Here is a 42500-nt window from a genome sequence, read left to right on the forward strand (position 1 = left end):
AAGAGTGCGTAATAGCTCACTGGTCGAGTGACTCTGCGCGGAAAATGTAACGGGGCTAAACGTATCACCGAAGCTATGGCAGTCCTTACGGACTGGGTAGGGGAGCGTTCCAAGCAGCAGTGAAGCCGTACTGGAAAGAGCGGTGGAGCGCTTGGAAGTGAGAATGCCGGTGTAAGTAGCGAAAAGACAAGTGAGAATCTTGTCCACCGAAAGCCTAAGGGTTCCTGGGGAAGGCTCGTCCTCCCAGGGTTAGTCGGGACCTAAGCTGAGGCCGAAAGGCGTAGGCGATGGACAACAGGTTGATATTCCTGTACCACCTCTGTTCCGCTTGAGCAATGGCGTGACGCAGGAGGATAGGGTGAGCGGCCTACTGGATGGCCGTCCAAGCAGCAAGCCTGGTGTGTAGGCAAATCCGCACACCGTAAGGGCAAGCTGTGATGGCGAGGGAAATGTAAGTACCGAAGTCCCTGATTTCACACTGCCAAGAAAAGCGTCTAGCGAGGAATAAGGTGCCCGTACCGCAAACCGACACAGGTAGGCGAGGAGAGAATCCTAAGGTGCGCGGGATAACTCTTGCTAAGGAACTCGGCAAAATGGCCCCGTAACTTCGGGAGAAGGGGCGCCCCGGTAGGGTTTATAGCCCGAGGGGGCCGCAGTGAAAAGGCCCAAGCGACTGTTTAGCAAAAACACAGGTCTCTGCGAAGCCGCAAGGCGAAGTATAGGGGCTGACGCCTGCCCGGTGCTGGAAGGTTAAGGGGATGGGTTAGCGCAAGCGAAGCTTTGAACCGAAGCCCCAGTAAACGGCGGCCGTAACTATAACGGTCCTAAGGTAGCGAAATTCCTTGTCGGGTAAGTTCCGACCCGCACGAAAGGCGTAACGACTTGGGCGCTGTCTCGGCAAGAGACCCGGTGAAATCATAATACCTGTGAAGATGCAGGTTACCCGCGACAAGACGGAAAGACCCCATGGAGCTTTACTGTAGCCTGGTATTGGAACTTTGTGCATCATGTACAGGATAGGTGGGAAGCTGAGAAGCAGGGGCGCCAGCCTCTGTGGAGCTGTCGGTGGGATACCACCCTTGATGTACGGAGTTTCTAACTCGTCGCCCTTATCGGGCGAGAGGACCATGCCAGGTGGGCAGTTTGACTGGGGCGGTCGCCTCCCAAAAGGTAACGGAGGCGCCCAAAGGTTCCCTCAGAATGGTCGGAAATCATTCGTAGAGTGTAAAGGCAGAAGGGAGCTTGACTGCGAGACTTACAAGTCGAGCAGGGACGAAAGTCGGGCTTAGTGATCCGGTGGTTCCGCATGGAAGGGCCATCGCTCAACGGATAAAAGCTACCCTGGGGATAACAGGCTTATCTCCCCCAAGAGTCCACATCGACGGGGAGGTTTGGCACCTCGATGTCGGCTCATCGCATCCTGGGGCTGAAGTAGGTCCCAAGGGTTGGGCTGTTCGCCCATTAAAGCGGTACGCGAGCTGGGTTCAGAACGTCGTGAGACAGTTCGGTCCCTATCTGTCGCGGGCGTAGGAAGTTTGAGGAGAGCTGTCCTTAGTACGAGAGGACCGGGATGGACGCACCGCTGGTGCACCAGTTGTCACGCCAGTGGCACAGCTGGGTAGCTATGTGCGGACGGGATAAGCGCTGAAAGCATCTAAGCGTGAAGCCCCCTCCAAGATGAGACTTCCCACAGCGCAAGCTGGTAAGACCCCTCATAGACGATGAGGTTGATAGGTTCGGTGTGGAAGCGTGGTAACACGTGGAGCTGACGAATACTAATCGGTCGAGGACTTATCCACACACTCTTAGCAAACATGCAGATCCAGTTTTGAAGGTACGAACGTAGATAGGATGAGGAACCGTGCAGAATCCCTGCACGGTTTTTTTATTTTCTTTTTTTGTCCCTAGGACTCTGTGTAAGCTAGCTCTAGCAAGACGGAGGAGGGAGGAACATGTCTGTACATCCGCTGCGTTTGTTGGCACTGTTGTTACTTGCATCGTGTGTAGGGATAGGGACTTATGTAGTGGTAAAGCCGCACACAGTGACATACATACAGTTACGGTCAAACGTGGACAAAGAAAGCGGACAGATGCTTGAAGCTCGAGACATAGAGCCTTTGACAGTTCATCTGGGAGGCATATTCAAACGATCAACAGCGCCTATTCCCGGCTTACTTCAGTGGGAGGATGCCCCCACTTTTCTAGGGAAGTCATTGAGCCGCAAAGTGATGGGAGGACGCCCTTTACTGGAAAGTGACTTGGAGCAGCCCGGTAAGGCGCAAGGAGCTGCTCAGGCGGATGTAAATACGACCGGGATGAGCATACCTGTTGACAATGTGGCAGGGGTCACACCGCACCTGTCTACAGGAGAGCGCGTCCATGTTTATGCATCTTTTGAGGATGACGCCGGAGCTCACTCCGGATTGCTTTTGCAAAACATGCCGATCATAGGAGTCCAAAGGGAGATAGAAGGAGAGCAACCAAACCTAGTGGCGGTGACTCTTTCCCTTTCGAGAAACGAAGCCGTCTTGCTTACCCATGCCCTGCATTATGGGAAAATTCGATTGGGCATGGCAGCAGCGAAAAATGCACAGGAAGCAGGTATCGGTGATCAAGCTTTTGCAGCAGATCTGATGAAGACAAAAAAGCGTTGGATCCATCAGGAGGAGGAAAGTGAGTGAAAAAAAACTTGCTCATTGTCGATGATGACATTCAATCAGTGAATGTCCTGCGTCAGCAGCTGGCTACAAGTCAATGGCTGGCAATAGGAGGACATGCGACCAAGGTCGAGGAAGCCTGGAAAATGCTGCAGTCGATACGTCCGGATATGGTTCTCTTGGGAGGAATCAAAGAGACTGAAAGGGGGGTGCTCTGCCAGCAATTCCGATTGGCACATCCGCATCTTTCTTTTATCGCCGCCTGCACGTCGCAAGAACTGATATGGGAACCATTTTTTCGTAATCTCGGTATTTGGGTCGTGGCAAAGCCGATCCAACCAGGCCAACTGGAGGCGCTGGCTATGATCTCACCCAATGTAGGAGCTACTGCAGCTGCAGCACCCCTGACAGTACAACCGGATGGCATGGTATCTTTACTCTCAGCTCCAAGCCATTTTCCATCGTCCGTGTCAGAGTCTCCTGTTCAGCCCGAATACCACGCACCCCCAGTTATTCAGCCCTCGTCATTCCCCACATCTCAGAAAGCAAAGCATCTCATCACTGTTTATGGACCCAAAGGCGGTGTAGGCAAAACCTTCATTTCGCGGGAGCTTGCCATTTTCTTTTCCATGCAGAAAATAGAAGGCCGCTCACTTCGGGTACTGGCAGTAGATTTTAATTTGGACCTTGGCACCTTTGCAACGACGCTAAACCTGCCGCGATCACCCAATATTTATTCTTGGGTACAGGAAATCGACAATCAGCTACAGGCAATGGCAAAAGGGCAGGGAAAGGATCCTCTTTTGGTCCGAAATGAGGAATGGCAAGAGTATGCATCGTCCATAACCTTGTCTCCCCACGACATTTCCAAATACATCGTCAGTCATACGGAAACTGGCTTGGATGTATTAACCTCCCCGCGCGATATTCGGCACAGCTTTGAGATCAGGGATTACCATCTCTATTTGATCCTCGAAACGCTAAAACACAGCCACTACGATGTCATCCTCGTCGACACAGCGCCAGATACTACGGATGCGACTATCCAGGCATTATTTTTTGCAGAACAAGTCGTTATGGTGGGCAATCCGGTAGTTGACTCCATTGAAAATATTCAGCGTTTGCTAAAGCTTCTCCGCGAGGCAGAATACCCAGAAACGCGAATTCAGGTATGCATGAACCGTCTGCAAAGGAAAGAAATGTTTACACTTGATGAGATCAGGGCCTATTTTCAGCTTCACCCGAGCAAAAAAATATTTTCCATTCCGGACGATGCCCAGGTCAAGAAATCCATTAATAGCGGCATACCTGTCATGCTCCATCCGGGGCGCTCTTCTGCCAAGGAAGCGATTGAGACGTTAGGCAAAGCGTTGCTGCCCGTAGATTCGGATAAAGCACTACCCAAAGCCCAGTCGAAAGGGAAAGAGCGACCTGCGTTATTTCGCTGGTTATGGGGATAGGAGGAGAGAACATGTTCGACAAAAAGCAGCTGCTCGGAATTCAGCCTCCGAGCCGTTCGAGCCAGGATTTGCGGACGATGGGCAGAGAAATGGCACGGGTCCCGCAAACATTAAGTGAAAGGATGCAAGGAAGCGCTTCTCTGCAGTCGGGAGAGAACCGGATTCATCATGAAATGGAGGGAGCCATCCGTACTCAGATCGTGGAGAAGTATGGGAAGCGCTTGTGGGAGGAAAAGCATTCCTCCGCTTTTCTGGCTGAGCTGGAGGCGGACATTAAAATGCTCCTGGAATCACAGACACCGCTAACCTCTCTCCAGATGGAAGGAGAGGTCAGGAGGATTTTGCATTCCCTGACTGGCTGGGGGCCGCTGGATCATTTGCTGGAGGACTCTGACATTACGGAAATTCTCTTTCACCGATATAACTATCTGGTGGTGGAGAAAAAGAGCACTGGCCGACTGGAGATCCCTGCTATTCCCGTTTTCAGAGATGAGGAGGAAATGCTCCGTTTGCTCGAGCAGATTGCAGCGACAATGGGAAGAGAATTCAATGAGACAAAGGCTGAGCTGCATACGCAGTTACCGGATGGATCCCGTGTAGCGGCCACCCACCGGTCGATCTCACCCGATGGACATATGCTGACGATTCGAAAGCATCGCGATCTGCTAAGCGAGGCAGACTATTTGCGCTACGGCTCCATCTGCGAGCCCATGCTTCTCTTTTTAAACAGGGCCGTAGGGTTATCACGAGCGTCTGGTATTGTCAGTGGAGGGACGGGGTCAGGTAAAACCCACTTGCTCAATTTGATCTCGCAGTATGTCTCCCCTTCCTTAAGCATTATTACGATTGAAGACGTACTGGAAATGAAGCTGCAGCATCCATTTGTGCGCCGCTTTTTAGCCAAGCCAGCCAATTACGAAGGGAAAGGGGGCTTTTCCATTAAGGATTGCGTGCGTCTATCCTTGCGTAAACGACCAGACGTCATCATGGTCGGAGAGACGCGAGGGGGAGAAATCGTGGACATGCTTTGGGCGATGAACACAGACCATCCGGGAAGCTGGAGTACCGCACATGCGAATTCACCTCGAGCCCTGGTAGACTCGACTTTGCCGATCTTGTTTGGGAAAGCAGATGAAGTGTACAGTACCGAGGAACGAAATCTGATGATCGGCTCTGCCTTGGATTTGATCGTCCAAGTAAAGCGTTTTGAAGAGGACGGGAGCCGCAAAGTAGTGGCAATTACTGAAGTAGTCGGTACCGGCCAATCTCACGAAGAGTGGATTAAACGGGCGTGCAATATAAAGACAGTGGTACCGGATCGGGTTTATTTGCAAGACATTTACGTGTATGAACCCACCGGTGTCCGAGATGGTAAAGTAACAGGTCACTTCAAGTGGACAGGGTATCGTCCCGAGAGATTGATCAAGCGTTGGGCAGAAAAGGGGATGTCACGAGAGGAAATCGATCGGGTCTTTTTTAAAGAGCCAATTTCATGCTAGGAGGAGAAGCATGGGAGATGTGAGTGTGTCTCTTGCAGCGGGGGCAGGGATCGGCCTCCTCTTGTTATTCGCACCCCAGAAATGGTACAGAAAAGAACCAGCGGGGAAGCATGCCATCGTAGACCAGCTGCAGCGGGAAAGAAAGACTTTCTGGCACGGCTTGGAGGACAGGATTCTGCAGTCACGTTCAGGGTGGGGCGTAAATCAGTATGTCACATGCTCTTTTTTGCTCGGTCTCCTGTCTTATGCAATGAGTGTGCAAATCCTGCAGTCTTGGGTTCTCGCATTGCCTGCCCTGCTCTCGGGGGTACTTTTTACCGAGCGGATGATCGCGATATGGGGAGCTAAAAAGAAGGATCAATTTGAAAGCGGAAATGTGAAGGCAATTCGACTGATGGCCAGTTCGCTTCGCACATCTCCTTCTTATCTCCACGCCTTTGAGCAAGTCGCGGCAAGCCCGTATTTGGACCCTGCAGTGACAGGGGAGTATAGCCGTATTGTCGAGTTGCTGAGAGCCCAGATCCCATTGGAGCGGGTGATGGCTAATTTTTACGAGCGGACTGGGTCAGCAGACGTAAAGTACTTGGCAACGATTGTCCAGATTCAACGGGAAATGGGGGGAGACATGGCCAAGACGCTTGATTTGGCAGCGTCGGCTATATTGCGCCGAAGACAATCATTGCGCAGACAAAAGGCAGCGATGGCTCAGATCATCTCACAGGTCAATTTGCTCAGTGTCATGCCTTTTGTTTTCGTATCAGCTTTGTATCTAAACAATCCGCATCATTTTGACTCGCTGACGGCGACGCTAGGAGGACGTCTACTGATCCTAGCGTCTTTAGCATGCATTTTACTCGGAGGGGAAGCCATTCGTTACGTCGCACAAAAAAGTGTTCACAGGGGAGGCTAGGGCATGGGGGTCATTTGTGCGCTTGTAGGGTTGGGGATTTTCTTGTACGGCCTACCCCCTTGTATGAGCCGAGAGGGGGGATTCATCTTTTCGCTCTTTGGCAGGATTGATCAAGAGCAGCAAGCTCAGCTAAACGACTCTTTTCAGCAAAGGCAACCCAGATGGACCATCGTGAGGCATTTGGAAAAAAAGGAGGATCTGTTGGATCAGCTATGCAGATGGATGGGAATTGACCGGAGGAAGACGGAAGATACCCTCAAAAGACTGGAAACAAAGGTGGTATTGGCAGAATTGGTGGTGGTACGCGGCTTTTGCATGGTATTGATAGCATCTGCACTGCTTTATCTGATCGGCAACATGTATGCGGGGCACCCCCTTCGTACAGCAAACAGCTTTCCGCTCGTGGTAACTCTGCTACTGTACATGCTCCCTACCTGGTGGCTGGATTGGACCGATCAACGTATCAAGGGCGAGATTCGCGAACAGGTTCCCATCTTCTTTAGCATTGTCCAGGCCTTGGTAGAGGCAGGAATGCCCATACAGTCAGCTGTGAAAGAGACGGCACGGCGATTTGACACGAGACTGGGGCGGGAGCTCGCACGTTTGGATTTGGAAGAAAAGCGATTGGGTACGTGGAGACAAGCCTTGAAGGAGCTTGCTTTTCGTTGGGAGGTCGATTCGTTGACTACCATTGCTTTGGAAATAAACGAAGCGATCAGAAAAGGGGTGAGTATTTCCGGTATGCTTGCCGTCCAGGTGGAAGAACAGGCAAGACAGCTGGAGGACGAGGCATCGATGCGGATGAACCGACTTAACATTCGACTATTGCCGTTTGTGATCATTTTGATGGGAGTTCCTCTGCTTTTTCTAGTGATGGGTCCAGCACTGATCGGGCTCGGAGATCGCCTGTAAATATTTTTGCGGCGTTCGCTTTCTTTTGACAAAGTGTAAGAAGAAGCTAGAAATGGAAAAGGAGTGAATGCAAATGACATGGATCACAAGCTATGCCAAGCGGTTTTGGAGAGAGGACGACGGTGTGACGATCGTAGAGATGGTGATCATTGTAGCGGTTATCCTCATTTTGATTATTCCTACCCTGGCATCATTAGGCGAAGCAGAGGATGCCAAGCTAAAAGAGCTACAAGAAAAAATCAGCAAATGAACCATGCAGTCTTGCTTACGGTGCTGGCGATTGCGGCTTGCTTTGATTGGCGTCAACGAAAGGTTCCAAATGCACTGACTTTGCCAGCGATGGCTGTTGGCTTGTGGTACCAATACCAGACAGGAACAGCATGGACCGCCTGGGGAGGACTAGGAGGGGCGTTTCTTCTCACGTTCGGACCAGTGGCGTGTAAAGGAATGGGAATGGGGGACCAAAAGCTTCTCATGGCAGTAGGAGCGTGGAGCAGCTGGACAGTTGTTTTTTCCTTATTTCTGTATGCGATCTTGCTATGTGTATTGACGACGTTTTTCGTTCCTCGTACATGGTCGCGCTTGCGAGCCAACCTGTTAACGCTCGCTACGGGGTGGAAGGCTCATCGGGAAATGTGGCTTCCCGAACGTGAACAGTCTGCCTATTCCTTGCCTTTTGGTGTGTTTTTGTTAGCGGCATATGGCATTTTGCATTTCCAATCAGCTGCAGGTTCCATCGTATGAGACGGAGATTACGCCAAATCATTGCGATCTTTATCCATGAGGAAAGAGGCAGCCAAATGCTCGAGTTTATTTTGGTCTTTCCTCTGGTTTGGTTGCTGATCGTGTTTTCCTTTGATCAATTCAGCATTTTGTATAACAAGCAAAAGGCTTTGGCTGCCGCTTATGCAGCCGGCCGGATCGCCGCCGTTCAACCTAATTACGGTTTGGCTGTTTACCATGCGAGAGAGCGCGGCGAGGCAGAGCTCCGGGATGGAGTGGGGGTAGCCGATCAAGCAATCCGGATTGAGATCAAAGGAGGGGGATGGAAAAAGGGAAATCATATACTTTCGGAAGCGACCCTATCGTTTTATTTGTTGGCCTCCGGGGAAAAAGTGGAGCTCACAGAAAGCTATTATATGATGATTGAAAATGCGGAGGAGTAATGCGTATCCCTAGTCAAATCAGGGTGAGGATTTCGGACGAGCGAGGTACGGTTATGATCACGATGATCTTTTTCCTTTTTTGCATAGGTGGATTGCTATCGTTGCTGCTGTTTCAGGGGCAGGCTCACTTTGTATTGATGAACGCCCAGCATACGGCTGATATCATCTCAAAGGGTGCTCGTGCAGCAGGAAAATGGGAGTATGTCGACACCGAAGGGAAAAGACAAACCCGCTTATTTGCAACCACGGAGGAAGCCATTCAAGCGGAGGCACAAATCGTTCGTGGAGCAAGAGAGGAAGCGGAAATCCTATGGAATCATAACCGTTTTTCGCTGGAGCGGGGGACCGACACCGCTGTGATCACTCACCAAAAGGGTGAAAAGCCGTTTTTGTACAGACAAGGCATCTATTATGTCCGAATTGGAGTGGACACCAGCGTTTCCACACTTTGGGGAGGCGAGCTGTTGAAGCTGGAGCGAGTTTCTCAGTCGGGTACGTATAAATAAAGCATAACAAGGTTTGGTGGCCTGTTATTTTTGTCCTAAATCAACATGGTAATTTAAGGGTATATTCCATATTTTGGTTTAGGAGTGAGGGTACCATGCCATCGAAAATAGTGGAACGGTACAAGCGCATACTCAGCGGACAGCAAAAGCGTTTCTCCCCATACGAATTCGAGGATGCGCAGTACCGCAAACAAAAAGTCCAATTGGTTGTGCGATATGCGATCGAGAATGTAAAGAAATGGACGCCAGAGGAAGCACGGAGTCAATTGAGCTTGAAGGATGTAAAGGAATTGAAGCTGCATTTGGTACGTGAATATATTGAGCCTCCCATCGAGGCGAAGTCAGAGGATGTCTACTATATTGTGGAATTTGCTTATCCGTATCTGCCCAGACAATCTGAGGAACAGAAGGTTTTGTGGGTGTATCAGGAGGTTCTGTCAGGGATCCGGCGTCATTTTCCGCCTCTTTATTTCCAGAGCATAAAGGGGGAAGAACGCGCAAAGATTTGTGTGGATTATATGTGCAGCCAGTTGATGAAGCTGCCCGACGTAAATCAGCTGCCTAAAATATTCGGGAAAACGGAGAGGGCCTACAGCTTGTTAAAAAAATACAAGCTCAAAATACTTGTCGATACGCTTTACTTCTCCCCTTTTGACATGGTGACTGAAATGTATCCCCATTTGAATGACCCTGCTTTGTGGGAAGAAGTATAAAAATATTTGCGTGAGCCCGCTGTCTTTTTTTACGGTAGTAGTAGTTTCATTGGCTTATAAGCACATGAAACGGCCGTACTCTACAGGTGAGAGAAGGAGGCGTTGCGAATGGCAACAGTAGAGGCTCACCAGCATTGCTCTGCGACAGTAGAGCAGCTTCTTGGGCGGAGGGTCCGTTACCAGAAGCACAAGCCAGGCAGGCATCTTTCAGTGGAAAGGCTGCCAAAGGATGTCTTTCAGATCGAAAGCGTACATCGATTTGGAAGCAGAGTCATACTCAATGACGGGGTAATTGTGATGGAGGATGCTCCGACCGTCATCGAGCGCGGGGGAAGAATTGCTCTTCTACTTGCTACGGGAGAAGAACTCTATTTCGTGAAAGAGTAGACTCCCACTGTCGCCTTGCACGGCTGCGTGCGGGGCGACCCATTACAAATATCCTGGGCGAATAAGACTAAAAAAAGATTTGACGAGTGGCGAAAGATGTAGCAAAATGTCTATTAAAATATAAAAATGTAAAAATCTGGGGGTATTTTGTCGTGTTGGCAAAGAGTGCAATCGAATTAGTCAACCGCTGCTACGAGGAGACAAACAGTTTAATTTCGCTCGAGGAACTAAAGGAATCATTTATTGTCTACGTCTTTGGAAACTATCAGGATGAGTTTTTGGATCAGTACGACATGGAACATTTTTACGAGCATCTCGATTTGCTCCAATTGACCAACTGCCGAAGAGACTTTGATAAGGCAGTAGAGGACTGGTACATTATTCAGTATGGTAGCGTAGCAAATGATGCGAATTACCACGACATACTGTTCACTCTCGTCAAAGAAGCTGTTGTGCAGTATCAGTCTCAAAACCGCACGGCGCTGATTCGCGATGTCACCAAAATGCTAACGTTACCGACAGGCTTTATTTCCAGATGGCAAAATGGCTTGCTGCGTGAAGGGTCACTGCCTACTTATTTTAAATATCTCATGAAGCTGGGAATTCGATCACACGAAGATATTGAATCACTGGTCGACATGTGGCTCGTAGAATACCCGAATGCCTTTGATAAAAAACAGCAGCAGTTATTCGCGAACCCACCCCGACGCGGGAGGCCAAACAATGTGGAACTCGCTCTACTAATCGAAATGGCCTACAAGTTCAAGCCAGAAATGACCTCCCAAGAACGGGAGCGCTTGAGAAAAATTTATTACTATCATCGCAAGTCCCTCACGATTCGCGAAATGGTTGAGAAATTTAAAAACTATATAAGTAGTAAAACTAAATCGGATGACTCCCAGGTGGGGTAATCATGTTTCATCAGATGAACCGCTTCGTTTCTCGGTTCCGCGATCTGGAGCAGCAAGAGCTCTTTCAGACTCGCGAGGAAGAACAGCAATGGAAGCTGCTCAAGGACAAGCTCGCAGCGCCTTCACTAGTAGAAGAACCACCTCGTCACTTCAATCGCAGCTGTATTGCTGTCACCAGCTTGTACGCACAGGCGGGAGCGAGCTTCATCGCCTCCAACGTTGCTTATGCTTGGGCTGGAAAGGGAATACCGGTCACGCTCTCGGAAATGCCGAATGCAGTATCTTACTTGTACTTTGCATTAGATTACGAGCGTAGAGCACACAAGCTAGCCAATTCCTATACTTCCGCACCCTTGCTCCTCATGCAGAACAATCAGCTACGCATCCAGATTGATCCCCCGTTGAAACAGAATAATACTTCCCATATCGATCCTGCCCATTGGTTACTACGCATATGCAAAGATAGCCCACTAGTCGTTATTGACGTTTCTTCACGGTGGAAAGAAAGAGATGCCCAACAAATATTTGAGCTAGCAGATGAAATTTGGGTTGTATTTGATGCCGACTTGGCTCGCCTTACCCGCATGTTTTTGGTTGAGTCCGCGCCCTCTTGGTGGACAACCGAACGAAGCAAGATCAAATTGATCGCAAATAAATGGAACCAGCAGCTTTCGCGTTCCAGTGTCATGAAAAGGGTGGAAGGAACGCTGTCTCTTTGGAATCCGGAAGTTGGTCCGGTTGAGGTAGAGTATATACTTCCTCTGGTGAATAACGAAAAGCCCGGAGATGCTCAAGTAAAGGGGAAGCTGCTTCTGGAGGATTTTGCGGAGGAAGAGCATGTTTTTCAACCATTGATTCACACCTACAAAGGAAGGGTGCTATGAAAAAGCAAACCTTGTTTCTGATTTGCCTGATTTCCTTTTTGTTGGCGGGTTCGTCATTTTACGCTGCGACACAATATATCGATGCGATGGCTGCTGAACGCTTGTTTGCACCTGTCGTGAAAGTGGCACAGGGCAAGGAAATAGCTCCATTTGAGCCCATTACTCGAGAAGACGTGGTGCTTATTTCGGAGGAAGTGGACGAGATTCTTCCTGGGTCAGCTCGTGATCTGGAGAGTGTGATTGGCAGGAGAAGCGTTCAGACCATCTATGAAGGGGAGCAACTGCTGACGGCAAAATTGACGGATACACAGCTGCTCCCCGAAAAAGGACAAGCAAGATATGAGTTCCCCTTGATGTACATTCAGCCGCTCACAGAATTACGGAAAGGAGATCACGTGAAAATTTGGGTTAAGTACAAGCCCCTGACGGAATTGCAGGGTCTCCCGGATCCCGTTCAATTTACAAAAACAAATGACACAGCTGAATTCTTGTTTGAAAGTCAGTTGGCCAGTGTGAGAGATAGCAACGGCGTAGAAATCTATACCTTGAAGCCAAGCTTGGTTCCATCGCCTGATCACATGGATGCTGTATTTAACGGTTCTCGTGAAAAACCGATGCAAAATGGCGAAAAACGATATCGGGATTATCGGGTGCAGCCGACAGCGTTGCCTGCGTTTGTGGGATTCAATCTGACTGATCAACAGTACGTCAAACTTTCCGAGGCGATGTCCTATGGAATGCTGCAGGTCGGGCACGTCATGGCAACAAAGGAGCAAGCTTCATGAAAATTATCGTCTGTTATCCTATGAAATCCCTTGCCAAAACATATATGCCGGATAGTAGCGAGGCTTTGGTGGCAGAAACATCTGAAGAGTTTTTCCGATACGTTCAGCATTATCAACCTGATGCTGCGGTGGTTTTTTCGGAAATGTTCTCTGCTCCGGCATGGGAGTGGCTGCCATCAGTAAAGGCTTCTCTGTCAGATATGTCTCCTCTCTTGATTATCCCGCTCTATCGGGATGAGGCATTGATTCAAAAAGTAGCGGAGGAAATGAAGCTGCAAGGTGTCTATGTTTTGTCCGCCCAGCTATCCCAAGAAGAAATTCGTAACCAAATTAGTCTCATCCTGGGACTGGAGGATGATGCCCAGGTTCGTATAACAGGTGATCGTCAAGGGATTGTCTACGCATTGATGAGCTATGGTTCATCAGGAATTACAACCTTTTGCATCAATTATCCGGTTGTATTAGCCAAACAAAATCCCGACAAGCGAATCGCCGTGCTAGATATGAATGAGGCAAAGCCTGATTTAACGCGTTTTTTCAAACTACAAAAACACCAATTAGCGCTGTTCCGTCCCGATTTTCTGGACGCGAATTCAGCAAAAAAGCGCAATTGGATGAGCGTCTGCAAGCAAAGTGCACATTTGCCCAACCTGTATTACGCTCACGCTGCTACCAGATGGAAGAGTTCAGAAATGACCAATCTCATTTCAGCGTTCCGCCATCAATTTGACTTCGTGTACCTGGATTGGGGGTATTGTTTTCCAGAGTCAGAGACGCTGCAACGAATGATCTTTTCGGCTGATCGTAATCTATTGTTTGTGCGGGCAGACCCGTTCAGCTTGGAAAATGCAAGACAATGGATTCATTCCTGGAGGGAGAGAGGAGTTACTTGTGAAGTACTCCTCAGCCATTTGGATAAGGGTCAGCCATTTCGGATCGGTGAGGATATTGCTTTATACGGTGTTGTTCCCCGCATACACGAGGGTCGATTGATGCAATCTCATCGCAGTAGCAGCGTACTGGTCGAGGAATTTCTGCCGCCAAAGCCTTACCTGACGAGTCTAAAGCAAATCGCCGAGGCTGAATCTTTTGAAAAAAGCGTGGTGTTGGCATGATGCGTTCCGTTGAGCAATCTTGGACAGCGTCTCGATTGCGGGAGGTAGAAGATCTCAAACAGGCGGCCAGAGACTACCTCAACCATTTTGGCACCTCCAGAGAAGAAAAACTGGAGATGCAAAAAATTCTGTCATCTGCGGAGCAAGGAAACCGTGATAGCCTAAATCACATTATCCTTCGCTTGCAGCATTACTTCGAAGAGATCGTGAGGCGCCCGGTAACGGAAGAGATCCTACCTCACGTAAATAGCTACGAGGGTCTTGCCTTTGCTACCTATGGATGGGGGATTCTCAACGCTGTACTACATTTGTCACCTTGGGTGGAAGAGGTGCGCATTTCGGCCAACCGGCAAGTAGCCTACATCGAACACGGCGCAAAAAAGTCTCTTTCCTATACGCCCTCATGGCGGGAAGTGGAAACCCTTCAACAGAAGCTGACCAATGCCGCAGGACTCTCCTTTAATGAGAAAAAGCCTCGTTTGAGTGGATATCTTGATGCGTTAAAAGCCCGTTTGACTATGTTTACCTTTCCCTACTCGCGCGTACCGACGATTTTGGTTCGCAGGTTTACGACGCCGTCCTTTTCCCTAGATAGTCTGCGCATGCAAAACCAGCCTACCTTCGATGAAAGAGTTCAACTACTGCTGGAGCAGCAAGTGCACGGACGCGGCAACGTTCTAGTGATTGGCCCGATGGCAGCGGGGAAAACGACGCTGATGCTGTGCATGCTGAAGCTGAAGGACCCGCGGACAGAATACGTGACCATTTTTGAAAGCGAGCATGAGATGAGATTTGGAGATGTATGGGATGGCGAGGTTATTGAGCTGCAAAACGTAGAGGAAATCGGGATAGAGTTGGCACATTGCTTCAAAGACATGTATCGCTCTACAGCCAATACGATCCTCATTGGAGAGATACGAGAGCCTATTGAAGCCTATCATTTCATTAACGCTGGAGTCAGAGGTACTGATGCCACGATCGGGGCCATGCACGAGCGCTTTCCTCATAAGGCACTGCAGGATTTGACAGACCTAGTCTACCAGTACGGGGGGCGCAGCATCGAGCTGACTCAGGAGAGGATCAGCAGAGCCGTCAACTTCGTGAATTCCCTGACCTATCGCAATAACGGGCATCGATTCATCGACGCGATTCATGTTACAGAATGGAACGAGACCTTTGGCAGAGTGGAATCGATTCCGCTTGTCTGCCGCAATATGCTGACGGGTGAATACGAATGGACGGGCAAGCAAATCGCTCCTCATTTGATTGAATACATGTGTCATGTAGGGAAGGCGGATATTGACGTGTTAAGAGAGCTACGTTTGACGGACATAGGCAGAACGCTATGAACTATTTATTGCTAGTTCCCTTATTTTTGTGCCTCTTTAGCGGCTTTCTGTTTCTAGGTCTTCATCTATACAAGCGTTGGTCTGCACCGAAAGTGTTCTTTCCACGGACGGTTGAAGTGTGGCGGGAGAAATTTCTGAAGCATGCGACTCGCCGAAAGCTCTACAACCGCTATGGCAGATGGTGCCAGATTGGGGGCGGTTCGCCGGAAGCTCATCTGCTCGTTTCACTCATTGGAGCGGTGGCAGGTTTTGCTTCCGGGCTCCTTTTAGGAAACATCGTTGTTTCGCTCTCGCTATTTCTTTTATTTCTCATGCTCCCGACATTACTGCTCTACGCTCGCTTTACCGTTCGCATCAACAAGAAAATCAGTTCATTCTGCCGTTTCGTTGAATTGTTTGCTCGCTATTACAATAGTCGTAAAAATATTATCCTGACCTTTCGTGAAATGATAGGAGAGTGTCCCAAAGAATTGCTGCCAGACCTGTTGCTCGTGAATAACAGCTTGGCTGATGGAGGTGATCCAGTCCTGGCTGTCGAGCAGTTTGCGGAAAGGCTCGACCATCCTTGGGCCTTCGATTTTGCTACGTATATTGCGAGCGGACTGGAAGGGGAAACCGAAGACATACAGGCGCCTCTCAACAGGCTTACCAATGAGATGTTTGTCCAGCAGGATGAAAAGGAAGAGCGTGACAGTGAAATTTATTCGATCTGGATCAGTTTGCTGGTGGTTATCGCCATCTGCATTTGTCTGATTCCATACAACCAGGGCTTACTGAAAGATTCCTATCGGCTGTATTTCTACACACCGGATGGGCAAGCGATCCTCGCGCTGGCTGTCACGGTATGGTCGTTTTCGATAGTATTGGCATTCATCTGGGGAAGGAGATATCGCTGATGCCGATCGCTGTGATGTATACGTACCTGGGACTCGGAGCCCTCTTCATATTCACTGCTGCCTTTTTAATCGGGAAATACGTAAGCTGCATGTATCGCCCCAAGCTTTTCATCTCCAATGCTTGGTGGAAGCAGTGGGAGCGTACCTTGCGAGCCGATGAGGATGAGAAGTGGGAGCAGCTCTTGAACCGTTCCGGTAGGCCATTTGGCTGGGGGAAAGCGGAGTGGGTGTTTTTGCAGCTTGTTTGCGGTAGTTCCGTTTGCTTCCTCATTCTTTTATGGGCCATGGTGAGCCGCTTTGAATCTTTTCCATTCTTATCGATGTGTCTCGCTTCGGCAATCAGCTTTATGCTGCCTTACATTGGCTTGAAAATGTGGGCGGGACACCGGGAGGATATGCTCAGCACCGACGTTGCGCGCTTTATCAATCGGTATGTGACATTGCTGGAAAATCAGGTCCCGATCTACAGTGCCATGGTAAAAGCGGCACGGCCGACAAGAAAGCTAAAAGAATACGTCCCGACTCTATCAGAGTGGAACAAGGATCCGGATGAAGCATTGGAGAGCTTCAAGCGAAAAATGGGAGTGGATGATGCCGTGATCCTGATCTCAAGTATGCGAACCGTAGAAAAGCTGACAGACGGACAAATCAGCGTGACCATGCAGCGGATGGAATGGGCAGTCGATCATAGGCGCATGTTTCGCCATCGCAAAAAGATCAAGTCATTGGGAATTGGCTACAGTGTGATCGTCTATCCCGCTTTTTACATGGGGCTTCTGGTAGCCATGTTTCCTTGGTACAAGCTGCTCACAGAAATCTTGGACAAGTATTTAACCTGATAAGGAGCCGCCCATGACAAAGCTCTTCTCTATCATTTTATGTATTGTGTTCACCTTGGGTATCATCGTCTCGAGCCTTTCTGAAATCAATGATTCAGTCGTTAAAGACGGAGGTTTGAGAGATCGGGCAGTGAGCTGGATTGACCAAGCGATACCCTAGCATCTGCTTTCAGTAGGAAGACCCTCTTACAACCTGTAAAGGCCAGCATAAACCATGCAACAGCTTTCTTAAACGGTGCAGTACCCTTCTTAAAACCCGCAAAAGCATTCTGAAAACAAGCCAAACAAGGAGTGATCGAGATGTCAAAAATGTTCTTTATTTTCTTAGCCTGCGTCATGGTACTCGGGATTGGTGTTAGCTCGTATGGCAATGAATTAAGTCCGGCTGCCAACGATTCTGCGGAAAGCATCAATAACTCGATTGACTCTCTCAATTACGATACGAGAAATGAAAACATCAATTTCCGGACGCAAAACGGTACGTCCTACACATCCAACTGATGATCACCCACCACGTCTTTCTCATCATTCTGATCATGGTAGGGAGCTTATGCTCGATTTTCTGGAGTTTGCAGCCGGAAGAACAGCTGCGACAAACGCAGGTGGAAAGGGTGCATAAAGCTGCGACAGTCATCTTTCATTAGAAAGTGCAATCCCACACGATAGATGGTTAAAGCGAAGGTTTTCATTATATGCCTGACAGTCCTGATTCTAGTTTTCTCAGCCATTGGAGCATACCACATGTACGCCATGGAACGGGCCATTGCTCGAAGCATCTATGCGGATCTGCTCGATGACATGCAAGATATCGGCTACCTTGATTCAGCCCTGGCCGAATACTACATGCAAGAGATGGCGGACCTGGGCTGGGATGTGACGGGTGATGTATTTGCCGGCACGAGTCCGCGAACGGAGAATGAGCGTGCCCGAAAGGAACGTCAGGATACCGTGACGCTTGTCCTCCGTGTTCAGCCGACGACGGTTGCGCAATGGCTGCATCGATTTGTGGAGGGAGAGGTGAAGTTTACCTTTGCGGGCAGCCGTCCCTCTGAATATTTTGACCCGGGGTGGTAGACGTTGAATAAACTGATTGCCACATTGGCTCTGCTCGTATTGGTGTTACCACTGACCGTAAATCTCCTGCTGACCGGACCAGACAACCTCCTTTCAGCATGCACGCAGTTCTTTGGTGAACTTCTCGGCAGTGTGACACGATTTGGAACAAGCTGATGGGACAACTTATTGCCGTCATTTTACATATCATGGTGATACTTCTCGTTCCTCTGGGGATCCTGCAGACTCATACGGTGATCCAGGCCAAAAATGAATTGCTGGAGGTAAGTGCGTCAGCGGTGAAATACGTGAGCAATCACGGGGGAACCAATGAAGCCACAGTCGAGCAAAAGGTACGAGAGCTGATATCAAGCGAGCTGGCAGAAAAACAGATGTCGCTGGTTGGACAAGAGTTGGATGTGAGTATTACCCGGACACGTTCGGCAGATCCAGCCCTTTGGAGCCACGAGGATGAATTTGTTCTGACGGTGGAGGCTCCGTTTCCACGGTTCACTTCGCTGATACCGATGCCAGGGGAAAAGCTGCGGGTAATCCGGCAGGGGACGATCAATGTTATGGACTACGATTTGTAAAAAAAAGCGACCTGTAGAAACGGGCAGAAGGGGAGGCGATCTGTACGGGTATCAATGTCTTGTCCATTTCGTCGATCCTTTTCTTTCTGCTGGTAGGGATATTTGTTGTAGATACGGATATCGCGATGCAAAAGAAGACGGAAGTGAAAATGCTGCTGGAGCTGGCTAATCATCATGCAACATTTGCCGTCGATCCGATCCTCAAGACAGAGGGTGTCATCGATCTGCTAGAAGACCAGGCGCTGGAGCGGTTCGAGGCGCGAATGCATGAAAACGGCGGTTATCGCCGCGAGCGACAAGCTTTTCTTCCTGCCGGCAACAGTATTACGACAGATCCACTGATCTTCACCCGATACTATGTGGACTTTCGCGCGTGGCGGCAGGATCTGGAGCTGCGCTTGCGTTACAATGGAAACGCACTAGTGCTGGAGCGGGCTATGCCTGGGGCAATGCGGCCTGGGGGTGGTCGATTGCAGATATCAGTCATCACGGAGGAGGGAGAAGAACTGTGCTTGGCACCGAAAACGATGGTGGGTCCATCCCATGTGGTTGTAGCATTTGTGGAAGAGCGTCCCTTTCTTCCGATGCTTCCGTCCCATGCGTTTCCTGTCGTATCAGTAGAAGAATTGAAACATTAGTCTGAGTTATTTACAAATTATGAATTTCTTTGGTACTATGTAGGAAAGCGCTTAGCCAGCTTGCGATTGTAAGGAAGTAGCTCTCCGAACGTCTCGCATGGCCGGCCTTTTAAGTGCTACAAGGTGAGGTTTTCGAAGTGTTTGACAAAGATACCATTTATATCGTTGGCGATGCTCAGTCTTCTTCCAACAATCCGATCACACAGCAGTTCAGCGCATTTTTTATTGGATTGGTTGTCGATACGTCAAATGACAAGATCGTCGATGCAGCCTGTTCTTCTACAGTTCAGCTGACATCTGATTTCGCCAGATCTATTTTTATTGGCCACTCGATTCTGGCATCTGATGAGATTGGAGAAGAAATTCGTTATCGGTATTTTGGATCTTCCCAAAAGACATTGATTGCAGCGTTTAAAGACGCACAAAAGAAGTACAAACAGGCTATTTCCGTCCGAACCAAGACAGAGGTGCGGTAAATAGTACATAGGCTGCTTTATTTATTCGTATGCACGGCATACACGTAAGTAAAACCCAGCAAATGCCACCGTCGTGTTGAGCATTTTGCTGGGTTTTTGTTTATTGTGGTGCACATGCATCTCGGTCGCCCACCCAAGGGCAGACTCGTCCACGAATCTTGCCATTCTGTTCCGCCAACCTGCAGCAACCCATCCACGCTGTTCTACCAGAATGATTGTCTAGAAGGAGGAGATTCCTTGCTATCATTTGTTTTTCGCAGATTTATCTCCATGCTCGTTACTCTTTGGCTCATCATTACCCTGACCTTCTTCCTCATGCATGCGGTACCTGGATCTCCTTTTGAAAAGGATGGGAAAGGGCTGAATGAGGCAGTGGCAGCCAACCTGAATGCCTACTACAACCTGGATAAGCCTCTCATTGTCCAGTATGGGTTGTATCTCAAGCAGCTCGTTCAATTCGATCTGGGACCGTCTATCGCGAACAGCTCGGATACGGTAAACAAAATGATAGCCCGCGGATTTCCAGTCTCGTTTCAGCTCGGGGTTGTCGCCATTCTCTTTGCGATCATAACAGGGATTGCGCTCGGTGTGATCGCTGCATTGCGGCATAACCGGCTGATTGACTACCTCGCAATGATCATCGCCGTTGTCGGGATATCGGTTCCGAGCTTTGTCGTCGCTTCTCTTTTGATCAAATATTTGGCGGTGGAGTGGAAGCTGTTGCCGACAGCCACTTGGGGTACCTGGCAGCACGTGATCATGCCCGCGCTTGCTCTGGCATTCGGCCCGATTGCCATCATTGCCCGCCTCACCCGTACGAACATGCTGGAGGTATTGACCCAGGAGTACATCGAAACCGCACGGGCAAAAGGCTTGTCACCCGCGACGATTGTATTCAAGCACGCCTTGCGCAATGCGATTTTGCCAGTTGTGACTCTGCTTGGGGCGCTCATTGCGAACGTACTGACGGGTAGCTTTGTTATCGAAAAGATCTTTGCGATTCCGGGTATGGGCAAGTACTTTGTGGCGGGGATCAACAACCGCGATTATTCCGTCATTATGGGAACCACCGTTTTCTACAGTGCCTTGCTCATTTTCATGATGTTCGTCGTGGATGTCCTGTACGGCATCATTGATCCGCGAATCAAGTTCCACGGAAAGGAGAGCGAAGGATGATTGTTTCTGATGAATTGTTTGTCCCGATGAGAAAAGACAGCTCCAATACGGAAGCGATTGTACGACCTCAACTGACCTATTGGCAGGGAGCGTGGCTCCGGCTCCGCGGCAACAAACTGGCGCTGGCAGGACTCGTCATCATTATTTTGCTGGGTGCTATGGCGCTTGTCGGTCCGATGATTTCCGGTCATGACTATGCCAAGCAGTCCATCATCACCAAAAACAAAGGACCTTCCGATACGTACTGGTTTGGGACCGATGAATTTGGTCGTGATGTCTTTACACGCGTATGGTACGGTGCGCGCATTTCTCTATTCGTAGGCCTGATGGCTGCACTGATCGATTTCTTTATTGGTGTCTTGTACGGAGGGATTTCCGGTTACATGGGTGGCCGGGTAGACAATATCATGATGCGATTCATTGATATTTTGTACGGTCTTCCTTATCTGCTTGTCGTCATTTTGCTGATGGTCGTGATGGGACCTGGGCTATTGACCATTATCGTTGCTCTCAGTGCGACGGGATGGATCGGTATGGCCCGCACGATTCGCGGTCAGGTGCTGCAAATGAAAAACTCGGAGTACGTGCTGGCTGCAAAGACCATGGGAGCAAAGCCTTTCTACATCATTCGCAAGCATTTGCTGCCAAACACGATCGGGATCATCATCGTGTACGTGACTCTGTCAGTTCCTACTGCCATTTTCTCGGAAGCCTTTCTCAGCTTCCTCGGTCTCGGGGTTCAGGCTCCGCAAGCGAGCTGGGGCGTAATGGCCAACGACGGGCTGTCGACCATTTTGTCGGGTCACTGGTGGAGACTCTTCTTCCCGGCTTTCTTCATATCCTTGACGATGCTTGCGTTCAACGTTCTCGGTGACGGTTTGCGGGATGCGTTCGATCCGAAGTCAGGGAGGTAGGTCAACATGGAAAAGCGGGAAACATTGCTGGAAGTAAACGGATTGCGCGTGGTATTCAAAACACACGGTGGGGAAGTCAATGCGGTCAGGGATGTCACCTTCTCCTTGAAAAAAGGGGAGACACTCGCAATCGTTGGTGAGTCTGGCTGTGGGAAGAGCGTCACCGCCAAGAGCATTATGAGGCTGGTGCCTGAGCATATCGGAAAAATCGCAGGAGGAAGCATCCTCTTCAAGGGAAAAGATTTGGCGAAGCTGCCTGAAAAGGAAATGCGGGAAATGCGCGGCTCCGAGATCTCGATGATCTTTCAGGATGCGATGACATCGTTGAACCCGACGATCTCCATCGGAGAGCAGATCATGGAGGGTATTATCCGGCATCAAAAGGTCTCCAAGGCGGAAGCCAAACGACAAGCCATCGAAATCTTGCATCTGGTGGGAATCGCGAATCCAGAGAGCCGATTGAAACAATATTTGCATCAATTCAGCGGCGGGATGCGGCAGCGGATTATGATTGCGATCGCACTGGTGTGCAAGCCGTCCATTCTGATCGCCGATGAGCCGACTACAGCGCTGGATGTGACGATTCAGGCCCAAATAATCGACTTGTTCAAAAGCATTCAAGAAAAGACGGGTGTCTCGATCATCATCATCACGCATGACTTGGGGGTAGTAGCCAAGATTGCGGACCGAGTCAACGTCATGTACGCCGGTAAAGTGGTGGAGTCCGGTCCGGTGAGTGACATTTTCTACAATCCGCAGCACCCCTACACAAAAGGATTGCTCGCTTCCATGCCGCGACTGGATGCGGATCGCGCTATTCCGCTGAGTCCCATCCCGGGTACGCCTCCCGATTTGTTTGCGCCTCCACCCGGCTGTGCCTTCGCCGCACGCTGTGATTACGCGCTGGAGGTATGCCGCAACTACCAGCCGGCTGAGACAAATGTCCATGGAAGCCATGCAGTCTCCTGTTGGCTCCAGGATCCGCGGGCGAAAAAAATGCTGGCTGCCATGCAGGCACCGACAGGAACCTGATCTCCATCGGTTCATCGTTGCGAGTGATGCTTGGGAGCAGGCTGACCCAAGGTTCAAGCAGTGGTTGATTCTGTGTAAAAGAGGGTGTCGTCTTACGGCGCTATCCTTTTACGACATATAAAAAAGTATAAGGGGGAAGAAAACAGTGAAAAAATTATCTACACTCCTGTTGTCTGCTTCATTGGCTGCTTCCATGCTGATCGCTGGATGTTCATCCGGCCAGCCAGCGAACAACGCGGCACCGCCAGCTGCCAACAATCAAACGGCTCCAACGCCACAGGATCAAGCAGCCAAGCTCTTGCTCTTGAACAACATCAAGGAACCGACTTCCTTGGATCCGCCGATTGGTTTTGACGAGCCATCCTACAACATTTTGAACAACCTGATGGAAGGGTTGACCCGTCTGGATGCTGACCAAAAGCCTCAGCCTGCAGCAGCGACAGAATGGCAGATCTCTCCGGATGGAAAAGTCTACACCTTTAAACTCCGTGACAACAAATGGACCAATGGAGATCCGGTAACAGCACAAGATTTCGAATACGCATGGAAACGCATGCTCGATCCAAAGCTGGCATCATCCGCAGCTCCTCTCGCTTACATTATTGAAGGAGCAGAAGCGTACAACAGCGGTAAAGGTTCGGCTGATGACGTAAAAGTCAAAGCATTGGATGACAAGACACTGGAAGTTACTTTGGCGCAGCCTGCTTCCTGGACACTCTTGCTCGCTTCCAATCCAGCTTTCTTCCCTGTGCATAAAGCAACGGATCAAAAAGATCCAAAATGGGCAGCAGAAGCGTCTACTTTTGTAGGAAATGGACCATTTAAGCTGACTGAATGGGCACATGACAGCGAATTGAAAATGATGAAAAACGAGAACTACTGGGATGCGGCAAACGTGACCCTCGCTGGTGCCGTTTGGAAAATGATTGACGATGAAAATACCGAGTACCAAATGTTCACCAATGAAGAGCTGCACAGAACGACGACTGTTCCTGCTGACATGGCAGACCAGCTGTTCAAAGATGGAAAAGTCTTGGTGAAAGACGGAGCGGGTACGGAGCTCTATCGCTTCAACGTAACCAAAGAGCCATTCGACAACAAAAATATCCGTAAAGCGTTCAGCATGGCGATTGATCGTCAAACCCTGGTAGATCTGGTGCTGATGCGCAAACAAAAGCCAGCTACCGGTTTCGTTTCCTATGGTCTTCCTGATGCAAACGGAGCGGGTCAGTTCCGTGAAGTAGGCGGCGACCTCACTAAATTCGATCCAGCAGAAGCGAAAAAACTGTTGGAACAAGGCATGAAAGAAAAAGGCTACACCCAATTGCCAGAAGTGACGCTGACTTATCGCAGCGGAACCAACTACGAGAAAACAGCGCAAGCCCTGCAAGAAATGTTCAAGCAAAACCTCGGTGTTGATGTGAAGCTCCAAAAGGTAGAAGGTAAAGTGCTCACGGACATGCAAAAGCAACTGCAATTCCAGCTGGCGCGCTCTTCCTGGCTGCCTGATTTCGGTGACGCAATCAACTTCCTGGACATCTTCCAAACAAAGAGCCCAAGCAACCGTACGGGCTGGAGCAATGCTCAATTTGACAAGCTGATTCAGGATGCGTATAAAGAGGCGGATGATACAAAGCGTATCCAAATGCTGCATGACGCAGAGAAAATCTTGCTGGACGAAGCTCCGATCGCACCATTGTACTTCTACAACACATCCTTGCTGCAAAGCGACAAGGTTAGCGGAATCGAGAGCACATCTCTCAGCTACACTGACTTGAGAAAGGCTGTTGTGAAGTAAATAGCAATTGCCGGGAGAAGTCATTTCCGTGTAAATGGAATGACTCTCCCCCTTTTTTGCTGATTGTTTTAATGGTGCTATAATAAATTATGTTTTTGTCAAACAAAATAGAAAAATCAACAAGAATAGCACTATGAGAAGATGGAGGAAAACATGATTATTCAAGCCATCGAAGTAAAAAGAATTTCTGTTCCATTGAAAAAGCCATTTAAAACGGCGTTGCGCACGGTCCATAACTTGGAGTCCATCCTGGTCAAAATCACCTGCGACAACGGCATGGTGGGCTGGGGAGAAGCTGCCGCGACAGTTGTGATTACGGGTGACAGCATCGAGAGCATTGAATCTGCTATCTTGAATACCATGAAGCCGCAATTGATTGGATTGAATCTCGTTTCGTATGAGCAAGTCTTCCATACCCTGCATCAATCCATGGTGGGCAATAGCAGCGCGAAAGCGGCGGTGGACATTGCCCTGTACGATTTGATTTCGCAACGCGCCGGGATGCCTTTGTACCAATTCCTCGGCGGATATCGCCAACAGCTGGAGACCGACTACACCGTAAGCGTAAACTCACCCAAGGAGATGGGCGAGGATGCTGCTGCTTATTTGAAGGATGGCTTTAACGTTCTGAAGATCAAGGTGGGCAAGGATAACATCGAGGATGACATTTTGCGCATCCAGGAAATTCGCAAGGCAGTAGGCAATCAAGTGAAGATTCGTCTTGATGCCAACCAGGGATGGAATGTCAAAGAAGCTGTTCGTTCGATTCGCAAAATGGAGGATATGGGTCTCGACATCGAGCTGATCGAGCAACCGGTGAAAGCTCATGATCTGGAAGGGTTGAAAGTAGTGACGGATTCGGTAGATACACCGATCATGGCCGACGAAAGCGTCTTCTCACCAGCCCAAGCTTTGCAGGTTTTGCGTGACCGTGCTGCCGATCTGATCAATATCAAGCTGATGAAAGCGGGCGGAATTTTCAAGGCACAATTGATCAACCAAATGGCAGAAGAACATGGTATTCCATGCATGGTTGGCAGCATGATCGAATCTCGCCTCGCCGTCTCGGCAGCCGCTCATTTTGCAGCCAGCAAGAAAAACATTACGCGCTTTGACTTTGATGCTCCACTTATGCTCCTGCACGATGGCATTGATGGTGGCGTGACCTACGAGGGTCGAGTCATGACCATGCCGGATGCTCCAGGACTGGGGATTCGCTCTGTCAGCCTGTGGGAAGGGAGAGAATAATCATGAAATCCGCAATTGTAGCCGTTTCCGTAGCGACGGTATGGACGAAGCCGGATTCTCCGCGTGACCTGGACCGAGCTGCACTGACTGTCCCTGTGGACGCTCGCGGGTGGCTTGCTTCTCTCACCATCGAGGAGAAGCTTGGTTTTTACGACAACAACATGATTCAGACTCAGGCGCTGTTTGGGACGCGGGTCGAAGTAGAGGAAGAGCAAGGGGAATGGTCCCGTGTCCTGATTCCAGATCAATCCTGCAAGAAAAACGAGATTGGTTACCCGGGCTGGATTCCGTCCAACCAACTGGCTCCGTGGTCAGAAGCGTTTGACGTAAAAGAGGGCCAAAAGCTGGCGTTGGTGACCGCGTCGATTACCCACTTGTACACGACGGATAAGCAAAAAGGGATCGAGCTGGCGTATTTGACCCGACTGCCGCTCCTCTCCGAAACGGCGGATAGCGTCATCGTAGCCACTCCATTCGGGGAAGGATTGCTTCGCAAAGAAGATGTGAAAATCGTTCAGGCAAACGAAGTGATCGAGGTCGCAGGAAATCGCGGCGTGGCGATTGTGGAGCACGGCAAACGATTCCTCGGACTGCCTTACCTGTGGGGCGGCATGTCCTCGTATGGATACGACTGCTCCGGCTTTGCCTACAATATGCATCGTTCCGTTGGCATTCAGATCCCTCGCGACGCATCGGATCAAGCGAGAGCTGGCCAACTGGTGGAAAAAGAAGATTTGCTCCCCGGCGACCTGCTATTCTTTGCCTTTGAAGAAGGAAAAGGCAGAGTCCATCACGTGGGCATTTACATGGGCGATCAGCAAATGATTCATTCACCTGATTCGAGAGGCGCGATCGAAATCGTCAAGCTCGATGACACTTACAGACTGATCAAGGAGCATTGCATCTCGAGACGATACTGGTAAACGGATAACGGGGGAGGAGTGGCCAGATGCAAAAAAAGAAGCTGGTCCAGGTAAAGAACCTAACGAAAACCTTCACGATGGGAAAAGGGCTATCGCTCAAGGCAGCGGATAACGTTTCCTTTGATATTTATGAGGGAGAGACATTCGGGCTGGTAGGCGAATCTGGCTGCGGAAAATCGACGACAGGTCGGACCATTATCGGCTTGTACAACCCGACGTCTGGAGAAGTCCTTTTCGACGGGCAGAATGTTCATAAAGCATCCGCGAGCGAACGCAGCAAGCTGACTCACAACATGCAGATGATTTTTCAGGATCCGTATGCATCCTTAAATCCGCGAATGAATATTGCTGAAATCATCGCGGAAGGTCTGCATTTGAACGGGCTCTACAAGGGAAAAGAGAGAATGCAGCGCGTGATCGAGCTGCTGGAGATGGTGGGTTTGCAAAAAGAGCACGCCAATCGCTTTCCGCACGAATTCAGCGGTGGCCAGCGCCAACGGATCGGGATCGCCCGGGCTCTGGCAGTGAATCCTCGGTTTGTGATCGCGGATGAGCCGATTTCCGCGCTGGATGTATCCGTTCAGGCCCAGGTCGTCAACCTGATGAAGAACCTGCAGCGGGAGCAGAACCTGACCTACCTGTTTATCGCGCATGATTTGGCGATGGTGAAGCATATCAGTGACCGCATCGGCGTGATGTACTTGGGAAACATGGTCGAGATGACCGAGAGTGAAAAACTCTACGATTCTCCCAAGCATCCCTACACGCAAGCATTGCTGTCGGCCATCCCCGTCCCCGATCCTGATCTGGAAAAAAGCCGGGAGCGCGTCATCATTGAAGGGGACGTCCCGAGCCCGATCAATCCTCCCAGCGGGTGTGTGTTCCGGACGCGCTGCCCTGTTGCCAAAGAGGTGTGTGCTCAGCAGAAGCCTGTTTGGCAGGAAGTCGACACCAACCACTTTGTCGCCTGTCATTTGTATCAATAATCGACTGATTTTTTTACATCATTCGACATAGTTTGCAAACACCATCCTTTCTTATGAGGGTGGTTTTTTGCGCTTGGAGCTACGAAAATCCCTCTTTTCATGGAAACGCTTCCACCGTATTTTTATGTAAAGTACTGTTAATATTCTGTAAACAAGCAGGAATTGGACGACTTTTGTCGAAATACCGATACTATAAACATCTGGTAACAACTAGGCCAAACTTCATCGTGAATTTCCATTCCAGAGAAGTGAGGGTTGCATATGGCTCTGAGTACATCCTCATTCCAATCGACCCCCCGTCGTTGGCGGGAAGTCGAGACACAGCTAGGAATCACTGTGCCCCGGTCGCTCCGATCAGACACGTCTGCCCTGTTGTTTTTGGAAAGCGTAGCTGCAACACCCATGTTGGACAAAGAAGAAGAAATGGATTGTTTGGTTCGCTACCAACAAAACGCCGATATGGAAGCCAGGGAAACTCTGGTGCGTGCTTATCTTCGTTATGTCGTCAGCACCGCTTTAAGGCACTTGAAGCGAGGCATGCCATTTCTCGATTTGATTCAAGAAGGAACCATTGGTTTGTTTACCGCTATTGATAAGTTTGATGTGAATCGCGGAGTTCGTCTCTACCATTATTCTCACTGGTGGATTTCGCAGGCGATTACACGTGCGATCAATGACAAAGGAACGTTGATTCGCATTCCCGTTCACATGCATGAACAAATTCGCCAGTATCAAAAGCAAGTGCTGCATTTGGTGCACGCCCTGAATCGTACGCCAGATCGCTCCGAAATAGCCGGACTGCTCGATATCCCATTAGAAAAAGTAGATGCCATAGAGCTAGCTTTGATGATGAAAATGGAGTCCCTCGATGCCGAGCTGGACAGCGAGAATTGGCTGACTGGGCACGAAGACGAATCCCTGAGCTACGCCGAGATCATGGTCGATGGCGAGTCGTCCCTCGATGACTGGATCGAGAAGGTGGATCTTCGCTCACAGATGAGAGCTGCACTTGAGCGGCTCAGCCCTCGTGCCCAAGAGATCATTTCCATGAGGTACGGCCTGTACGACGATCAGGTGTATACCTTAGAGGAAGTTGGCAAAATGTTCGGTCTGACACGTGAGCGCATACGCCAGATTGAAGCGACCACGATTGACAGGCTGCGCACCCAGAAGGCCTCACGCGTATTAAAGGATTATTTAACGTGATATAGATCCGAAAACCCCCCCTCGCTGACTGAGGGGGTTTTTCGTACATTCGGAAAAGTGTCGGCTGGCACCGGGGAAGGGGCGTAGTCTTTCTTTCTTGTGGTAAACTGTATAGATACGGCTTTTCGATTTTTTCATTTTGCAAAGGAGGATCGCCTTCATGAGCGATTATTTAATAAGAGCAACTGGATTTAACGGGCACGTTCGAGCTTTCGCAGCGCGGACGACCACGACTGTAGAAGAAATGCGCTGCCGCCACGACATGTGGAATACAGCTACCGCGGCTGCAGGACGCACACTTACCGTCACTTTGATGATGGGTGCGATGCTAAAAGGAGAAGAGAGCATCTATGTCAAAGTAAAAGGAGGAGGACCGATCGGCCAGATCATGGCAGAAGCCAATGCGCACGGAGAAGGTGTCGCGTATGTGACCGAACCGCATGTTCATTTTGAGCTCAATGAGTTGGGCAAGCTGGATGTGCGGCGTGCAGTTGGGACTGACGGCTTTGTGTACGTGACAAAGGATCTCGGACTGAAAGAACCGTACCAAGGCAGCTCGCCAATCGTGTCTGGTGAAATCGGAGAGGACTTTACCTACTATTTCGTGACCTCCGAGCAGACGCCATCCGCTGTAGGAGTAGGCGTCCTGGTCAATCCTGAGGATCGCTCCGTGCTGGCTTCTGGCGGTTTCATTCTCCAGCTTTTGCCGAATACACCGGAGGAAGTAGTAGCGCAAATGGAAGAGCGGCTGAGCGGACTGCCGCAAGTGTCTCGAATGATCGGAGAAGGACTGTCACCAGAAGAAATTTTGGCGAAGGTTCTGGATGAGCCGAAGATCCTCAGCCGTACCGACATCAACTTTACGTGCAAATGTTCCTCGGAGAAAGTGAGCCAAGCGCTGATCAGTCTCGGACGTGAGGAGATTCAGAGTATGATCGAGGAACAGGGGGAGGCAGAAGTATACTGCCATTTCTGTAATGAACGATACCATTATGACAAGTCCGCGTTGGAGGACATCATGAAAGACATGTAAGCGCGGCGATTAGCTGGGGAGAGGATGGCATGACCAACACGAAGGGGTTGTGGGCATTCATCGGAGCGCTGGTCGTACTGCTGCTTGTCGTGACGTGGTCGTGGTACCAGTCGTCAGGCAAGCTGCAGTCTGCCGCGGTCGTCGGGGGAGCAACGATTAGCGAGGCGGAGTATGTAAACACGCTCAAGCAAAAATTCGGAAAGCAAGTCTTGAAAGACATGGTTGATCGTGAAGTCGTGTTTCAGGCTGCCAAACAGCAGGGAATTTCGGTGGATGCCAAGCTAGTTGATCAAGAGATCGCACAAATCCGTGAGAGTTACGGAAGTGAAACGGACAGCGAATTCCAACAGGCATTGATCCAGCAGGCGGGTACGACGGTCGAAGCATTGCGGCAAGAAATCACGTACCAGCAGCTGCTTCAGACGCTGGCCACCCAGGACATTGTCATCAAAGACGAAGATTTGCTCGCTTATTACAACAACCACCCCGAGCGCTATGCAAGGCCGATGCAGATTAGACTCTGGGAGATTGTCGTAGCCTCCCAGGAAGAGGCTGGCCAAGTCATTTCCGAGCTAAAGCAAGGTGCTGATTTTCAAGCGTTAGCCAAAGAAAGGTCAATTGATTCTCTGACAGCACCAAATGGGGGAGACATGGGGTGGTTATCGCTGAACGATACGCGGCTACCCGATGCTTCCAAGGACATTGTGGAGAATCTGGGCACCAAGAAAAACAGTGATCCAGTAAAACGGGATGATGGTAACTACGTGATTTACCGGATCGCCGAACGCAGGGAAGCTCAGCAGCAATCCTTTGATCAGGTCAAGGAAGCGATCCGCAGGGAGCTTGCTTTCGCCCAGGTAGAATCTCTCGACGATGTACTGGAGAAACTGCGAAAATCCGTAGGAGTCACGATTTCTGGGCAAATGCAGCATTGACCAAATGGGCAACGGTTGATACAATTATACTAATAAAACCTAGCAAATTACTCGGCTATAAAAATAAGGAGGCAGGACAGATGCGCGTGGCGAATTCCATTACCGATTTGATTGGGTCAACACCTTTAGTAAAGCTTAATCGCATTGTGAGCGAAGATATTGCAGACATTTACTTAAAGTTGGAATTTTTCAACCCAGGAAGCAGCGTAAAAGACCGGATTGCGCTTTCCATGATCGAAGCTGCTGAGGCAGATGGCAGTCTGAAACCGGGTGACACGATCATCGAGCCTACGAGCGGAAATACAGGGATCGGTTTGGCAATGGTTGCAGCCGCCAAAGGATACCGTGCCATTCTGGTCATGCCAGAGACGATGAGTATCGAGCGTCGCAACCTGCTGCGCGCGTATGGAGCCGAGCTGGTACTGACTCCTGGGAGCGAAGGCATGGGGGGAGCGATTCGCAAAGCCGAAGAGCTCGCGAAAGAAAATTCCTCCTACTTTATCCCTCAACAATTCAAAAATGCTGCGAACCCTGCTGTTCACCGCGAAACGACTGCACGTGAATTGTTGGATCAAGCGAAAGAAATCGGCGGCGTAGACGCGTTCATTTCTGGAGTTGGTACGGGTGGAACGATTACAGGCGTGGGTCAGGTGCTTCGTGAAACCTATCCAAACGTGAAAATTGTAGCGGTCGAGCCAGCTGCGTCTCCGGTTCTCTCCGGCGGCAAACCAGGTCCGCATAAAATCCAAGGGATCGGTGCAGGCTTTGTTCCGGAAATTCTCGACACCCAAATCTACGATGAGATCATTAAAGTAGAGAACGAGGATGCGTTTGAAACCGCACGTCGTGTAGCGCGTCAGGAAGGAATTCTGGGAGGCATCTCTTCCGGAGCCGCGATCCACGCAGCGCTGAAAGTAGCAGCCGAGCTGGGTAAAGGGAAAAAAGTGATCGTGATCATTCCTTCGAACGGTGAGCGCTACCTGTCGACTCCGCTGTATCAATTCGAAGACTAAGAGAGACTGGATTTACCAGGACCACGCAAGGTCAGTTTTGGCCGCGTGGTCTTTTCTTTTTGTATCGGTCAACTATATAATGGACGGATAATACATCCTTCAGACCGGAGCGTGAAAAGGATTGTTTTCCCCAACGTTTACTGACTGCCAGACCTATGCAAATCGTTACCCACTCGTGCCGATTGCGGTGCGCAAGCCATGGCCGGACCATCTTGATCCTTGGCAAGTGCTGACGACCCTTCATCCTGCCCTGCAAAATGCTGTTTTGCTAGAGAGTGGGCGAGCTGGACGCTATACCTTTTTAGCCTATGAGCCTGTAGCGACCTTGCGCAGCAAGCGAGGACAGACGATCGTCTCCTACCCAAACGGCAAGAAGGAAAGCCTGACAGGAGATCCCCTGTCTGCCCTTCGCGAGCTTTTGACTCAATACCAGGCGCCCGTGATTCCAGACATGCCAGATTTTTCAGGCGGTGCGGTAGGGTATATGAGCTACGACATGAACCGCTTTTTTGAGCCAAGCCTGCCTCAGATCGCGACTGACGACTTACAGTTGCCAGACCTGTATGTTATGATAATGCAAGACCTTCTTGTCTTTGATCATGTGACACGCGAAATGATCGTCTTGACCCACCTGGCTTCGGAAGGCTTAACCGAAGAGATTTACCAAAAAGCTGTAGATTCGCTGGAAAATCGAGCGAATGTGCTGGAAGGGCTCGCTATGATCCCGGATGAGATCGACTGGGATGCGTTGCGAAAGAGACCGCTGGCGCAGGTGACACCAGCATCGGTATCGTTTGGGAAGGATCAATTCGAGGATGCCGTTCGCCGGGTTCAGGCGTATATAGCGCAGGGAGATGTGTTTCAGGTCAATTTGTCCGTTCGGCAAAGCAAGCCCATGAATGTGACGGCACCTGATGTCTACGCAGTCCTGCGTAAGCTGAATCCATCTCCGTACATGGGGTACCTCCATTTCCCCGAGTTTCAGCTGGTCAGCGCTTCTCCAGAGCTGCTGGTCAAAGTGAAAGGAAAAGAGGTGCATACGCGTCCAATTGCAGGGACTCGTCCGCGGGGGCAAAGCGAGGAGCAGGATGAAGCGCTGGCACGTGAGCTGATCGATAACGAAAAGGAACGCGCCGAGCACGTCATGCTGGTCGATCTGGAGAGGAACGACCTGGGGCGTGTGTGCCGTTTTGGCAGTGTGGAAGTGAGCGAGTTCATGGTTGTGGAGAAGTACTCCCATGTCATGCACATCGTCTCCCATGTAAAAGGCGAGCTGGCAGCAGACAAGGATGCGTTTGATGCTGTAGCGGCTGCTTTTCCGGGAGGTACGATCACAGGGGCGCCAAAGGTCCGAACGATGGAAATCATCGAGGAGCTGGAGCCTGTCAAACGGGGCGTGTACACCGGTTCAATCGGTTGGTTTGGCTTCAATGGCGAGGTCGAAGTCAACATCGCCATTCGTACGATGGTGGTCAAGGATGGCACGGCTCACGTTCAGGCGGGAGCGGGAATCGTCATTGATTCCGTGCCAGAGGCAGAGTACGCGGAGTCGCTGAAAAAAGCAGAAGCGTTGTGGAAAGCACTTGAGCTTAGTGAGCAGAGAACGATGAGTTGAGAGGAGACGAGTGTATTATGATTCTGATGATTGATAATTACGATTCCTTTACCTACAATTTGGTGCAATATGTGGGGGAGCTGGGCGAAGAGCTGCAGGTTTACCGCAACGACAAAATTACGCTGGCGGAAATCGAGCGATTGGCCCCTGACTATCTGATGATTTCACCGGGACCTTGCACGCCGAATGAAGCGGGCATCAGCATGGATGTCATCCGTCATTTCGCAGGGAAGATTCCGATCATGGGAGTCTGCCTGGGTCATCAGTCCATCGGGCAAGTTTTTGGAGGCAAGGTCATCCGTGCCGAGCGTTTGATGCATGGAAAGACGTCCGAAGTTTTTCATGATGGGAAAACGATTTTCGAGAACATTCCGTCGCCGTTCACTGCGGCCCGTTACCACTCCCTGATCGTCGAGGAGTCCTCGATTCCAAGCGAGCTGGAGGTAACCGCTCGAACGGCTGAAGGTGAGATCATGGCAATCCGCCACCGGGAGTATCCGATTGAAGGAGTGCAGTTCCACCCGGAATCGATCATCACCCAGCATGGAAAGCAGCTGCTGAAAAACTTCCTGAACGCATATTCGCGTCATGCGACGGTATAACGATAACTTGAAATAGAAGAATGCCGCCCTGTTTAGTGGGCGGCATTTTTGTGTTCTCCGTGGAATTGCGCTGTTTTTTTGTTTCTTCCTCTATTGCACCTGCCATCTGCTGTGTTTACCAAACCGAAACAGAACATTCCTTACAGCAAATTTACACAGGAAGGGATTTCTTAACAGGGTCTTTATACAGCGTTAACCGGGCGTAGATATAAGGCATGTACAATTTGAAGAAAGATGACGAAAAGGAGCGATTGACATGGATGTAAATCGTCGACAATTTTTGACTTATCTTGGAGCAGGAACAGCTGCTTTGGCTTCGATGGCTACCGGTATTCCCGCACTTGCAGCAGGAGCTACTCTTTCCGGAAAAACCGCTGACCATCTGTTTGGCCTCGAGAATAAAAAGCACAACTTCAACCCGAAATTCAAAGCGATTCATCCTACCACCAAAGACGATGTCGTATTGCCAGACGGTTTCAAATACGACGTTATCGCTTCTTACGGAGATAAAATCAACGCAGCTGGAGATACGTTTGGATTCAACAACGACTTCACCTGTTACCTGCCGATCGATGGCAAGCCTGACCACGGTCTTCTGTGGGTAAACCACGAATATTTGGGTGAGCTGGAGTATTACGTTACCGGCTACGACTACCTGAATGCAGATCCTGATAACAATACGCGCACACCTGATCAAATCAAAAAATATTTGTATGCCCTCGGTGGTTCCATTATTGAAATTAAAAAAGAAAACGGAAAATGGAAGCTGGTCTCCGACTCAAAGTACGGCCGTCGTGTCAGTGGTTTGACCAAGCATGCAATGACTGGCCCAGCACAATCGATCGCCAAAGAAGTGACAGGGACATTTGCGAACTGCTCCGGTGGCGTCACGCTCTGGAATACGGTACTGTCCTGCGAGGAAAACTTCCTGGATGTCGTAGGGGATTGCAAGCTTCCAGATGCCAACCACTACGGCTGGGTCATCGAGGTAGATCCATTCGATCCGAAATCTACGCCGAAAAAGCATACAGCACTGGGCCGCTTCTCTCATGAAAACACAGCGATGGTGCTTGCTCCAACAGGTCAGCTGGTTGTTTACATGGGCGACGATGCCAAAGACCAATACGTGTACAAATACGTTTCCAAAGCCAAGTTTGACCTGAAAGCGGGCAAATCGAACTCCAAACTGCTGGAAGAGGGTACGCTGTACGTGGCTAACTTCGGAAAAGGCAAATGGATTGCATTGGACTACGCAACAAATGAAGCTCTGCAAAAAGCTAAAAATAGCGAAGGAAAACCATTGTTCACATCTCAAGCAGACGTATTGGTCAACTGCCGCGAAGCTTCCAAGGCGGTAGGGGCTACGCCGATGGACCGTCCAGAAGACCTCGAAGTACATCCGATCGACGGATCTGTCTTTATCGCGCTGACCAACAACGACAAGCACGGCAATTTCTACGGCCAAATCGTTCGTCTGTTTGAAAAAGATGGAAATCATGCTGGCGGCGAATTTACTTTTGAAATTTTCGCAGCGGGTGGACCGCAAAGCGGTTTTGCGGCACCAGACAACATGGCGTTCGACAGTGCCGGCAACCTGTGGGTTGTGACGGACATTTCTTCCTCTTCCATGAACAGCGGCATTTACAAAACATTCGGGAACAACGGTGTATTCTTTATTCCGACAACAGGCAACAGCAAAGGCATGGCCGCCCAATTTGCTTCTGCTCCAGTCGGTGCGGAAATGACAGGTCCTTGGTTTACGCCAGACGAAAAAACGCTGTTCCTCTCTGTACAGCATCCAGGTGAGAACCTGAAGGGCTACGACCAGCCGACCAGCCATTGGCCAAAAGGCGGCAGCTCTGTTGCCATGCCAAGCGTGATTGCCATCACAGGTTTCTAGGATAAGGAGTGTAGTCATTTATGCTATCGACCATCGGGATACCTGGTTTGATTCTGATTTTGATTATTGCGCTGGTGATTTTCGGTCCCAGCAAACTGCCGGAAATCGGGCGTGCTTTTGGTCGAACGTTGACTGAATTTAAAACTGCGGCAAAAGATTTGACGAAAGATGATGAAGAAGGCAAGGACAAGGCTGTAAAAGGTTCGACACCGGATCTTTCGGCAGCTGGGATCCAAGAAGACGCATTGAAACGAGTCAACTAAACCAGTTCGAGGGGAAGGTGGTGCGCGTTGCTGCGCATTGCCTTTTTCCTTTTAGCTTGCAGGAGGAGGGTTTCATATGAGTCGGGAGATGCCTTTTTTGGAGCATTTGTCTGACCTGCGTCGCAGGCTCTTGATCGTTGGGGTGTCGCTCGTGCTGAGCGTACTGATCTGTTTTTTGTTTGTCGATCATATTTATCAATTATTAGCGAGCCGCTCAGGGGAAAAGCTGGCCATTCTCGGGCCAGGCGACATATTGTCGATCTATGTGAAGCTGTCCGCAGTCGGCGGGATTGCCTTTACGATTCCGATTGCAGCCTACCAGGCGTGGCGATTCGTCGTACCGGCTTTGCAGGAGAGAGAACGCAAAGTGGCATTGATGTACATCCCGGCGCTGTTCCTGCTCTTTCTTCTGGGACTTTCCTTTGCCTATTTCGTCTTGTTTCCAATGATGTATCACTTTGTCCTGGGCCTGTCCAACGGCAACTTCGATCTGGTCATCACCGCAAACGATTATTTTACCTTCATGCTGAATTTGTGCCTGCCTTTCGGGCTGCTGTTTGAACTGCCGGTAGTGGTTCTGTTCTTGAGTCACTTGGGCATCTTAAATCCGCACCGCTTGGCCAAAATGCGAAAACCGGCTTACCTCGTGCTGTCTATCATCTCGATTACCATCACACCGCCTGATTTTCTCTCCGATGTCATGGTGATCGTTCCCTTGATCGTGCTGTACGAAATATCGATCAGTATATCGCGTCTGATACACAGAAAGCGCACGCAGGAATCTGCGTTATCCTCATAAGTGTGGTATGATGCTCTCAATCAAGTTTTCGGGAGAGGGCAAGCATGCATGTTTATGTGAATGGGACAATCTATCCGGCAGAGGAGGCCAGCGTTTCCGTACTGGACCATGGCTTTTTATACGGGATCGGATTGTTTGAGACCTTACGCGTTTATGATCGTCGCCTGTTTTTATGGGAGGCACATTACGCCCGGCTTTGTTCCGGGCTTTTGGCATTGCGCATTATGCCTGCCTGGACGTCAGAGGAGCTGGCGGATGCTGTGCTGCAGACGATCGAGGCAAATGGACTGCGGGATGCCTATGTACGACTCAGTATTACTGCTGGACCGGAAGGCGTCGGGCTCGTAGCAGGTGGCTACGAACGCCCATCGCTTTTTGTGTTTGCGAGGCCAGTTGCTCCGCTGACAGACCCGCCGCAGCCGAAGCGTCTGCAGACTCTCGAACTGCCGCGTCAGACAGCCGAAGGGCATCAGCGCTTCAAGTCCCACAACTACCTCAATAACGCGCTCGCCAAACTGGAGCTGGGCAAAGCGCCGTCCGATGTGGAGGGCTTGTTTTTGACCCATGACGGCTATTTGGCTGAAGGGATTGTCAGCAATCTGTTTTGGGTGACGGAAGGATGTTTATTTACTCCAGCCCTGGAGACAGGCATTTTGGACGGGGTGACTCGGCAGCATGTTCTCTGGCTGGCAAAGCAGCTCGAGCTGCCGACTGTAGAAGGCAGGTTTCGACTGGAGGCTTTACGGGAAGCAGATGAAGTGTTCGTTACCAATTCCGTTCAGGAGATCGTCCCGGTGCGGGAAATAGACGGACATATAGTCACCTCATCCTATGGGAAACACACACGTGAACTGCACCGCGCCTACCGACAGTCTATAGCGATAGGAAAGTAAATTATGGTATGCTACTATTCAACATGTTACGACGGAAAAGGGAGCAAAGCTCATGAGGTACAATCCATTTCTAATCCATGCAGCGACTCGCGAGGAGCTTGCAGCAGAGCTGTCCAAACGAGGAGTCACTCCTGGTGAGATTGATCGTTTGGCGCGGTTGGATGCAAGCACACGGATTCATTTGGAGAACTTGACTGAGGAAGAAGCAGGGGTGCTGCGGCAGGGCATGCTGTCGGTTGGCGGAGAAGCCATCGTGGCCGGACAGCCTGGCAAAGCGAATAGGCACACTGCTTTTCTCATGTCGACTCGCTCACAGCTGGGGGCGCTTCTGGAACGTTTGACGGAAAGAGGGGCGCTTTTGCATACGGTTTCGGCAGAGATTCGGGAGGTTTTAGCTGCTCCTGAGAGGTTGTTCGAGAGACGTGAGCTGGTTTGCGGCCGTCATGTTTTGCCTTTAGGTGAGCGCACGTTGATCATGGGGATTCTGAATGTCACTCCGGATTCATTTTCCGACGGAGGTAAGTTTGTCGATCTCGACCAAGCAGTGGCTAGGGCGCGTGCCATGGTGGAGGCGGGAGCTGATCTCATCGACATCGGGGGCGAATCCACGCGGCCGGGCTCTGTACCGGTGGACGAAGCGGAAGAGCTGGACAGAGTGCTGCCAGTCATTCGCATTTTGTCGCAGGAGCTCTCTGTGCCATTATCAATCGATACGTACAAGCCGGAAGTGGCCGATCGGGCTATTCAGGCAGGGGCCCACATCATCAATGATATATGGGGGGCAAGACGGGATCGACGTATGGCAGAGGTAGCTGCACGGCATGGAGTCCCGATTATTCTGATGCACAATCGGGAAGACACGGATTACCAAGACTTCTTTGCCGATTACGTACGGGATTTGAGGGAGTCAGTCGAAATTGCTCGATCTGCTGGCGTTTGGCCGGACAAGATTGTCCTCGATCCAGGCATCGGATTTGTCAAATCCTTGGAGCAGAATCTCGAAACCATGCGCAGGCTCGATGATCTCGTGGCATTGGGTTATCCTGTTTTGCTCGCGACATCGCGAAAAAGGATGATTGGACATGTATTGGACACGCCTGTTGATGAGCGAGTGGAGGGAACGGCTGCCACTGTCGCTCTGGGAGTGACCAAGGGCTGTCATATGGTGCGGGTGCATGATGTAAAAGAAATGAAGCGCGTAGCCAAGATGATGGATGCGATGCTTAGGGGAGGCATATCGGTTGGATAACATCTATTTCAACGGCATGTCGTTTTATGGCTATCACGGTGTGTTCGGAGCCGAGGCAGAGCTGGGGCAGCGATTTTACGTCGATCTAGCATTGGCGCTCGATCTGTCCAAAGCGGGGGCAAGCGACGACCTCAACGATACGGTGAATTACGCAGAAATTTTTAGCTGTGTGAAGCAAATCGTGGAGGGTGAGCGGTACAACCTGGTGGAAAGGCTGACGGCACGGATCGCCGAGCAGCTGCTTGTCCAATTTCCTTTCAGGGAAGCCAAGGTAAAGGTGACGAAGCCAAATCCGCCAATCAACGGCCATTATGAATCCGTAGCCATTGAAATGACACGTCGCAGAGAGGATTTTCGCTCATGACCGTCTGTGCTTACCTCGCACTCGGATCCAATATCGGCGATCGCGTGCTGACCCTGCAGCAAGCAATCAGGAAATTACATGAACAACCCGGAATGCAAGTGTCACGGGTATCATTCGTATACGAAACCGATCCAGTCGGTTATGTCGATCAGGATGCGTTCCTCAATATGGTGGTGGCGGTTGAGACTAGTCTTTCTGCAGATGAGCTGCTGAATGCGGCGCTGTCTGTCGAAAAAGAGCTCGGACGGGTCCGCACCATTCGCTGGGGACCGCGGACCATTGATATTGATGTGCTGTTGTACGATCAAGCTACCATTCAGAATGAGCATCTCATGATTCCGCATCCAGCGATGACAGAGCGAGCTTTTGTATTGGTCCCTCTACGCGATGTTTGGGAGGGCGAAGCTTTGCCTGTGTACAACCAGTCCATTGATCATTTTCTATCGCAATTGGCAGAGGATCACAAGGGGGTACGTAAGTGGGGAGCAATCAATTGGGAAACCGAATCCGGTCCTTCCGAAAGCTAAAGGGGTATACACAACAGTCCCTTTCGGAAAAGCTGGGAGTGTCCTTATCGTTTGTCGGATCGCTGGAGAGAGGTACCAGGATGCCGACAGAACCTGTTTTGCGTAAGATCGCCAGCACTTTACAGGTCGATTACGATGAATTGTGTGCTATAAATAAATGATGATGACTTTTGGATAGGTCAGTCCTCTCCAAGCAACCCGCCGTGATGCAAACGTCTTGAATCAGAGCGGGAATCAGGAGGTCGAAATAGATGAAAATCGGAAATATTGAATTGAAGAACAATGTGGTATTGGCTCCAATGGCGGGAGTCTGCAATCCTGCCTTCCGTTTGATTGCCAAGGAGTTTGGTACCGGATTGGTTTGCGCCGAAATGGTGAGTGATAAAGGAATCGTGCACGGCAACAAGAAGACCATCGAAATGCTCTATGTCGACGAGCGCGAAAAGCCACTAAGTTTGCAGATTTTTGGCGGGGACAAGGAAACGCTGGTGGCTGCGGCGAAACATGTAGATCAACATACCAATGCTGATATCATCGACATCAATATGGGCTGTCCTGTGCCTAAGATCACGAGCTGTGATGCGGGCGCGCGTCTGCTGCTCGATCCCAACAAGATTTACGAGGTAGTATCGGCTGTAGTCGATGCGGTCGAGAAGCCGGTGACCGTCAAAATGAGATTGGGTTGGGATGATGAACACCTGTATGTGATTGACAACGCGAAGGCCGTAGAACGCGCTGGCGGTAAAGCGATCGCAGTTCACGGACGTACGCGTGTTCAAATGTACAAGGGACATGCAGACTGGAGCTGGATTGGTCGTGTGAAGGAAGCTGTCTCGATCCCGGTTATCGGGAATGGGGATGTCGCTACTCCGGAAGACGCTCGCCGTATGCTCGACACCACTGGTTGCGATGGCGTCATGATCGGCCGTGCTGCACTCGGTAATCCCTGGATGCTATACCGGACGATTCAATACCTGACTACAGGCGAGCTGGCAGCGGAACCGAGCGTTCGTGAAAAGATGGACATTTGCCTGTTGCACGCAGAGCGTTTGATCGCGTTGAAGGGTCCTCGTGTAGGTGTTCTGGAAATGCGGAAACATGCGGCGTGGTATTTGAAAGGTTTGAAGGGCTCTACCCATACCAAGAATTTGATTAATGCGGTAGAGACGGAAGATGAGCTTCGTCGCATTTTGCTGGACTATGTCGATTGGGTCGAAAACTACGCGGATGACGCTTCAGAGCCGGTCGAAACGGCCCAAAATGAAGCGGTTAGCTACTAGTTTTGATCGCCGTTCCAAACATTGACAAGGGTTCCTTCATATCCTATAATACTCCGTAATATTGGGAGCCAAGCTGCCAGTTCACGCTGGCAGCTTTACCTATGAATCCTCACATGCGTTTATGATCTGCTGTATATTGTATAGAACAACTACATATAATCCTTTGTACTTTACCCAGTACGAATGGAATCATTTTTTAAACGGGGGAATTGGATTATGTCTGAAAAAGAAGTCATCCTTACACCAGAAGGTTTAACAAAGCTGGAACAAGAGCTCGAAGATTTGAAAACGGTTAAACGGAAGGAAGTAGCTGCTCGCATTAAAGAAGCGATCAGTTTTGGTGATATTAGCGAGAACTCTGAGTATGAAGAAGCAAAAAATGAACAGGCGTTCATCGAAGGTCGCATTCTGACTCTGGAAAAAATGCTTCGGAATGCTCGCATCATCACGAATGAAGATGTGGATACCGGTGTAGTAAGTGTCGGTTCCAGAGTGAAGCTCAAAGACTTGGAATTCGGTGATGTCGTAGACTACACGATCGTAGGTTCCGCTGAATCCGATCCGATGAACAACAAGATTTCCAATGAGTCTCCGGTAGGTCAAGCGCTTTTGGGTAAAGCGAAAGGCGCCATCGTGGATGTAAACGTTCCAGCCGGGGTTATTCAATACGAAATTCTCGATATCAACTTGTAAGCAGCAACCACATGGCGTACCTTCAATAGGTACGCCGTATCGCTATTTATTCGACCTGCGCAAATCTGGCAATGCAGGTATTTTTTAGAGGAGTGAGTAGGATGTCCAACGAGCAAGACTTGCAACATGAACAGGAGCAAGAACAAGAAGAGCAATTGCATGAGCTTCTGCAGGTGCGCCACGATAAAATGGATCAGCTGCGCGAGTGGGGCTTTGATCCGTTCGGTAAAAAATTCGAGCAAACCCATCATGCAGACGAGATCGTCAAAGCTTTTGCGGACAAGTCCAAGGAAGATCTGGAA

The 42500-nt window shown here is 50.1% G+C and carries 47 protein-coding genes and 1 rRNA gene (2 of these 48 only partly in view); all 48 read left to right on the top strand.

All coding sequences use genetic code 11. The annotated features are described in order from the left end of the window. Positions 1-1799: ribosomal RNA gene (locus tag JNE38_RS00970) — 23S ribosomal RNA — on the top strand (it extends 1128 nt beyond the left edge of the window). Positions 1800-1952: 153 nt separating this feature from the next. Then, on the top strand, positions 1953-2681 hold the full coding sequence (locus JNE38_RS00975) for an RcpC/CpaB family pilus assembly protein (RefSeq protein ID WP_203354871.1): 729 nt from the start codon (positions 1953-1955) through the stop codon (positions 2679-2681). After that, positions 2678-4117 carry a CpaE/TadZ family protein gene (locus tag JNE38_RS00980; RefSeq protein ID WP_203354872.1) on the top strand — a complete coding sequence of 480 codons (1440 nt, stop codon included), beginning with the start codon at positions 2678-2680 and terminating at the stop codon, positions 4115-4117. The genes JNE38_RS00975 and JNE38_RS00980 overlap by 4 nt, the downstream gene beginning before the upstream one ends. 11 nt (positions 4118-4128) lie before the next feature. Further along, a complete protein-coding gene (locus tag JNE38_RS00985) occupies positions 4129-5616 on the top strand; it encodes a TadA family conjugal transfer-associated ATPase (protein ID WP_203354873.1) in 1488 nt (495 codons plus the stop codon). Positions 5617-5626: 10 nt separating this feature from the next. Further along, positions 5627-6526 carry a type II secretion system F family protein gene (locus JNE38_RS00990; RefSeq protein WP_203354874.1) on the top strand — a complete coding sequence of 300 codons (900 nt, stop codon included), beginning with the start codon at positions 5627-5629 and terminating at the stop codon, positions 6524-6526. A gap of 3 nt (positions 6527-6529) precedes the next feature. Next, positions 6530-7438 (top strand): type II secretion system F family protein, encoded by a 909-nt coding sequence (locus JNE38_RS00995; protein WP_203354875.1) that lies wholly within the window; start codon positions 6530-6532, stop codon positions 7436-7438. Positions 7439-7511: 73 nt separating this feature from the next. After that, positions 7512-7688: a pilus assembly protein gene (locus JNE38_RS01000; protein ID WP_203354876.1), complete on the top strand. Its 177-nt coding sequence runs from the start codon at positions 7512-7514 to the stop codon at positions 7686-7688. Continuing rightward, positions 7685-8182, top strand: coding sequence for an A24 family peptidase (locus tag JNE38_RS01005; protein WP_203354877.1), 498 nt, complete (start codon positions 7685-7687; stop codon positions 8180-8182). The genes JNE38_RS01000 and JNE38_RS01005 overlap by 4 nt, the downstream gene beginning before the upstream one ends. Then, the gene (locus tag JNE38_RS01010; RefSeq protein ID WP_203354878.1) at positions 8179-8604 is read left to right on the top strand and encodes a TadE/TadG family type IV pilus assembly protein; all 426 of its coding nucleotides are present in this window, start codon (positions 8179-8181) and stop codon (positions 8602-8604) included. The genes JNE38_RS01005 and JNE38_RS01010 overlap by 4 nt, the downstream gene beginning before the upstream one ends. Positions 8605-8705: 101 nt before the next feature. Next, positions 8706-9110 carry a hypothetical protein gene (locus JNE38_RS01015; protein ID WP_238933525.1) on the top strand — a complete coding sequence of 135 codons (405 nt, stop codon included), beginning with the start codon at positions 8706-8708 and terminating at the stop codon, positions 9108-9110. Between the two features lie 95 nt (positions 9111-9205). Then, complete coding sequence (locus JNE38_RS01020; protein ID WP_203354880.1) at positions 9206-9823, top strand: DUF4046 domain-containing protein; 618 nt, start codon at positions 9206-9208, stop codon at positions 9821-9823. Positions 9824-9931: 108 nt separating this feature from the next. After that, on the top strand, positions 9932-10210 hold the full coding sequence (locus JNE38_RS01025; protein WP_203354881.1) for a hypothetical protein: 279 nt from the start codon (positions 9932-9934) through the stop codon (positions 10208-10210). 152 nt (positions 10211-10362) lie between these two features. Further along, positions 10363-11121, top strand: a complete 759-nt coding sequence (locus tag JNE38_RS01030; protein WP_203354882.1) for a hypothetical protein — start codon at positions 10363-10365, stop codon at positions 11119-11121. A 2-nt stretch (positions 11122-11123) separates the two neighbouring features. Then, positions 11124-12005, top strand: a complete 882-nt coding sequence (locus JNE38_RS01035) for a P-loop NTPase family protein (protein ID WP_203354883.1) — start codon at positions 11124-11126, stop codon at positions 12003-12005. Continuing rightward, positions 12002-12790: an SAF domain-containing protein gene (locus JNE38_RS01040; protein ID WP_203354884.1), complete on the top strand. Its 789-nt coding sequence runs from the start codon at positions 12002-12004 to the stop codon at positions 12788-12790. Before JNE38_RS01035 ends, JNE38_RS01040 begins: the two co-directional genes overlap by 4 nt. Beyond that, complete coding sequence (locus JNE38_RS01045; protein ID WP_203354885.1) at positions 12787-13905, top strand: hypothetical protein; 1119 nt, start codon at positions 12787-12789, stop codon at positions 13903-13905. The genes JNE38_RS01040 and JNE38_RS01045 overlap by 4 nt, the downstream gene beginning before the upstream one ends. Further along, positions 13905-15254, top strand: coding sequence for an ATPase, T2SS/T4P/T4SS family (locus JNE38_RS01050; protein WP_203357376.1), 1350 nt, complete (start codon positions 13905-13907; stop codon positions 15252-15254). Before JNE38_RS01045 ends, JNE38_RS01050 begins: the two co-directional genes overlap by 1 nt. Beyond that, positions 15251-16150 carry a type II secretion system F family protein gene (locus JNE38_RS01055; RefSeq protein ID WP_203354886.1) on the top strand — a complete coding sequence of 300 codons (900 nt, stop codon included), beginning with the start codon at positions 15251-15253 and terminating at the stop codon, positions 16148-16150. The genes JNE38_RS01050 and JNE38_RS01055 overlap by 4 nt, the downstream gene beginning before the upstream one ends. Further along, positions 16150-16989, top strand: a complete 840-nt coding sequence (locus JNE38_RS01060) for a hypothetical protein (RefSeq protein WP_203354887.1) — start codon at positions 16150-16152, stop codon at positions 16987-16989. Before JNE38_RS01055 ends, JNE38_RS01060 begins: the two co-directional genes overlap by 1 nt. 300 nt (positions 16990-17289) lie before the next feature. After that, positions 17290-17490, top strand: coding sequence for a hypothetical protein (locus JNE38_RS01065; protein ID WP_203354888.1), 201 nt, complete (start codon positions 17290-17292; stop codon positions 17488-17490). Between the two features lie 240 nt (positions 17491-17730). Next, on the top strand, positions 17731-18063 hold the full coding sequence (locus JNE38_RS01070) for a hypothetical protein (RefSeq protein WP_238933526.1): 333 nt from the start codon (positions 17731-17733) through the stop codon (positions 18061-18063). 155 nt (positions 18064-18218) lie between these two features. Continuing rightward, the gene (locus JNE38_RS01075; RefSeq protein ID WP_203354890.1) at positions 18219-18635 is read left to right on the top strand and encodes a hypothetical protein; all 417 of its coding nucleotides are present in this window, start codon (positions 18219-18221) and stop codon (positions 18633-18635) included. A gap of 74 nt (positions 18636-18709) precedes the next feature. After that, positions 18710-19273 (top strand): hypothetical protein, encoded by a 564-nt coding sequence (locus JNE38_RS01080; RefSeq protein WP_203357377.1) that lies wholly within the window; start codon positions 18710-18712, stop codon positions 19271-19273. Between the two features lie 137 nt (positions 19274-19410). Beyond that, positions 19411-19749, top strand: a complete 339-nt coding sequence (locus tag JNE38_RS01085; protein ID WP_203354891.1) for a DUF3870 domain-containing protein — start codon at positions 19411-19413, stop codon at positions 19747-19749. A gap of 237 nt (positions 19750-19986) precedes the next feature. Then, the gene (locus JNE38_RS01090; protein WP_203354892.1) at positions 19987-20925 is read left to right on the top strand and encodes an ABC transporter permease; all 939 of its coding nucleotides are present in this window, start codon (positions 19987-19989) and stop codon (positions 20923-20925) included. Beyond that, on the top strand, positions 20922-21839 hold the full coding sequence (locus JNE38_RS01095; RefSeq protein ID WP_203354893.1) for an ABC transporter permease: 918 nt from the start codon (positions 20922-20924) through the stop codon (positions 21837-21839). The genes JNE38_RS01090 and JNE38_RS01095 overlap by 4 nt, the downstream gene beginning before the upstream one ends. Before the next feature lie 6 nt (positions 21840-21845). Continuing rightward, positions 21846-22871 carry an ABC transporter ATP-binding protein gene (locus JNE38_RS01100; RefSeq protein WP_203354894.1) on the top strand — a complete coding sequence of 342 codons (1026 nt, stop codon included), beginning with the start codon at positions 21846-21848 and terminating at the stop codon, positions 22869-22871. A gap of 145 nt (positions 22872-23016) precedes the next feature. Further along, entirely contained in the window at positions 23017-24669 is a 1653-nt protein-coding gene (locus tag JNE38_RS01105; RefSeq protein ID WP_203354895.1) for a peptide ABC transporter substrate-binding protein, read from the top strand. Between the two features lie 153 nt (positions 24670-24822). After that, on the top strand, positions 24823-25917 hold the full coding sequence (locus tag JNE38_RS01110) for a mandelate racemase/muconate lactonizing enzyme family protein (protein WP_203354896.1): 1095 nt from the start codon (positions 24823-24825) through the stop codon (positions 25915-25917). A gap of 2 nt (positions 25918-25919) precedes the next feature. Further along, positions 25920-26840 (top strand): C40 family peptidase, encoded by a 921-nt coding sequence (locus JNE38_RS01115; protein ID WP_203354897.1) that lies wholly within the window; start codon positions 25920-25922, stop codon positions 26838-26840. A 26-nt stretch (positions 26841-26866) separates the two neighbouring features. Then, positions 26867-27826, top strand: a complete 960-nt coding sequence (locus tag JNE38_RS01120) for an ABC transporter ATP-binding protein (RefSeq protein WP_203354898.1) — start codon at positions 26867-26869, stop codon at positions 27824-27826. A 261-nt stretch (positions 27827-28087) separates the two neighbouring features. Further along, positions 28088-29032, top strand: a complete 945-nt coding sequence (locus JNE38_RS01125) for a sigma-70 family RNA polymerase sigma factor (RefSeq protein ID WP_203354899.1) — start codon at positions 28088-28090, stop codon at positions 29030-29032. Between the two features lie 160 nt (positions 29033-29192). Next, entirely contained in the window at positions 29193-30065 is an 873-nt protein-coding gene (gene hslO, locus JNE38_RS01130) for an Hsp33 family molecular chaperone HslO (RefSeq protein ID WP_203354900.1), read from the top strand. Between the two features lie 29 nt (positions 30066-30094). Further along, positions 30095-31000 (top strand): peptidyl-prolyl cis-trans isomerase, encoded by a 906-nt coding sequence (locus tag JNE38_RS01135; protein ID WP_203354901.1) that lies wholly within the window; start codon positions 30095-30097, stop codon positions 30998-31000. Between the two features lie 80 nt (positions 31001-31080). Further along, positions 31081-32013, top strand: coding sequence for a cysteine synthase A (gene cysK, locus JNE38_RS01140; RefSeq protein ID WP_203354902.1), 933 nt, complete (start codon positions 31081-31083; stop codon positions 32011-32013). Between the two features lie 121 nt (positions 32014-32134). Further along, positions 32135-33628, top strand: a complete 1494-nt coding sequence (locus tag JNE38_RS01145) for an anthranilate synthase component I family protein (protein ID WP_203354903.1) — start codon at positions 32135-32137, stop codon at positions 33626-33628. Between the two features lie 17 nt (positions 33629-33645). Next, positions 33646-34230: an aminodeoxychorismate/anthranilate synthase component II gene (gene pabA / locus JNE38_RS01150; RefSeq protein ID WP_203354904.1), complete on the top strand. Its 585-nt coding sequence runs from the start codon at positions 33646-33648 to the stop codon at positions 34228-34230. A gap of 256 nt (positions 34231-34486) precedes the next feature. After that, a complete protein-coding gene (locus JNE38_RS01155) occupies positions 34487-36130 on the top strand; it encodes a PhoX family protein (protein ID WP_203354905.1) in 1644 nt (547 codons plus the stop codon). A 20-nt stretch (positions 36131-36150) separates the two neighbouring features. Beyond that, the gene (tatA, locus tag JNE38_RS01160; protein ID WP_203354906.1) at positions 36151-36393 is read left to right on the top strand and encodes a twin-arginine translocase TatA/TatE family subunit; all 243 of its coding nucleotides are present in this window, start codon (positions 36151-36153) and stop codon (positions 36391-36393) included. A gap of 76 nt (positions 36394-36469) precedes the next feature. Further along, the gene (gene tatC / locus JNE38_RS01165) at positions 36470-37192 is read left to right on the top strand and encodes a twin-arginine translocase subunit TatC (RefSeq protein ID WP_203354907.1); all 723 of its coding nucleotides are present in this window, start codon (positions 36470-36472) and stop codon (positions 37190-37192) included. A 44-nt stretch (positions 37193-37236) separates the two neighbouring features. Next, positions 37237-38085 (top strand): aminodeoxychorismate lyase, encoded by an 849-nt coding sequence (pabC, locus tag JNE38_RS01170; protein WP_203354908.1) that lies wholly within the window; start codon positions 37237-37239, stop codon positions 38083-38085. A gap of 409 nt (positions 38086-38494) precedes the next feature. Then, positions 38495-39334, top strand: a complete 840-nt coding sequence (folP, locus tag JNE38_RS01175) for a dihydropteroate synthase (RefSeq protein WP_343071680.1) — start codon at positions 38495-38497, stop codon at positions 39332-39334. After that, positions 39327-39698, top strand: a complete 372-nt coding sequence (gene folB / locus JNE38_RS01180; RefSeq protein WP_203354910.1) for a dihydroneopterin aldolase — start codon at positions 39327-39329, stop codon at positions 39696-39698. The genes folP and folB overlap by 8 nt, the downstream gene beginning before the upstream one ends. Next, the gene (gene folK, locus JNE38_RS01185) at positions 39695-40225 is read left to right on the top strand and encodes a 2-amino-4-hydroxy-6-hydroxymethyldihydropteridine diphosphokinase (RefSeq protein WP_203354911.1); all 531 of its coding nucleotides are present in this window, start codon (positions 39695-39697) and stop codon (positions 40223-40225) included. The genes folB and folK overlap by 4 nt, the downstream gene beginning before the upstream one ends. Further along, positions 40177-40386 (top strand): helix-turn-helix domain-containing protein, encoded by a 210-nt coding sequence (locus JNE38_RS01190; RefSeq protein WP_203354912.1) that lies wholly within the window; start codon positions 40177-40179, stop codon positions 40384-40386. Before folK ends, JNE38_RS01190 begins: the two co-directional genes overlap by 49 nt. Before the next feature lie 90 nt (positions 40387-40476). Then, complete coding sequence (gene dusB / locus JNE38_RS01195; protein WP_203354913.1) at positions 40477-41505, top strand: tRNA dihydrouridine synthase DusB; 1029 nt, start codon at positions 40477-40479, stop codon at positions 41503-41505. A 216-nt stretch (positions 41506-41721) separates the two neighbouring features. Then, a complete protein-coding gene (gene greA, locus JNE38_RS01200; protein WP_047074771.1) occupies positions 41722-42198 on the top strand; it encodes a transcription elongation factor GreA in 477 nt (158 codons plus the stop codon). 101 nt (positions 42199-42299) lie between these two features. After that, a protein-coding gene (gene lysS / locus JNE38_RS01205) for a lysine--tRNA ligase (RefSeq protein ID WP_203354914.1) crosses the window boundary here: on the top strand, positions 42300-42500 show its beginning. The gene runs 1326 nt beyond the window's last position; the window shows 201 of its 1527 coding nt (coding positions 1-201); it begins with the start codon at positions 42300-42302; its stop codon lies beyond the right edge, outside the window.

It is taken from the genome of Brevibacillus choshinensis, from assembly GCF_016811915.1.
Classification (GTDB): Bacteria; Bacillota; Bacilli; order Brevibacillales; family Brevibacillaceae; genus Brevibacillus; species Brevibacillus choshinensis_A.

Excerpts from the sequence above, each read along its gene's own strand:
- JNE38_RS01000 (WP_203354876.1), top strand. The coding sequence starts at position 7,512 with ATGACATGGATCACAAGCTATGCCAAGCGGTTTTGGAGAGAGGACGAC.
- dusB (WP_203354913.1), top strand. The coding sequence starts at position 40,477 with ATGAAAATCGGAAATATTGAATTGAAGAACAATGTGGTATTGGCTCCA.
- JNE38_RS01095 (WP_203354893.1), top strand. The coding sequence starts at position 20,922 with ATGATTGTTTCTGATGAATTGTTTGTCCCGATGAGAAAAGACAGCTCC.
- JNE38_RS01065 (WP_203354888.1), top strand. The coding sequence starts at position 17,290 with ATGTCAAAAATGTTCTTTATTTTCTTAGCCTGCGTCATGGTACTCGGG.
- JNE38_RS01070 (WP_238933526.1), top strand. The coding sequence starts at position 17,731 with ATGTACGCCATGGAACGGGCCATTGCTCGAAGCATCTATGCGGATCTG.
- JNE38_RS01045 (WP_203354885.1), top strand. The coding sequence starts at position 12,787 with ATGAAAATTATCGTCTGTTATCCTATGAAATCCCTTGCCAAAACATAT.
- tatC (WP_203354907.1), top strand. The coding sequence starts at position 36,470 with ATGAGTCGGGAGATGCCTTTTTTGGAGCATTTGTCTGACCTGCGTCGC.
- JNE38_RS01115 (WP_203354897.1), top strand. The coding sequence starts at position 25,920 with ATGAAATCCGCAATTGTAGCCGTTTCCGTAGCGACGGTATGGACGAAG.
- cysK (WP_203354902.1), top strand. The coding sequence starts at position 31,081 with ATGCGCGTGGCGAATTCCATTACCGATTTGATTGGGTCAACACCTTTA.
- JNE38_RS01040 (WP_203354884.1), top strand. The coding sequence starts at position 12,002 with ATGAAAAAGCAAACCTTGTTTCTGATTTGCCTGATTTCCTTTTTGTTG.
- pabC (WP_203354908.1), top strand. The coding sequence starts at position 37,237 with ATGCATGTTTATGTGAATGGGACAATCTATCCGGCAGAGGAGGCCAGC.
- pabA (WP_203354904.1), top strand. The coding sequence starts at position 33,646 with ATGATTCTGATGATTGATAATTACGATTCCTTTACCTACAATTTGGTG.
- JNE38_RS00995 (WP_203354875.1), top strand. The coding sequence starts at position 6,530 with ATGGGGGTCATTTGTGCGCTTGTAGGGTTGGGGATTTTCTTGTACGGC.
- JNE38_RS01050 (WP_203357376.1), top strand. The coding sequence starts at position 13,905 with ATGCGTTCCGTTGAGCAATCTTGGACAGCGTCTCGATTGCGGGAGGTA.
- folK (WP_203354911.1), top strand. The coding sequence starts at position 39,695 with ATGACCGTCTGTGCTTACCTCGCACTCGGATCCAATATCGGCGATCGC.
- greA (WP_047074771.1), top strand. The coding sequence starts at position 41,722 with ATGTCTGAAAAAGAAGTCATCCTTACACCAGAAGGTTTAACAAAGCTG.
- JNE38_RS01135 (WP_203354901.1), top strand. The coding sequence starts at position 30,095 with ATGACCAACACGAAGGGGTTGTGGGCATTCATCGGAGCGCTGGTCGTA.
- JNE38_RS01020 (WP_203354880.1), top strand. The coding sequence starts at position 9,206 with ATGCCATCGAAAATAGTGGAACGGTACAAGCGCATACTCAGCGGACAG.
- JNE38_RS01055 (WP_203354886.1), top strand. The coding sequence starts at position 15,251 with ATGAACTATTTATTGCTAGTTCCCTTATTTTTGTGCCTCTTTAGCGGC.
- JNE38_RS01110 (WP_203354896.1), top strand. The coding sequence starts at position 24,823 with ATGATTATTCAAGCCATCGAAGTAAAAAGAATTTCTGTTCCATTGAAA.
- JNE38_RS01025 (WP_203354881.1), top strand. The coding sequence starts at position 9,932 with ATGGCAACAGTAGAGGCTCACCAGCATTGCTCTGCGACAGTAGAGCAG.
- JNE38_RS01155 (WP_203354905.1), top strand. The coding sequence starts at position 34,487 with ATGGATGTAAATCGTCGACAATTTTTGACTTATCTTGGAGCAGGAACA.
- JNE38_RS01100 (WP_203354894.1), top strand. The coding sequence starts at position 21,846 with ATGGAAAAGCGGGAAACATTGCTGGAAGTAAACGGATTGCGCGTGGTA.
- JNE38_RS00985 (WP_203354873.1), top strand. The coding sequence starts at position 4,129 with ATGTTCGACAAAAAGCAGCTGCTCGGAATTCAGCCTCCGAGCCGTTCG.
- JNE38_RS00975 (WP_203354871.1), top strand. The coding sequence starts at position 1,953 with ATGTCTGTACATCCGCTGCGTTTGTTGGCACTGTTGTTACTTGCATCG.
- JNE38_RS01125 (WP_203354899.1), top strand. The coding sequence starts at position 28,088 with ATGGCTCTGAGTACATCCTCATTCCAATCGACCCCCCGTCGTTGGCGG.
- JNE38_RS01035 (WP_203354883.1), top strand. The coding sequence starts at position 11,124 with ATGTTTCATCAGATGAACCGCTTCGTTTCTCGGTTCCGCGATCTGGAG.
- JNE38_RS01005 (WP_203354877.1), top strand. The coding sequence starts at position 7,685 with ATGAACCATGCAGTCTTGCTTACGGTGCTGGCGATTGCGGCTTGCTTT.
- JNE38_RS01075 (WP_203354890.1), top strand. The coding sequence starts at position 18,219 with ATGGGACAACTTATTGCCGTCATTTTACATATCATGGTGATACTTCTC.
- JNE38_RS01010 (WP_203354878.1), top strand. The coding sequence starts at position 8,179 with ATGAGACGGAGATTACGCCAAATCATTGCGATCTTTATCCATGAGGAA.
- JNE38_RS01060 (WP_203354887.1), top strand. The coding sequence starts at position 16,150 with ATGCCGATCGCTGTGATGTATACGTACCTGGGACTCGGAGCCCTCTTC.
- tatA (WP_203354906.1), top strand. The coding sequence starts at position 36,151 with ATGCTATCGACCATCGGGATACCTGGTTTGATTCTGATTTTGATTATT.
- hslO (WP_203354900.1), top strand. The coding sequence starts at position 29,193 with ATGAGCGATTATTTAATAAGAGCAACTGGATTTAACGGGCACGTTCGA.
- JNE38_RS01120 (WP_203354898.1), top strand. The coding sequence starts at position 26,867 with ATGCAAAAAAAGAAGCTGGTCCAGGTAAAGAACCTAACGAAAACCTTC.
- JNE38_RS00990 (WP_203354874.1), top strand. The coding sequence starts at position 5,627 with ATGGGAGATGTGAGTGTGTCTCTTGCAGCGGGGGCAGGGATCGGCCTC.